Below are 57,671 nucleotides of genomic sequence, written 5' to 3'. Positions count from 1 at the left end.
GCTGGTCTTCCTACTTTCAATCACTGCTTGCCGGCTTCAGCCTTCATATTCCGGCCGCATTGGCAGGAGCGCCGGGAAGCACACCGGGCGCCGTGTTTAATCTTCCGGCTGCACTGATCATTCTCCTCATCACTGCGATTGTCAGCAGAGGCGTCAAAGAAAGCACACGCTTTAACAATGTCATCGTATTGATGAAAATCGGGATCATTTTATTGTTTATCATCGTGGGAATCGGCTATGTCAAACCGGATAACTGGTCTCCTTTTATGCCGTTTGGGATGAAAGGCGTCATTGTCAGCGCGGCAACTGTATTCTTCGCGTATCTCGGGTTTGATGCGGTTTCTAATGCTTCAGAGGAAGTGAAAAATCCGCAAAAAAACATGCCGGTCGGCATTATTTCGGCTCTTGCCGTTTGTACCGTTCTGTACATCACGGTATCGCTTGTGCTGACAGGTATGATGCCTTATACGAAATTGAATGTCGGTGATCCGGTGTCCTTTGCGCTGAAATTCGTCGGTCAGGACGCTGTTGCCGGCATAATCTCTGTCGGTGCCATTATCGGGATTACAACGGTGATGCTCGCTTTGCTGTACGCTCAGGTTCGTTTGACATTTGCCATGAGCAGAGACGGCCTGCTGCCCGGATTGTTCGCAAAGGTCCATCCGTCATTTAAAACGCCGTTCCGCAACACATGGCTGACAGGTATTGCTGCGGCGGGGATCGCTGGGTTTATTAATCTTGGAACGCTGGCCCATTTGGTGAACATGGGAACATTGGCCGCGTTTACGATTATTTCAATCGCTGTCATTGTGTTAAGAAAGAAATATCCGGAAGTCAAAGCGTCCTTTAGAGTGCCATTCGTTCCGGTTGTGCCGATTATCAGCGCAGGCATCTGCCTTTGGTTCATGTACAGCCTTCCCGGTGTCACGTGGCTTTCATTTGTGATCTGGATCGCTGTTGGAACGATGGTTTATTTCCTGTACGCAAGAAAACACAGCTTATTAAACAAATAATCCTTTTCAGCTGGCGGTGCCTTACCCGCCGGCTTTTTTCTTTTTTCATGTGCTATACTTTGAGTACATATACCGAAAGGGAGACAAACGGATGACACATTACCGCACTTTATTATTTGATATAGATGATACCATCCTTGATTTTAAAGCGGCAGAAGCGTTGGCGCTGCGTTTGCTGTTTGAAGATCAGAACATTCCTTTAACAGCTGACATGAAGGAGCAGTATAACATAATCAATCAAGGCCTGTGGAGAGCTTTTGAAGAAGGGAAGATTACACGAGATGAAGTCGTGAACACCCGTTTTTCCGCTTTGTTCAAGGAAAATGGCTATGAGGCGGACGGCGCCTTGCTTGAGCAAAAATACCGAAGCTTTCTTGAAGAAGGACATGAGCTTATGGACGGCGCCTTTGAGCTTATCTCAACTCTGCATCATCAGTTTGATCTGTATATCGTGACAAACGGCGTATCTAAGACGCAATACAAGCGTCTCCGTGATTCAGGATTATTTTCTTTCTTCAAGGATATGTTTGTTTCTGAAGATACAGGCTTTCAAAAACCGATGAAGGAATATTTCGATTACGTGTTTGCACGGATTCCCCGATTTTCAGCAGAGCACACATTAATTATCGGTGATTCACTCACAGCTGATATGAAAGGCGGACAGCTCGCCGGACTTGATACTTGCTGGGTAAACCCTGATATGAAGCCGAACGCGCCAGAGATCACACCCACCTATGAAATTCGTAAGCTTAAAGAGCTATGCCGCATATTGAATATCGAACACGCCGTCAGCTGCTAATCATGCTGGCGGCGTTTTTTTAGAAGAGGCTTTTTTCCTCTTGATAAATTCTTCACCTTATGAATAATATAGGGATATTCTTTGGCTATGTATGTAAGGAGGAGACTCATTTGGCTATCGCCGCCCCGCTAAAAGAAAAAACAACCCACAAACCCGGCACTACGGTGTATCCGATTTTGATTATTATCGGAATCTGCCACATGCTCAACGATTCGCTGCAAGCCGTGATTCCGGCCATGTTCCCTATTTTGGAACGCTCTATGAGCCTGACGTTTACACAGCTCGGAGTCATCGCTTTCACATTAAACATGGTCTCATCTGTCATGCAGCCTGTCGTCGGCTGGTATACCGATAAACAGCCGCGGCCGTATGCGCTGCCAATCGGCTTGACCGCCAGCATGCTTGGCATATTGGGCCTTGCGTTTGCCCCGTCATTTGTAACGATTTTATGCTGTGTGTTTTTCATTGGATTAGGCTCGGCCATTTTTCATCCAGAAGGTTCCCGTGTAGCATATATGGCCGCCGGCACAAAACGCGGGCTCGCCCAGTCGATCTATCAGGTAGGCGGTAACTCCGGCCAGGCGATGGCGCCTCTGATCACCGCGCTGATCCTTGTGCCGCTCGGACAATTCGGTGCCGTGTGGTTTACACTTGTCGCCGCACTCGCTGTTATGTTTCTGCTGTATATCGCGAAATGGTATGCCGCACGTCTCGGAAGCCTTGCCCAGAAGTCAGGCAAACAAAAGAACCCAACTGAAAATACGGCCATCACCAAGTCTGTTGTATCTGCTCTTATCATTATTATATTTCTCATTTTTGCACGGTCTTGGTATACAAGTGCAATCGGCAACTTTTACACGTTTTACGCGATAAATACATATCACGTAAGCATTCAGCAGGCACAAAGCTATATCTTTGTCTTTTTGCTGTTCGGCGCTGCCGGCACGTTTCTCGGCGGCCCGCTTGCAGATCGTTTCGGAAAACGCTTCGTGATCCTCTGTTCGCTGCTTTGCTCGGCGCCGCTGGCGATTTTGCTTCCATTTGCCGGCCCGGTGCTCGCCTATGGCGTGCTGGCATTAAACGGCTTAATTCTCATGTCGAGCTTTTCCGTAACGGTCGTTTACGCTCAGGAGCTTGTCCCTGGAAAAATCGGCACAATGTCCGGTTTGACCGTCGGGCTAGCCTTCGGAATGGGTGCGATCGGCGCTGTGGCGCTTGGCGCTCTAATTGACTCGGCGGGGCTGACCCCGACGATGATTGCCATTGCCTTTCTCCCTGTCCTCGGCATTCTTGCCTTCCTGCTGCCGAGTGACCAGAAGCTGAGAGAATGGCATAGCTAAAAAATCCCTGCCCGCGGCAGGGATTTTTTTAATCCAGCTGTATAAAATGAGTGTCAGGCACTGCATGCTTCGGGATAAAGCCGTCCGCGAAATCTGGGAATGCTGACTGAATGTCGTCAATCCATTTTTTCAGCTGCAAAATATACGGCATATAGATTAAATCGACTGTGTTTTCATCATCTATATGATAAAACCAGCAAAGATTAAATTCATTTTCCGTCACTAACGTTAAACCGGAAAAGTGATAAAAGATCAGCGGACTTTCATTGACATACACTTTGCCATTCCGTTTTGATACTTTATATTTTTCTATATTCCAAAGAGCGGTGTTTACCCCAATAGATTTAATGATATGAACGTGCTCAAATTGCTCCGGCCACTTTTCCACATATCTTTGATCCCCATATGTTTTGCGCTCTGCATCCATATCAACTGTACAATAGCTGATACACTCCTGTCTCCACTGCCAAACAGCTTCATATGCTTCCCTGACATTTCGCGTTCCGACAAATCCAGTGTTAAAACGGCCAGTGCGTTCATAATAAGACATAAACCGCTTGGAATTATTGTGATCTGTCAGAAATAAAGAAGCGTTTGGGTTTTCAGCAAAAATCAGTTCTGGATCAGAAAAGAAAAACAAGTCCGTATCCATATGGGCAAAATAGTCAGCATCATCCCAATTCGTCATGACATGGAACAAAAAAGCAGGCTTCAAGGTCCAGCAATACTCGTGAAAGGTTCTATTGTTTTTGGCTTCGAGCAGCTCAGGTGTTTCTACCTCATACAACTGAACAAGGGTCACATGCTCCCATTGGGGGTACTGAAGCAGCTCATAGGCTTTAGGATCAACACAAAGCACATATAGATGAAAATCACTGCATGACTCATGAAGTGACTGAATCAAAGGCTGCAGCTTAAAAACATGCGTTCTCGATACAAGTGTTGAAAAATGAAACTTACTCATCATACCACATCCATTTATTTAAGATCGATCTGCAATAAATCAGAAGCAAGCATCGTTAACGCAATAACAAAGTCATGAATGCCAATCCTCTGTTTTGCGTCATAAAGAAGCGTTTTGACTCGATTGGCATCAAAGTCGGTTACTGTAACTTCCGTCCCCTTCTCATGCCAGTCAGGATTTAAATTGCGATATCTTACAATTTGAAGCAGTTTCAAAAATTCCTCCAGCAAATAAGCATACTGGGGGTGCTGATGAAGTGTTTGAATATCCCCCATAATATTGTTGGTCATGATAGGATAAAAAGGTCCATTGAAAACCAAGTGCACATCCATTGAATAAATATCATTATACTTATCACACATATACGCAATATTCGTTCGGATATCGTCAATTGACGAATTGCTCGGGTGCTCCTGATGGACACTTATAATATCACGCCGTATTTTAAATACCATCCCAGCCTTATGCAGCTTAATGCCTAGATCATAATCCTCAAAGCCATACTTCACAATGCCTTCATCAAATAATCCAACATCCTCCACATGTTTTCTTTTGACCGATGAATTGTTTGTGATAAAAAAACGCCACGGCATATGATATCCGTTCAAATCATCACCGTAATGTTCCAGTACTTTTTTCAGCACTTGAACGAAGTCAATATCAAGATCATAGCTTTTTTCTAGAAATGCTCCGCTCTTAATATCCGATTGCTGTAAAAGCCTCTGTTTGTCTTTTGACGGAACAGCCCCAAACTGTTCCGCGATTTGTTTTTTATTTTCTTCTTCAAAATTCTCATAATAAAAGCTGTAGATCCGTTTCCAAAACAAACCGCACACGACAAGCTTCTCCCCGCTCTCATGTGCTTGAATATGCTTCGCCACATGTTCCTTTTCAGCAAGCATATCACTATCATGAAAAATCAGGATATCGCCTTTCGCTTTACGAATCGCTTGGTTTCGCCCATAAGCGATTCCTCTGTTTTGTTCAATGCGGACAATCGTAAGCGGAAAATTCGCTTGAAATGACTCAAGCATCGAGAGCGTCCCATCTTCAGAGCCATTGTCCGCTACAATGACTTCAAAAGTTTCATCACACTCCTGCTGGTTTAATGACAAAAGGCTGTTATACAGACGCTCCTTTGAATTATATGCAGGAATAATAACGCTTGCTTTCATTTCATTTCACTTCCTGTATTTACTATTTATTTGTTGTCATCTTTTGAAGCAAAACCGTTAAATGCACAGTCTAACGTTTTGATGTGCTGAATAATATGCGTCAGCGTCTCTTGATACAGCTCATGCACAAACGGCAGATCTGTGCGGGTTGTTTCATGAATCTGTTTCATTTCATTGAGACTGACAATTCGGTATCCGCTGAAATGGTAAAAAATCAGCGGGTTGCCATCCTCCAGTACGATCTGGCCATCCTCCCATGAAAATGTATGCTGCCCGTAATTCCAGTGTCCGATGTTTACACCAGGTGTCGTAATATCACACACATTGGGAAACAGCTTAGACATATAATCCAAATACCCCTGATCACCGAACTTCCCTTCACCCGGAGCATTTTTGCATTCCTCAAGACAGCGCTCCTTCCACCACTCCAAGCAATCAGTACCGGCATCATCATTCTTAAAGCTGATAAAGCCGGAGTTATATTTGCCTAAAAGCCGCTGCAGCATGGCAATCTGCTCTTTTTCAAAGGAAGGGATAACGATATCCCCCCGTGAAAGCAGAACCGAGCAGTCGGGCTGGTTTTCAAAGATCGGCGCCGGGTCAGCATAGAAAAAGAGATCCCCGTCAATATACGTTACACGCTCCAGCTCAGGATTGCTGTGCAGCACCGCCTGCAAAAAGATCGGCTTCATCGTCCAGCAGTACTCGCTTTGGTTCCTCGTTTCCTTCAGCTTCAGAAGCATTTCATTCTCAAGAGCGGCCACTGGCACCAGATGCAGCTGTTTCATCTTCAGTTTCTGTAAGACGCGGTGTGTATCTTCATCCATGCACAGCGTAAAAATAGGGCTGTCTTGGTCAACTTGCTCTAACGACTCAAATAAGGCGACTGCCTGATATAATCTCCCTTTTGATAAAACGGTGCAATAGGCGCTGGTCACAGTCAAGTTCACCTCGTTTCACGTTACTTTTTGAAGAATTCTGTATACCACTCAATCGTTTTTTCAAGTCCTTCATCAATCGTGTAGGCCGGTGTCCAATTCAGCAGCTTTCTTGCTTTTTCCGCGGATAAATATTGATGTTTGATTTCATTGCTTCCCTGATTCAGCACCTTCGGCTTCAGATTACTGTTCATTTTCTTCATGATTTTTTCTACCAGTTCAAGTACGGTCAGCTGAATCTCATTGCTGAAATTAAAGGCCTCTCCGGCAAGGTTGTTTTCTTCCATTTTTTCTGCCAGAAGCAAATAAGCCTGAACGGCGTCTTCAATATAGAAGTAGTCACGGACAAAGGTACCGTCGCTGCGGATTTCCGGTGCTTCCCCATTCAGCACAAGCTGAATCGTCTGTGGAATGATGCGGTTGAAATTCAAGTCCCCGCCGCCGTACAGGTTCCCGCAGCGCGTGATACAGACCGGCAGACCGTACGTGTGAAAATACGTGTGGCTGATCAGATCTGCGCAGCTTTTCGAGACATCGTACGGATGCTTGCCTTGCAGCGGCATATTCTCATCGTACGGCAGGTTTTCTTGATCCCCGTAAGCTTTATCACTTGAAGCCACAATCACCCGTTTTATTAATGGATGCTTCCGGCAGGCTTCAAGAATATTCCACGTGCCAAGGATATTCGCTTCAAATGTAGAAATCGGGTTGCGGTTCGCCACACCGACAATTGCTTGAGCAGCGAGGTGAAAAACTGTGTCAATTTCATATTCGCCAAGCGCGCGTTCCATCACAGCCATGTCTTCAAGTGAGCCCCGCACAATGTTCATTTTCTTAATATGTTCACCCTGATAAAGGTTGGATTGAGGCACATAATCTCTAACAAGCCCTGTAACATTCGCTCCCTGTTCGATCAGTTCTTTCACCAAATAACTTCCTAAAAGACCTGTACACCCCGTAACAAACACGTTTTTATTTTTCCAAAAACTCAAATCAGTTCACCATACCTTCCATGCTTGTTGTCCGTGATCCCACATTTTGTTGACTTCTAAAAGATTTTTATACGTATCGATGGCCGTCCAAAATCCGTAATGACGGTACACGGCAAGTTCTCCGTCTTTGGCAAGGTTCTTCAGCGGTTCATCTTCGAACATCATATTCCCGTCCTTTGGCAAATAATCGAAAACCTTAGGACTGAGAACAAAGAATCCGCCGTTAATGATTCCGTCACTTGATGTCTTTTCAGAAAATGTTTTCGCCATGCCTTCCTCAATCGTCAAGGTGCCGAATTGCGAAACCTTTTCAATACCGGTGACCGTCGCGGCAGCACCTTTTTCCTGATGATAGCTGATGAGATGGAAAAGATTAATATTGGCCAGCCCGTCTCCATAGGTGAGCAGAAACGGTTCATCACCGATATAATCTTTTGCCTGCAAGATTCTTCCCGCTGTCAGTGTGTCTTCCCCTGTCTCCAGCAACGTTATTTTCCACGTTTCAGGCTTTCCAAGTATCTGCACCTCTCCTGTAGAGCTGTCGAGCGTCAGGCTGTTGTGCTTCCATTCATAATCGAGAAAGTATTCTTTGATTTTTTCTCCTTTATAACCCAAAAGCAGAATAAACTCGTTTACTCCGTAGTACTGATAGATTTTCATAATATGCCATAGAATCGGTTTTCCGCCTATCATGGCGAGCGGTTTAGGAATGTCATTTGTGACTTCGCTCATTCTCGTTCCTTTTCCGCCGCAGAGAATGACCGCTTTCATCTCTACCCCTCATCTCTATGAATATTGAGTTCGAAACCCGGTACATCCTTACAATCTATCAAGAGTATCCCTGATAATTTGTCCACTTCAATACCGGTTTCAAAATCTACTGTAATGATATGAGAGGCAGAGGGCATTGGTGATTAAATGGAATCTATTTTTTCAAGTTGGTGATATAACCAAAAAAAGAGCCATGAGCGAAGGCAATGTGCCCGCTCATGGCTCTTTCAGTCTTACTATTTGATTTCTTTTTCCCTGCCGTAATGATAATCAGACGGATCAACGGCTTTGAAATCGCTGAGTTTATGGAACCTCAGTAAGTCTTTATACAGGACACTGTCTGACAGACTCAGCTGCTGGTTCACTCTTGTTTTCAGATTCTTCGTTTCTTCATTCGCTTTCAGTTTGTTACCAGTCTTCGTATCGTAAATGATATTGTCGACAGATGTGTACTTCGGCGTCACGAAATCTCCGTTTCTAAATGCCACTGTATCATCGTGGTCTTTAGAGAATAAATCAGTACCAAAGTTGATATACTTCTGAGAATCAATTCCTTGTAAGTGCAGAAGTGTCGGCATGACGTCAACTTCACCGCCATACGTATGGTTCACTCCGCCTTTTTTGCCAGGAACGCGGATCATCAGCGGCACACGCTGGTTCTGCGCATTTTGATAACCTGTGATCTCTTTTCCAAGAATCTCTTTCATCGCACGGTTATGGTTTTCAGAAATACCATTATGGTCACCGTAAATCATGATAACTGAGTTGTCATACAGACCGGCTTTCTTCAGTTCCTTGAAAAATTGCTCAAGAGACTCATCAAGATAACGGGCTGTTTGGAAGTAGCTGTCAACTGTGTTATCGCCCGTTGTCGCTTTCTTAATGGATGCGTCTTCTTCATCCAAGTTAAACGGATAATGGTTTGTTAATGTAATCAAATGTGCGTAAAACGGTTTTTTCAGAGACTCAAGTTTTGGAATCGATTCTGTAAAGAACGGTTTATCCTTAAGTCCCATGTTAATGACATTTTCATCTGACATATCATACGTGCTTGCATCAAAGAATTTGTCATAACCGATATGTTTGTAAATCTGGTCACGGTTCCAGAACGATTTGTAGTCACCATGCAGGACAGCGCTTGTGTAGCCTTCCTTCTGGTCTAAAATCGCCGGGAGTGACTGGTATGTGTTTTCGCCTTTTGTCACAAACGCGGAACCTTCAGGGAGCCCGAAGATCGAGTTATCCATTGTCAGTTCGGCATCCGATGTTTTTCCCTGGCCTGTCTGGTGGAAGAAGTTATCAAAATACGTTGTATCTTCCCCGCCGTGTGCGAGTTTATTCAAGAACGGCGTCACCTCTTCACCGTTCAGCTTGTAATCAATCAGAAATGACTGGAAGCTTTCCAGGTGAATCTTAATGATGTTTTTTCCTTTTGCAGAGCCGAAATACTCGGCATTCGGTTTCGCATAATGAGACGTCGTATAATTCTCGACGCTTGTTAAATCATCACTGCTCGCATAGGCTCTTTGCGTTTCCGTTTGAGCCGTCTGAACACCGTCATAAATGGTGTAATTGTAAAGACCTAAATATTTCACAATATAATTGCGGTCAAATGTTCTTGTCAGCAGCTCCGGACGATCTTTTTCCGCAAAGTGCAGATTGATGAAAAACAGTGCAATCCCAGAAAGAATCACTAAGGATGCAAAGCGTTTTTTCATTTTGTATTCTTTTAATTCAGGTCTCCAAATCAATACCGCAACCAGAATGATGATATCCAAGAAATAGAAAATATCATGTCCGGCCATAATACTGAAAATCCCGTCTCCCATGTTTCCGACGTTGCCGGACTGTTTGATGTTCGGGAATGTTAAGAAATCGTCAAAGAAACGATAGAACAAAATATTTGCGTATAACACAAATGTCATGATGAAATCGATAATCAGCATGATAATAGCTGATTTGCGCCCTTTTACAAGCAAAGCCAGTCCTAAAAAGAAAATGGCGCTTGAGAATGGGTTAAATATCAGGAGGATCTCCTGGGTTGTGCCTTTTACCCCAAGATTAAATTCAGTCTTGTAGGATAAATACGTTTTTGCCCAAAACAGTATAACAGCCAGCACAAAAAAGCTAAGTTTGTAAGAAAAAAGTTTCTTCATGGCAACCTCTACTTTCTTAAACACTTTAAGTTCTTCGTTCATATTTACCTGCTCTTTATCCTGTCTTCCAATTCCTTCTTTCCAAACAACATCAAGGCATCACACAACAAATAAACACACCGCGGCAAACCGGAATATTTATGTTTTGCACCATACCTTTTTATTACATCCATTTCAAACCAAACACTTGACGAAAGAAGCCTTCATTTCGTTTCACATTTTTTCTCGAAAAATAAAAAAAGGGGTTCTTTTGTCATGTGTACCATGGAAAAAAGAAATAGATACCGAGTATAAGAATAACATAAACTAGCAAAAACGAAAAATATGTTTTGCAGACAGCCTGCCTTTTGGGCTGGACTGAGGTTATTGTATGCACAAACATTTTATACAATCACCATTTTTTAAAAGGGCATGGCATCATCCCCATTCTCTGATTGACGATCAATCATCGTTTTTTCTATACTTGAGAAGCTGTACAATACACGAATAAGGTGATTATATATATGGATTTTGAAATTCGATTTTTATCCTTTTATGTCATACAGGTGGAAGGCAAGGATGAGCAGGCGAACAAGCAGTTCAAGCATTTCCAAACCCTTGATACAGGTGAATTTGAAGAAAGCGAGCTGAAGGACTTTCTCGACGGAGAGCTGAAAAAAATCGTCAAACGGAAAGCCGACCGCCATCCGCAGTCCGAGCAGGTGCCGACGAAAATCGGCCATTTTATCGTCGAGCCCGGTCACGAGCTTGATTCCAATCCGAACTACAACATGTTCAACCGCGCGCGTCTTGCGGAAACAAAAGAGGACTTTAACGATCTGAGTGAACAGTTTGTCGGCACGTACCTCGACACGAGCGCAGTCCGCGGCGGCGTGTTCCTCGTCGCTTCCGCCGTACCGAAAAAATACTTCGACGAGTCATTTGTCTTTATTATGAAATGTGATTTTGAGCCGAAAGTCGCCCGTATCTCAGACGCTTCTTCTCTCATTAAAAAAGTCGAAATGGCGATCACGACAAAAAATATGAAAAGCATTCAATATCCGTACATGCCGGAGGAAGGAATGATTGAGGAAGGCGAGCTGAAAATCCACCAGTCCTCACATGCACGCTATTTCGAGGACTTTTTGAAATTCGTTGAATACGGGGAATCAATGCCGGAAATCATGAAAAACCAGGTTATGAACATGGTGCAGGAGCACGTCTACGAGACATTTGAAGACAACAGTGAAGAGCTCAAGCAGTTTGAACAGGATATTGAGATTTGGGAAGCCAGCGAAAAACGAGAGATTCAAGAGCGCCTCGATACCCACCAAGTGATTGAAGCCTCCGCTCAAATCATCGAGCACACACCAGAGGCCCAGCTGAAAATGAAGGTGGGAGAAACCGAGATTAAAGGATTGCTGGCGGATTTTGGCGATTCAATTCATCTCGCAAAAGTGAACGGACGTTATGTTGCGCTGATTGAAGCCGAGACGATTTCGTTTGAAAAAGGCAGTTCTCCGGTGGAATTTTATAAGCCTGAGGGGCTGCATGAGGTGATTGAGCGGATTCGGAATAAAACAGAGTAAGAGTAAAAAAGTCCAGAATTGATTCTGGGCTTTTCGTGTCTCATCTCCCTGCTCTCCAATCCGCTCCCCGCTGTACCGTAAGTAAAATATAAAAAAAGCGCCTATCAAATGACAGGCGCTCTCTGATTAATCATCACTGCTTAAAATGCCGAAGAAGCGAAGCAGATTGATGAACAGGTTGATAAAGTCAAGATACAGTGATAATGCCATAACCGGAATTAAGTCTTCCGTAATGTGGCGGTGTTTAATTTGGTTCAGATCATACAAAATGTAAAGGGAAAAGACGATGGTCCCGATCACGGAATACGCCATCATTGCCGCTGAGTTTAACGGACTGAAAATATTGAAGATGCCAACGACTATTAATCCGAGTACGGCTACCAGCAAAAATGACCACAGGAAGGATAAATCCTTCTTCATTTTTGCGCCGATTGTGCCCAGAACGGCAAAAATGACAAATGTAGAGCCAAAGGCTTCAAGCACGACATAGGCGCCGGCGATGGAAGCGTAGTGGCTGACGATCGGAAATAAAGTAATACCGGAAATAAAGGCGAATGTAAATACAAACGCATATCCAACCGCTTTTTTTCTGCGCATCCAGAAGGCCAGAATAATCATGCCCACTTCAAGAATAGAAAGCGGCAGCATCAAAGCGACAGGAACAAATTGGCCGATAAAAAGACCGACAGTCGCGATCAGCAGTGTGAAAACAAAAACTGTCAAAATTCGCTGCATGATCGATTGCTTATTCTCATGAACTGTAGCTTGCATGTCAAAAATCCTCCTAAAAAATAATCTTAAAGGTCTATTATATAAAAATTGGATGAAATATGTAATGTTTTTAAGGAGAATTTAATAAAACAAACGCCCTGAAGCATTCACTTTGATTCTTTTCTTTTCAGCGAAAAACGGTGCTTTTCTATTTTTTCAATTTGGGTAATCTGAGAATCATGAACCGTGATTTGCACAGTGCCGAAATCGAGCGTTTCCAGCGAGCTGATTATTTTTTCAATGACCTCTGAATCAATCGTTGATTTTGAAACCAAAAGACCTTCCCCCTTGTTAAATATGTTTAATTCACAGTATTCTTATAAGAATTATAATATTATGTTTTTTTTAATAAATCAAGACGATTTCTATTCAAATCAAAAAGGCATATGATCATCCGATAACGGACAATCATATGCCTGGTTTATCGCCTTATTTATTTTCTTCGAGCTTCTCAACAATACAGCGGACGCCCATGTTTTCTAATGCCTGCTTCAGCGTGCCGTACGTTTCATATTCCCGGAAGTCAAGCCCCAATTGAACCGATGTCTGAGCCACATCTGGACGAATCCCTGAAGACACTGCTTTGATCCCTAATAAGAAAAGCGTTTTTGACAGGTTGTACAATTGGTGCGCCACCATGGTATCCACGATTGCAACACCCGAAAGATCAACGACAAGGCTTGTAATTTTTTTCTCGATACAGCTGGCCGGCACTGTTTCTAAAATAACCTGCGCCCGTTTCGTATCAATTGAGCCGATAAGCGGCAATATCCCGATACCGTCCGCAATAGAAATCACCGGGCAGCCCAGCTCAGAAATCAGTTCCTGCTGCGATGTGAGCCTCATCATCATAAATTTTTGATACCGCTCGGAAAATTCAATAATCAGCTTATCAAACGATTGATTCACAATGCGGTTCCATCGTTCGGCATCCTCATTTGTGACAAGATCCTGATTCTCTTTTATAAACGCAGCGACTGCCTCCCAGAACGAGATTCTTGAGTTTGCCATCGCTTCTACAACTTCATGGACCTGTACATCTTGCTCCACCCTGTTTTTCGCAACGATTTGCGCCCATTTTGTCATATTTTCTTGAAACTCATTTTGATCCTCCAAGAACGCGCTTGCAATTGTGATATTGGTAAACGTATGCTGCTCGGTTAAAAGCTTTTTCGTTTCTGCACTTAAATTGTCGGCTGAATAAAGCTCGCCTTTCAGCTGACATCGCAAACTGAACCATTTCTCGGTAATCCTTGCAGTATTGTCTATGATATATTGATATAATAATTGATCGATATTCACGGTCTGTCTCCTTTTTCATAGTAGAAGCTCTTTTATTATAAAATTATAAATCGGATTTGGGAATGAGACTAGAAAAAAATCAAATAAATCTGCACGGAAACGCATTCCAATTTCATCCATAGGCGAATGCACCAAAAACGTCCGCTCACATACACTGCAAATGTACAGTTTACAAGAGAAAGGACGTTATGACATGTATTATGTTGATCCTTATATGTTTGCCGGGCATTTTTATGAACCTTGGCCTGTTTTTGAATATGAATATCGTTATCCAGATGGTTTCCCATGGTCTGGCGGCAGTGCTATGCCTGGGGGCAGCACCATGCCAGGTATGGGCGGCGGTGCTCCGCAAGGACCTCCGCCTTCCCAAATACCAGCAAAACCACCAAAACCGCAGGGTGCTCAAGGAGCCGTTTTTTTAGTTGAACCCGTCACCATTCGGCCTTGCCTCTTCCGATTCACCTATGTTTGGTTAACTAACGGAAGATCATTTTGGTTCTATCCAATCGTTCTTGGCAGAAGATCGGTCGGCGGCTTTTATTGGAATGCATCACAGCGCCGCTGGGTTTATTTCGCTTTAGACACAAATCTGATCGATGTTGTGAGTTGCTCATTTTAATCAAACATCAGCCGGATTTACCGGCTGATGTTGTTTTGGCTAAGTTTACCTATGATCAAACAATTGGCACGGTTGCTGTATATGTTGATGAAGACCAGCAGAAAAGCAATTTGGGGAAGAAAAGGCGGGGTTGATATCGCGGCGGACTATCCAATGAGTTTAACGCAAGCCATGTACGAGCTGTCAAATAATAAGACATGCAAACAATAAAAAGCTTGCGCCTCGCAGCAAGCTTTTTATATGAAAATTATGTCGCTCTGCTTTCTTCATATGTGACGGTATACAGCGGCTTATTTTTGTTCCATTCCGCAAATAACACATCCTCCGCCTTACCAACGTTCTTCTTTTTCAATTCTTCCGTAAGCCACTGCTCATCCACACCCGCTTCCTTCAGATTATCCCGGATGATCTCTCCGTCTATGATCAAAGTGATCGGCAATGAGACGGACTTCGAAGGAACCTGCAAATCTTTATTTGTCGGTTTGTCAAAGTCGGATTTTGGAAGTACACTGACCATCCCGTTTGTTTCAAGAATCGCATATTCGACTTCTTGTATCGAGAAGCTCCCCACTTGCCTCAGAAGACTTTGCAGCTGGTTAATATCCATCTTGTTTTTCTCCATTACTTTATATTGAAGCACCCCTTTGCGAATGACGATATTCGGCTCACCCTCCAAGAACTTTCGCGATGATTTTATTTTTTGTGTGACAAATTCAATGAGATAAATCAGCACGCCCCACAGCAGTGAAGCAAATATAATGATTTTTATCTTAATTTCCTGATCGTACACAGCATTTCCGACCAATTCCCCTAAAATTAATGCAGAAATAAAGTCAAACGGCGAAATTTGAGAAAATTGCGTTTTTCCGAGAAGTTTTAAAATGATAAATAAAATTCCTAAACCGCATACCAGCTCCACTGCTACACTTAAATAATTTCCCATATTGATAGCACCTACTTCTTGATAATACTATCAGTATAGTCAACGGTTTCTTTTCTAAACCGAAAAAGCTCCCCTTTGGCCGCTCAATCGTGAAAAGCGAATCATTTATTTAAAGTTCTATGTATTCATCCTTTAAAAAAACACTTGCTGTCCCCTCGAAACATTCAACATCACGAGAGGCAGCAGTATCTCCTATTCTTCCCCAGCATCGTCTGATAATCCTTTCAATCAAATAACCGGAAATGGCATTGAGTCCAAACGTTCTCGGGCTCATTCCTTTCCAGCCGCATACATACCTGAGACTGCACCAGATCGCAAGCACACCAAGAACAACCATCCCAGCCGCTTCCTATCAGAAAATTTCTTCCGTGAAAAACAGATGCGCCAGCGAACAGACAAGCCGGCACGGTCACCATATCTCCTGCTTTCCCTTTTAGAAAAAGACAAAAAAGCCTCCTGCAAAGGACGCTTATTCTGCCGCAAGCTCTTTCTCAAATAAATGATATCCGGATGCATCAGCACCCATGAATTCATAGCCCATACGCCGATAAAAGGAATGCAAGGCATCATTATCAGCAACACAGTCAAGCCTGATCTGTGTTTTCCCCGGGAAGTGTACGCCCGTCTCTGCCCATTGAAGAACCCGCGCGCCAAGCCCCTGTCCTGCAAGACGGCGGCTGACTGCAAGACGGTGCAAATAAATGGAACCTGCATGTCCATCTTCTCCCCAAAGCTTTCTGTCCCACTCACTCGGTTCTGGGAGCAGCATCACGACAGCCGCAAGCTCATCATCTTTTTTAAACACAAACACATGCCCTTTTTCAATCGAACCTGCGATATTATGTGTATCGTGTCCTTCCAGCAGCCCGCTCCATTGGGTGGAACCCCGATCCCGGAGCCATTCAGCCGTTCGGACGAGCAACCCTGTAATCGATCCCGCATCCTCATATTCGGCCGGATAAGCGCGGATTCCATCAGCTAGTGTTTCGTTCGTAATCTTAAAAGGTGACATAAAGGCCTCCCAATCAAAAAGTAAGCTTGCACACACCTTGATTATAATGCAGACCAAACAGCAAAAACAGTCATTTTCTCTGTATGTAAAAGGAGTGTATGAAAGAGAGGCCTATCTGCCCATTAGAAAATCTTCTTTTTATCCCGCTCTTCTTTTAAAATCTCAACCGCTTCTCTGAAACGCATAGAATGCACAATTTCACGTTCACGCAAAAAACGAAGGGAATCATTCAAATCAGGATCATCCGAAATATCAATCAGCCATTGATACGTCGCCCTCGCTTTTTCTTCTGCTGCAATGTCTTCATATAAATCGGCAATCGGATCACCCTTCGCCTGAATATAGCTCGCTGTAAACGGCACACCTGACGCATTTTGATAAAAAAGCGCACTGTCGTGATTGACGTAATGATCGCCAAGCCCCGCTTCACGCAGCTGCTCCGGCGTGGCGTCTTTCGTCAGTTTATAGACCATGGTCGCAATCATTTCCAAATGGGCAAACTCCTCTGTGCCAATATCCGTTAAAAGGCCGATGACCTTATCAGGAATCGTGTACCGCTGATTCAAATAACGAAGAGCGGCGGCCAGCTCTCCGTCCGCTCCGCCATACTGCTCAATCAAATACTTCGCCAGCGTCGGATTGCACGTACTGACCTTGACTGGGTATTGCAACTTCTTTTCATACACCCACATTCAGGCATTCCTCCTTATACTTGCCACGGCCACGGCCCTTGTTTCCAATCCCAATCCTTGCCCGCTGGACTTGTGCCAAACTGAAAAAGCGGTCCGTAAACGGATTCGAATTGCCTTTTTAAGTGCCTTGAATAGCCGGAATATTGATTGAATTGCTTCAGCGCATCTTCATCATGAGGATGTGTATCTAAATAAAGGCTCAGCTCAACAAGCACAAAATCAGCGGCCTGAATTTGCTCAAGCTGACGGTAATATTCGGCATCAACCTTTTTTGCCATGTACGTCTCCCCCTCGATAAGGGTTTTCATAAAAATCATAGAGGTCCTTCCAAAGGGTTCCTTTCCTTAAAGCCTCCATTGGCGAAAACTGTTGCATATGCTCAGGCTGAAAGGCCATATAGAGATTGGGCGGCGTTCTGTAATACTTCTTCCCTATAGGCGGACAAGGGTCAAAACGGCTGTGAAAGGGCGTGTATGATTTGACTGGCGTAAACGGCTGCATATCCTTCATTCCGGCTCCTCCTTTCTCAAAAACAATGACCTTAATAGGTATGAGACAGGAGGAATGATTATGACTGAAAGCGTTAATAAGGAAGCTTAATCTGTTCCTCGATCCCCGTGATACGAAGCGGTCCCAGCAGCGTTAAACGTGTTAATTGATTCGCCATAAACAGCGTGCTGTACTTCATGCCTCTCTCCAGCCAGGAACAAATAACCCCGATATGGGCGGACGTGATATAGCTGACGAGTATCTCTTTCGAAACCTGCATCGTGCTCTCTGACTCCTCAATTGATGAAAGCAATTCCTCGTAAACTCATGTCTGAACGAAATCCGCCATAAGGCTTCTGAATTGAGGCCGCCCCCTGTCGCTCAGCATCACTTGGAAGTATTCGGCATGTTCATGGATGTACTCAAAAAGCTTTATAAAGATACAGGTGGATAATCCTCCTCACGTTCCTAATCTCTAAGGACCTTGACACTCACCAGAAAAATATCACGGATAGCTTCCTTTCAATCACCTCCGTTTTCCCCTCAAGGTACGTTTTCACGGCTGACCAAAACAAATCACGCTTCGCATCACACAAACTTTGGCGCGCAATTCTGAAATGAGAAGCAGCTCCTGAAGTACGTACCTTCATAGCCATATTCCCCAAAAAACTTTTATCACTCTATGCAGAACAAGCGCAGATCAAATTCTTTGTTCCTTCTCAAATAATCATCAACTCATGTAATAAAAATATTAAAAAACACTCTTGATCAGCAAGAGTGTCCTCTGTTTATCATTTTTATTTATAGACTTATTTTCCCCAGTGGCCCATATGGTGGTGATGGTGGTGGTTTTCTTTTCCAACATGGTGATGATGGTGATGAAGATTATCTTTTCCATCATGATGATGGTGATGCCCATCGTTCTCATGATGCATGCTCGGATAACTTACAGCCCCCGGTGAGCCCGCATATCCGCCGCCTGGGTAACCGCCGGATCCCCCATATGCGCCCGATCCTGGATAGACGCCGGCGCCTCCATACATGCCGGATCCCGGATAGCCTCCATACATGCCGGACCCCGGATAGCCTCCGTACATGCCGGACCCCGGATAGCCTCCGTACATGCCGGACCCCGGATAGCCTCCGTACATGCCGGACCCCGGATAGCCTCCATACATGCCGGACCCCGGGTAGCCTCCATACATGCCGGACCCCGGGTAGCCTCCATACATGCCGGACCCCGGATAGCCTCCGTACATGCCGGATCCCGGGTAGCCTCCATACATGCCGGACCCAGGGTAGCCTCCATACATGCCAAATCCAGGACGGCCGATGCCATCGCCAAAACCAGGTCCGCCATAGATCTGTCTTGTATCAGTATCAGTCATATTCACTCTCTCCTTCACGTAGGTTACAGTCTAGAATATGAACTTATCTGTCAGATCGTATAGGCGGCGGCCCACATAACAAAAAAAAGCAGGCTGTGATAGCCTGCTCATTTCTTATTCACCTAAATCAACGTTATGGTACACCTGCTGAACATCTTCCAAATCCTCTAACGCGTCAATCAGCTTTTCAAACTGTTCCTTCGCATCATCTGGAAGCGTTACTTCACTTTGCGCAAGCATCGTCAGCTCGGCAACCGAGAATTCCTCAACGCCTGCGTTTTTAAACGCCTCCTGCACCGCATGAAATTGATCTGGTTCGGCATACACGATTACACTTTCATCCTCTTCTAAAATGTCACGAACATCAACATCCGCTTCCATCAGGATTTCCAGCGCCTCATCAGCTGTTTTGCCGTCTACACCGATAACAGCCGTCGCATCAAACATGTAAGCAACAGATCCGCTCACACCCATGTTGCCGCCGTTTTTCCCGAACGCCGCACGCACTTCCGGCGCCGTACGGTTTACATTATTCGTTAGTGCATCAACGATGATCATTGATCCATTCGGCCCGAAGCCTTCATAACGAAGCTCATCGAAATTCTCTTCCGCTCCGCCCTTCGCTTTCTCAATCGCACGTTCAATGATGTTTTTCGGTACGCTGTAAGTTTTCGCACGCTCAAGCACAACCCTCAGCGCCTGGTTAGATTCTGGGTCAGGCTCGCCCTGCTTCGCCGCCACATAAATCTCACGGCCAAACTTGGCATAAATCCGACTCGTATTCGCGTCTTTAGACGCCTTCTTCTCTTTAATATTGTTCCACTTACGGCCCATGATGCTCCACTCTCTTTCATATATATCAATCTGTATTTTGTTATTCACTTTATCCATTATACCTCAAATGGTTTGATTGTTTCGAGTGTCTTGCGTTAGAAATAGAAGGAATGCCACGATAAACTTCGTCCGTAAAGCAAGAAAAAAGCCCTAGCTAAGGGCTTTCTTCTCCTGATCAGTCATACTATTTTGAGGGGAATGATCGATATACGTCGTGTTTCGATCTGTTGATTCTTTAACATCGCCGGAGTTTGTCAGGAACGGAAACGAAATACTTCCGCAAATCAGGGTAACACCAAGGCACATCATCACTTTTTTCTTAATAAGCATATAAACACTCTCCTTTTTGAATATCTTCTTGCGCTTTCAGCACGATACGATAAAACGCGGCAGCGCGCTCAAAATGACAGCGGCTTTCAAAAACAGCGGCAGCGCTGCGGGCACATGTTTCAATGTAAGCGTACATGTTCTTTTTTTCAAAATAGGCTAACATCTCAAAGATGCTGCTCTCATCAATACTCTCTTTGTACACCGCCTGCAAAAATGTATACAATTGTTTATAAAGTGGCCAGGCCTTAGGAGATGTTGTGACATGCTCCAGCCCTTCTTCTATGAACTGAAACGCCTTCTGTTTTTGGCCTGCTTTACATAATGTCCAGCTTAAGCCAAACAACACTTTCGGAAGCAGGCCAGCTACCGTTTCTCTGCTTAGTTTCACCGCTTTTTGAAAGTATTGTATGGCCATCTGATAGTCTCCTGAACGGTCATAACTATTCGCAATGTTCAACAGGGAAATGGCGATAAACTGGTTGTTTTGACTATCCAATGCCAATTCCAGCGCCTTTTCTAAATGCTGAATCGCTCTATCATAGTGCTTGAAGTCATCATAGTTGCCCGCGATCACAAACAAGCTTTGTATGGTTCTAATGCTGTATAGTGGATGTTTACGGTAAATGTCTAAGGCTTGAAGGATGTGATGCATTGACACATGGTTTTGCTTCATATGATAAAACGCTTCCGCCACTTTAAAATGGAATTCAGCCTTCTCAATTTCATCTGACAAAAACGGCAGTTCATTTTCCGCCTCGCGATAAAACTTGATCGCTTTCACATATTCTTTTTGATCAAATTCATACATGCCGCGGAAAAATAAAGAGTAGTATTTCAAAAGACCTGTGAGTTTTTTCTGAGGAGTTTCAATCGTTTCCAGAAGCTCTGTCACTGTAGGGCGATTCCCGTATGTTTGTCCCGGCTCTAAATAATCCAGCATCAGCTGGTGCCGAAAACACATAAGAGAATAATAGATCAGTAAATCCTGATCCTCTTCCATCTGCTGAATGTCCTGCTCCACCTCCGCTTTCAGAATCTCAGCATCCGGAACACTGAATTGACGAATCATCTTGTACCATTCATTAATTTTTACACCAACATGCGAAGATGGTATGGCTTGACTCAATGGTTCCCCTCCCTTTCTGTAAGATATGTCATATTCTATCAATCCCAAATTTTGAAAACAAGAGAATAGGAAGAATTTGCTTTTTCATCCTGTCAAAAGCTTTCAAATCCCTTTTTCATCCTTTACAAATAAGAAAAAAATAAAAGAGTGGAAATCTATGAAAAGATTCTATGTAAAGGAGAATGCCGATGCCAGTCACACAAGTGATCAAAGGTGGAAACAGTCTGCTCTCACTGTTTCCACCTTTTTTCAAACTGAATGTTATACTGCTTGTTTACAAGCCTCAGCACATGAAAAACAAGCTTCAGCGCAATCCTGAAAATGCTCTTTGTCATGCTTTTTGCATTCATTTCCGCAAGCCTCACAAATCGCAGCGCAAGCCTGTGTCAGCTCAGAAACAAACGGCGTGCCTCTTACAATCGCTTGCGCTACAAACGCACAAATATCAGCGCAATCCCGGTCCAACCGAATGCAGTCTGCCATCATATTCTCATTTTCTTCTTTTAAACAGGCGTCATAGCAACGATTGCACGCAACCATGCAGTCGTGCAGCGCCTCAACTAATGATTGATATTGTTCATATGCCATTCGTAAACCCTCCTATGAATATGATTCCATTTATACCGTATCCGCTTCATTCGCTCGTAAAACATGACACTCTAACAAAAAAGGCCTATGTCTGCAAACAGATACATTGCGACATAAACCACTCTCGATTTACAAAAAAAGAACTCCTCAATGGAAGTTCTCACTTATTTTTCTCATAGGATTGCTTGATCAATCCCATGATATATTCAATATGTTCGTCATCTTTTATGAAAATCTCATAGTCTCCATTTCCCCAGTGGCCGGTCTCAGAGACATCTCGCATTCTCTCTTCAGGGTCATGCAATTCTCCCTTTTTCATATTCACCCACACCTTAAGCCCGCTTTTTAATAGAGAAATATCCGCGAAGTTCCGCTTATTTGCAGTAAACGCGATATACATTTTTGTCGGTTTAATTGAAATATGCTCGCCCAAATTTAAAATGAATTCCTTTAGCTGCTGATAAAGCTCTATGATATCAAATGTCTTCTCTGCAAGGTGGTCCTCTTCAGAAAACACTTTGATTTCTTTGCTGACCTCTTGAATGGTCTCACTTTGCCGCGAAATCGTCTTAATTGACTCGGATACGCCCTCAGCCTTCATTTGGTTTAGATGGATCAAATCATTTTCGTACCTTTTCATCTCCCACAATTCAATTGGCAGATCTTTAAAATGGAAAATCTCCATTAATACTAATTATTATACTGTTGAAAATACGAAAACCGATACTTTTAAAGATCTTAATAAAAAATCGAATAAATTAAAACACAAGGAAAAAGAGCTGAATCAACTAAACGTTGATGTGATATCTTATAAAAAGAAATCAAATGTAAATACAACTGCCCTATCGTTATTTTTCGATGTTTTGCCTGTAGTATCTAACTTTAAAGCGGCGGGGGATGTTATAAGAGGGAAAGATTTAGTAACCGATAAAAAATTATCTTCCGTTGATAGGCTTCTTGCAGGAGTTAGTATAGCCGGATCTGGATATGTAAAGGTTGCAGGTAAAGCAGAAAAAGTAGAAAAAGTCATCAAAAAGAAAATGTATGGCATGAACATCAATGAAAAAATTACTTTTATAAGAGAAACTGCAGCCCCGATTGCTAAACAGAACGGCTGGAAAAAAGATTCTAAACTATCAACAATTAATAAACGAGATGTATACTACGATTCAAAAAGTAAAACATATTATGCTTTAGATACACAACACGGGCGCTTCGAAGTCCAAAATAAAAGAGGGAAACATCAAGGGGAAGTCGATTTTAACCTTAGTCCTACTAAAAAAGCGGACAAATCAGGCGGACATGATTTAAGAATGAAATAGATATTTTTGGAGGTACCCTTATGGATAAATTGATTGCTGATGCCATTAATAAATTCTACAATAAAGAATCTACACAAGAGGAGTATCTATCTTTATGTAAACAAGAAATTACCCTCCCTGACTCATTAAAATCTTATTTAAAAACAGAAAAAATAAGTTATGAAAATACAAACGAGGATGAAATTTGGCCTTCTGCTACATTCAGATTCGGATTTGAATCATTTGAAAAAAATGATTTTCATATAAGCTATAGTAGTAAATTAATGATTTCTAAGTTGGCTCCTGTCTTTTACATACAACATGAATTTGAGTTAGAAAACATTGATCCAAAAAGAATAACTCCAATCCTAGATGGTTTTAGTACACAAACGTATTCTATGCCTCAACAGGAATTTGATGTAAAAGTGAACACAACTTTAAAACAAATGGGATACACCGCTCTTAATTATCGAGAAATGAACGAAGTCATTTGTGATCTTGATATAAAACCAGAGCCTTTATTCGGTCCCCAAGTCACGGTAGAACTGGCATTATTTCATGATTTGCTAGAGCTTTGTCCAGAGTAGCAATGCTGGGAGATGAGTCTTTTTTAATGTTTTCAACAAATTAGAGACGTCCCAAGGATATCCTTATATGGAAGAGTTGGCATTATTATCCGCAAAGTTTTATACTGAAATTGGGCAGATGGATGATTCTGTTATCTGTTTCAAAAAGATGGTTCATGCCCGCAAACAAATTCAGAGAGGGGATTGTTTGTATGAAATGTAAACTGACGTTGTGCGCTGTAATTGCTTTGATCGGTGTAAGCTTTATCAGTTCTTCTTTGGGAAATGAAGTAAACGTAGCATCCAGAAACATGACAAGCAAAGCTGCAAACGATTCAACGAACTCCCTGGCAGACAAAGCCATCTTTGACAAAGAAATGACGATTGCAGAAAACGGAACGCTTGGTTAAGAACAAGACGCAGCTTAGGCTGTGTCTCGTTTTCTGAAGAAATAGGTGAGAAGGCGATAGAATGTTTTATGTTCAAACTCTTATATGCAGACCAAACAAAATCCTTAAAAAACAAGATAGGTGGAAGTAATGTATAACCAATTAAGAGAAATTGTTAACCTCTTAGAAAAGATAAATAGCCACTGTCAAACAAATACAATTTCCGTTGAACAATTCAAAGAACAACAAGACAATCTAAATGACTTATCTGCAATAATAAACGATATGGATAAACTTCTACAAAAGAGTAAACGCATTGATCTTAACAATGTTCAAGATGCTGATCTACTCTTGTTCGAAATCCACAAAATGACAACCTCACTTGAATGGCATATTTCCGAAATAAGTGATTTAAATATAAGATTGCTAAAGAAAAACATGGAAGCATAAGCATTTGCTTTTAACAATAAAAAAGGCAACACCCAACAAAGGGGTTAGTTGCCTTCTCTAATTTCAAGCACAGCCACACACTCCACATGATTCGTATGCGGAAACATATCCACAGGCTGCACTTCGTGCGTCGCATACCCGCCATCCTCAAGCACCCGCAGGTCTCTCGCCAGCGTACCCGGATTACAGGACACATACACTACCCGCTTCGGTTTCATCTCCACAATCGTCCGCAGGAGGGCTTCGTCGCAGCCTTTTCTTGGCGGGTCGACGACGAGCGTGTCGGCCGTAATGCCTTCTTCGTACCACTTTGGTATCACGGTTTCCGCTTCTCCAACTGCGAATTCCGCATTTGTGATGCCGTTCAGCTCAGCGTTTCGTTTCGCATCCTCAATCGCTTCCGGCACAATTTCAACGCCATACACTTTTTTCGCTTGCTTTGCCAAGAATAGAGAAATCGTTCCAATGCCGCAGTAGGCGTCAATGACGGTTTCTTCCCCTTGCAGCTCAGCGTATTCAAGCGCTTTGTCGTACAGCACTTTTGTTTGCTCCGGGTTGACCTGATAGAACGATCTGGCGGAGATGGCAAATTTGACGTCTCCGATGAGGTCGTAGATGTATTCTTCGCCCCAGATGACATTTGTTTCGTTGCCAAAGATCACATTTGTTTTAGTCGGGTTGATGTTTTGCACGATGGATTTGACGTGCGGGAATTGCGCTGTGATGTCTTCGATAATCTTCGCTTTATGCGGAAAATCGTTTGTTCTTGTGATGAAGACGATCATCATTTCGCCTGTAACAACGCCGTATCTGACCATGATGTGGCGGAGCCAGCCTTTGTGGCGTTCTTCGTTGTAGGCTTTGACACCATAGTTTGCGCAAATATCTTTGACGGCTTGGACGGCTTCGTCGTTTTTGGATTGCTGGATCAGGCAGGCACTCATGTCGATGATGTCATGGCTTCTTTGCTGATAAAATCCGGCGACGAGGCCGCCTTCCCGTTCTCCTACTGGCACCTGTGCTTTGTTTCTGTAGTTCCACGGATCTTCCATGCCGAGTGTCGGGTGTACAGTGACGTTTGACAGGTCCAGCTTACCGATCCGTTCTAAGACGTCTTTGACTTGTTTTTGTTTAAACAAGAGCTGGCCTTCGTACGTCATGTGCTGGAGCTGGCAGCCGCCGCATTGCTTGTAAATCGGGCATGGTGCGTCGGTTCTGTGCGGGCTTTCTTCCTTCAGCTCGATCAAGCGGCCGAAAGCAAAGCCTTTTTTGACGCGTGTCACTTTGATTTGGGCTTTTTCCTCAGGCAGGGCGTTCGGCACAAAGATCGGGAAGCCCTGCACCTTCGCGACGCCCGCTCCCTCGTGGGTCAAATCCTCAAATATCACGTCGTAGTATTCGTTTTTTTCTACTGGGGGTTTCATTTTCATGTATGTTCACCTCTTGTTTTAAGCGAAAGAAAAACTTGGCCTATTCAAGCCAAGTTTCAGCGTGTAGGCAAACCTTCGCATTCGTTGTCAGTCCTGTGCTTCGGTGCTCACGTAAAAAGATCAGCGGCTAAAAACTAGAGCGTCCTGCTCAAACGCCGCTGTCACCGCATCCTGCGGAAGTGCGCCCGATGCTCGCCCTTCCTAGACTTCAAAGGTTTTCAATCACGCTGAAAAGATGACAAAATCCTAAAACGAAAACTGTTTTAGGATTTTGTCAACATTCTGAGCTTGGCTTACCAAGCCAAGTTTTAGTCATCCAGCTGTTCCGCTTTCTCCTTCGGCATGACGACGTGAATGTGTCGGTACAAATTCACGAATTCGCCCGGCAGCATGCCGCCGTACTCGCCGTCCAGGTTCAGCTGCATCTTTTCTGATACATTGACTTTCACGCGGTTCGCTTTTGTATAAATAATGTGCTGATCGTTGATGTGTTCTCCGCGAAGCGCCATCGTTGCGACTCTGATAAATTCAGCAAGATTTGCTTTCTTTAATATCATCAAATCAAACATGCCATCATTCAGGCTGGAATCCGGCGCGAGTTTTTCGAACCCGCCGACGGAATTTGTCAGCGTGACCAAAAACAGCATGATTTCACCTTGAAACAGCTTGCCGTCATATTCAATCTCGACTTCTGTCGGACGAAGTGAAGGCAGCATTTCCATTCCTTTTAAATAATAAGCAAGCTGGCCGAGCATCGTTTTGAGTTTGCTTGGTACGTCGTACGTCAGCTCTGTCAGACGGCCTCCTCCGGCGATATTGATAAAATACTGGCCGTTCACCTGTCCGATATCAATCGGGCGGGCAACGCCGTTAATGACCGTATCTGCCGATTTTAAAATATCCTCACGCGGAATGCCGAGCGCTCTGGCGAAGTCGTTTGTTGTGCCGACAGGAATGACACCGAGTGTCGGACGCTTGTCTAAAGGCGCAAGCCCATTGACGACCTCGTTGATGGTTCCATCCCCGCCTGCCGCAATGATTAAATCAAATTCACGCAATGCCGCCTCCTTGGCGGCGTGCGTCGCGTCTCCTGCGCATGTCGTCGCATGGGTGGAGGTTTCATAACCGGCTTGTTCAAATTTTTGCAGGACCTGGGCAAGTTGCTTTTTAAAAACCTCCCGTCCTGAAGTCGGATTGTATATTATACGTGCACGTTTCATTATCTCATCATCCTACTTAAGAGTATCCGATCCATTTTTACACTAACAACCTTTAATTATACTATGAGTTAAAAAAATCGCAACAAAATGTACATAATCTTACAGGTGAAAATGCACAAAAGCCTCAGCAGAGCTGAGGCTTTTTGTTTTTTACTCTTCTTCCGTTCCCGGTTTTTTCTTGCGGAACTTCGCCAATATTTCGTATACGATTGGCACGATTAAGAGCGTCAGAAGCGTCGAACTGATTAAACCGCCGATAACCGTTACACCGAGTCCTTTTGAAATGACTTGGCTTCCGCCTTCGAAGCCGAGTGCTAATGGAATCAAGGCGCCGATTGTCGCGATGGCTGTCATCAGAATTGGGCGGAGTCGTGTAGAGCCGGCTTCCAAGAGCGCTTCTCTCGTAGACAGTCCTTCCGCTTCCTTATGGATGACGCGGTCAATTAAGACAATGGCATTCGTGACAACGATACCGATCAGCATGAGCATCCCGATCATGGCGTTCAGACTGATCGTTTCACCTGATACATAAAGTCCGACCAGGGCGCCGATGACTGTGAACGGCAATGAGAACAGAATCGCAAATGGTGCTAGTGCTCCGCCGAATGTAATCACGAGCACAAGGTAAACAATCGCAATTGCTGCAAGCATCGCTAAACCGAGCTTTTTGAAGGAATCAGCGATATCTGCTGATACGCCGCCTGTATCGATCGATACGTTATCAGGAAGGTTAAGCTTATCAATTTTCTTCTGGACACCAGCTGATACAGCTGTAACGTTGTCTGTTGTTACTTCACCTGTAACATCGGCATAGACTTTTCCGTCACGTTTTGACACTGTGTCTGATGTTGAGCCTTCTTTCACTTTGGCAACATCGCCGATTTTGACTTCCTGGCCTGTCGCAGAAGTGATTTTTTTGTTCTCTAAATCTTTTACACTCTTATACTCGTCTTTTTCCGTCTTAATGTTTACATTAAGCTCTTTGCCGTCTTTTTTCACGGTTGTGAGCGGTTCTTGTGATGTTTGTGTCATTAAGGCTTGAGAAATTTGAGACGCGGTTAAACCGAGTTTGCTTAATTTTTCTTGGTCAGCGACAAATGTGTACTCATCATATGTGCTGGAAAGGCCTGAATGTACGTTTTTCAGATCCTTTTCATCTTTCATGATTTTTTCAATGTCTTTGACCGTATCTTTAATGTCATTTTCTGAATCGCCATACACATAGTATGTTAGCTCATTGTTATTGCCTGAAGAACTAAAGTTCTGTGACTTCCATTCTCCGCGGTCAGATTGTTTTTGGATGATCTTCAGCACGTTGTCTTTTTCTTTATCAAAATCAGGCGTGTCGCTTTCATATTTGATATAGAATAGCGCACCGTTTGAATTTCCTCCGGCAAGCGGACTTCCAGAGCCTAATGAATACTGAACCGTATCGACATGCTTGCGGTCAAGCAGCGCTTTTTCCGCTTTTGCAGCTTCATCTTCGGCTTCTTTTTTTGTTTCTCCAGGTTCTGGACTGTACGTGAGCTGCAGCGTTTTTTCTTCTTGGGACGGCAAGTAGCTGGCACCGATTAACGGTACGAGGAACAAGCTTCCAAGGAGCATCAGAACCGCGATAATAGATGTGATCCATTTATGGCTCAGCGCCCAGCTCAATACGCTTTTATAAATGTTTGCAAGTTTGCCTGGCTTGTGTTCTTTCGCTTTGACCGGCGCCCCTGTTAATGATTTTTTGAACAGGCTGTGCGCCAGCATCGGCACAAGCGTGATCGAAATGAATAAGGATGCGGCAAGCGCAAAAACGATCGTCAAAGCAAATGGAATAAACAATTCGCCAATTTGTCCGCCTACTAGCGCGAGCGGCAGGAATACTGCGATTGTTACGATTGTGGAAGACATGATTGGTTTAAACATTTCCTTCGTCGCTTCACGAACCAGAGCTTTTCCACGAAGCGGCTCGTCCTTGAGTCTCATGCGGCGGTAAATGTTCTCAATCACAACAATAGAGTCATCGACAACCCGTCCAATCGCAACAGTCATCGCACCGAGTGTCATGATATTCAGTGTGATGTCAAGCTGCTGCAGCACAAGAAGTGCAATCAGCAATGATAATGGAATAGAAATAATCGAAATTAATGTTGATTTGATATCTCTTAAGAATAAGAGAATAATCACGATTGCAAAAATAGCACCGAAGATGGCTTTGCTTAACATTGTTTCAACTGACTGTGTGATTGGCTCTGCCATATCGAGTGTGGAGCTGTAATCGAAGCCTTTATGGTCTTCTTTAAACTGCTTCAGCTCATTTTTGACATTGTCAGCAACCTCGACGGTATTCGCATCGTTTGCTTTGACGATGTTGATGCCGATGCTGTCTTTGCCATTTGTGCGTGAAACAGATTCAGCTTTTTTTACATCTTTAATCGATGCAATGTCAGAAAGCTTAACCGTCGGCACGTCTGTGCTTACGCTTTGCTGCGCCTGTGCTGCTTGTGCACTCTGCGCCGCCGCTTGAGATGCTGCACCTGAAGCAGATGCCGTCGGGATTCTCATATTCTTCAAATCTTTAATCGTTTCAATATCGCCGCTGACGACGACCGATTTTTCACTATTTCCAAATGTGTATAATCCAAGAGGAGTTGTCACATCTGAACCTTGAATCACTTGCTTCACTGTATCTTTATCAAGGCCGTATTCTTTCAGTTTGTCTTCTTTATAAGAGAACTCAACCTCTTCAACCTGCTGGCCTGATACTTGGACTGAGGCAACGCCTTCTATGCCTTTAAGCTTCGTCACAAGGCTGTCCTCGACTTTTTTCGTCAGCTCTTGCAGATTGTCTTTATCGCTGGACACGCTGAGCGTCAGAATCGGGAAGGAGTTTAAACTGTAGCGTGAAATTTCCGGATCCTTCGCGTCATCAGGCAGTTTGGCATTTTCTAATGCTTCAGCCGCTTCTGTTTTGGCTTTGTCCATATCTTTTTCATAGTCATATTCAATCATGACTGACGATGCGTTTTCATAAGAGGTCGAAGTCACAACATTGACCCCGTCCAAATTCTGCACCGCTTGTTCAACCGGTTTGCTCACCTCATCAGCTACTTGGCTAGGCGTCGCACCTGGATATGTCGTGCTGATCGTCAAGTAAGGCATGTTCACGTCAGGAATGGATTCTTGCTTCATATTCATACCCGCATACAAGCCGGCTGCCGTTACGATAATCGTCATCAGCCATACTGCGAATTTGTTTTTCAGTACGAAATTAATAACGTGATTCATCATATCCTCCATTATATTTTTTATTGACTGACTGGTCATTCTATATAATACTAAACTTAATAACGCAACAGCGTCAACTCATATACCAGAAAATTTTACTAAATTTTTCAACGATTAAGGGGTAGCACGTCATGAATGAAAAGAAAGAGAGAATCATAAAAACCAGCATTCATTTGTTTGCGAAAAAAGGATTTGGTTCTACGACGATTCAAGAAATTGTCAGTGAATGCGGCATCTCTAAGGGCGCTTTTTATTTGCACTTCAAATCGAAAGACGAGCTGCTGTTATCCGCTTGTGAATATTACATCGGCATGTCTATGAAAAAGATGAAAAATATAAAAGAAGTGCTAGCCGGAAAACCGCCTAGAGAAGTGCTGAAAAAGCAAATTGGCGCTCAATTTGAAGATTTTAGCGATCATAAAGATTTTATCGTTCTTTTGCTTACCGAAAATATCATACCGGAGAATCAAGAAATCAAACAATACTTTTATAAAATCACTGCGGAAACGGATAAACTGTACCGGAACGCCCTGCTGGCATCTTATGGCGAAAGAATGGAGCGGTATGTCGCTGACCTTTCTATCATGGCAAGGGGCATTGTGCATTCCTATATGAATGTGATGGTATTCAACGGAGATTTCAGCATTGATGCAGAAGAAATCTCAGCCTTTATCATTGAGAGACTCGATGATCTTGTACAGGGGCTGAGCCGTTCAGCCCTCCCTCCAATTTTGCCCAAAGACATTTTCAGCCCGATGCCTGCGGGGAAAGACCAGCTGCTTGCGAATATTCAGAAAGTGAAAGAAAACAAGACGCTGCCCGAGGATATTATCGTATCGCTGGATGTCATCGAAGAAGAAATTGCTCAGGATCAACCGCGCAAGCCGATTATTAAAGGCTTGCTGTCTAACTTAACCGGAACTCATATCGAAGAAGTTGAAAAACTTCGGGCTTCCATTTCTATTTTCATCTCAATTTGACCACAAAAAAGCAGCCCCCTCTTTATAGAGGCGGGCTGCTTTTTGATTAGCGTTTTTTTATTTCTTCAAGCAGGATTTTGTTGACCATCGGCGGGTTGGCTTGTCCTTTGGACGCTTTCATAATCTGTCCGACAAGGAAGCCGATCGCGCGGTCTTTCCCGTTTTTAAAGTCTTCGATTGATTGAGGGTTGTTGTCAAGCGCTTCTGTAACAAGCTTCAGCAGCACGCCCTCGTCAGAAATTTGAACGAGGCCTTTTTCTTTCACAATCTTCTCAGCGTCGCCGCCTTTTTCAATCAATTCTTTAAAGACTTTCTTGGCGATCTTAGAGGAAATGGTTCCTTTTTCAATCAAATTGATCATGCCGGCAAGGCCTTCAGGTGTGAGGGCAACGTCCGCAAGCTCTTTTTGCTCAGCGTTCAGATAAGCTGACACTTCACCCATGAGCCAGTTAGACGCTTGTTTGGCTTCAGCGCCTTTTTGAACAGTTTCTTCGAAGAAATCAGCCATTTCTTTTGTCAGGGTCAGAACCATCGCATCATATGCAGGCAAGCCAAGCTCTTCGATATAACGCTTGCGTCGCTCATCCGGAAGCTCAGGAATGCTTGCTTTTACGCGCTCCTTCCATTCGTCATCAATGTAGAGCTCGACAAGGTCTGGCTCCGGGAAGTAACGGTAGTCGTCAGATCCCTCTTTGACACGCATGAGAATGGTTTTCTTCGTCGCTTCGTCGTAACGGCGCGTTTCCTGCTGAATCAAGCCGCCGGAAAGAAGAACCTGCTCCTGACGTTTTTCTTCATGCTCAAGGCCTTTTTGAACAAACGCAAAGGAGTTCAAGTTTTTCAATTCTGTTTTTGTGCCGAATTCCTCTTGGCCAATCGGACGAAGAGAAATATTGGCGTCACAGCGAAGTGAACCTTCTTCCATTTTACAGTCGGAAACGCCTGTATATTGGATGATAGACTTCAGCTTTTCAAGATACGCATACGCTTCTTCCGGCGTGCGGATATCCGGCTCAGATACGATCTCAACAAGCGGTGTTCCTTGACGGTTGAAGTCAACAAGAGAATAGCCATCGCCTGTATGTGTCAGTTTTCCGGCATCTTCTTCAAGGTGAAGACGTGTGATGCCGATGCGTTTTGTTTTTCCGCCGACTTCAATTTCAATCCAACCATTTTCGCCGATTGGCTTATCAAATTGAGAAATCTGATAAGCTTTCGGGTTATCTGGGTAGAAATAGTTTTTGCGGTCAAACTTCGTATCTGTTGCGATCTCACAGTTGAGCGCCATAGCCGCTTTCATTGCGAATTCAACAGCTTCTTTGTTCAGAACAGGCAGGACGCCCGGATATCCGAGGTCAACTACGCTTGTCTGCGTGTTCGCCTCCGCGCCGAATGGCGTTGGAGAGCTTGAGAAAATTTTTGATTTTGTTTTTAACTCGACGTGGACTTCAAGTCCGATTACCGTTTCAAAGTTCAATTCTTTTCACCCCTTACAGTTCAGGTTTTGCTTTATGATGGTCTGTCGCTTGTTCAAATGCATGAGCAACACGGTATACAGTGCTTTCATCAAAATGTTTTCCGATGATTTGCAGGCCGAGCGGAAGTCCGTCTGCTAATCCGCACGGTACGCTGATGCCCGGTACGCCGGCAAGGTTGACTGGAATTGTTAAGATATCGTTTGCGTACATTGTGAGCGGATCTTTCGTGTTTTCACCGATTTTAAATGCAGGTGTCGGGGTAGTAGGTCCGACAATAACATCGTATTTCTCAAAAACGTCTTCGAAATCTTTCTTAATCAGCGTACGCACCTTTTGCGCTTTTTTGTAGTACGCATCGTAGTAGCCTGAGCTTAAAGCGAACGTTCCGAGCATGATGCGGCGTTTGACTTCATCGCCGAAGCCTTCTGAACGTGTTTGCTTATAAAGGTCGATCAGGTTGTCCGCGTTGTCTGTGCGGTAACCGTAGCGAATGCCGTCAAAGCGTGCAAGGTTGGCTGACGCTTCAGAAGATGACAGCAGGTAATATGTCGCTAACGCATATTTGCTGTGCGGAAGAGATACTTCTTCCCATGTAGCGCCGAGGCCTTCAAGAACTTTCAGGGCAGCAAGTACAGATTCTCTCGCTTCTTTGCCGACACCTTCACCGAGGTATTCTTTCGGTACAGCGATTTTCAATCCTTTGATGTCGCCAGTTAATGAAGAAAGAAAATCAGGAACGTCCACATTTGCACTCGTAGCGTCCATTTTGTCAACGCCAGAAATCGCTTGAAGCAAAAACGCGTTGTCCTCAACTGTACGCGTAATCGGCCCGATTTGGTCTAATGAAGACGCAAATGCGACCAGTCCGTAACGGGAAACGCGTCCGTATGTAGGCTTTAATCCGACAACACCGCAGAAAGATGCCGGCTGACGGATGGAACCGCCTGTGTCAGATCCAAGTGAAAACGGAACTTCTCCCGCAGCAACCGCAGCCGCTGAACCGCCGCTTGAACCGCCGGGAACTGTCTCTAAGTTCCATGGGTTTTTCGTCAGCTTGTACGCTGAGTTTTCAGTAGATGATCCCATGGCGAATTCATCCATGTTCAATTTCCCGATTGTGACCGCTTCAGCGTCTTGAAGGCGCTGAACAACAGTAGCGTCGTAGATCGGATCAAAGTTTTCGAGAATTTTGCTGGAGCATGTTGTGCGCAGCCCTTTTGTTACGATATTATCTTTTACGCCAATCGGCATACCGAAAAGAAGGCCGTGCTCAGAACGGCTGTCAACCGCCTCATCAAGCTCCTTCGCGTATGCGCGCGCTTTTTCTTCATCTAATGCCAAAAAGGCTTGCACCTTATCATCAACTGCTTGGATGCGTTTATAAGATTCATCAACCAGATCAGAAATCTTAATCTCTTTTTTATGTATGAGCTGTTTTAATTCTGTGATTTTACGATCAAATAATGACATTCTTGTGTCCCTCCTTTAGTCCAAAATTGATGGCACACGAATATAGCCGTCTTTATGGTCAGGCGCATTTTTCATGACATCCTCAACCGGAAGACCTTTACCCGCTTCATCTTCTCTCATGACATTTTTCATTTTCAGCACGTGAGTTGTAGGCTCCACATTGTCTGTGTTAACCTCGTTAAGCTCCTCGGCAAAGGAAATGATGCTGTCAAGCTGTTCAGTAAACATTTTTGCTTCTTCGTCAGTAATTGCAAGTCTCGCAAGGTGCGCAACGTGCTTTACTTCTTCTATTGAAATTCGTGACATATGATCCACCTCCACATATTTCTCCGTTAAGTCATATAATACTGATCATATCAAAAACAAGCCCTCTAAAGCAACAAAACGCCTTGGGACTGGCTTGTGATTCCGAGATAATACCCTATTTATTTTATACTAAAATGAGGCAAAGGAGAAACAAAATAATTTTCTGAAAATTTTTACTTTTGTTATTTTTTGAAAGCGTTTTATTCTCTGTTCCCTTCTAGGTTTACAACAGTATTTTCCTCGGAATATCCAAGTTTCATCGCTTGAATGGACGGGAATACTTTGTTAGGTTAAGTTAACAAGTGCACCTGCCAACGAATGATTGTAAGGTTTGCACTTGCGCCAGGCTGCTTAACTGGCACCATCAATTTGAGAGGTGATGCAACATTATTAGTGAAAAGAGGGTAAAACGTGAGTATTGAAATTATTATATCATTAGGAATTTACTTTTCTGCCATGCTGTTAATCGGCTGGTACTCATTTAAGAAAACAACTGACATCAATGATTACATGCTTGGAGGTAGAGGTCTCGGGCCATTTGTAACTGCTTTGTCTGCCGGAGCGGCGGATATGAGCGGATGGATGCTGATGGGAATACCAGGCGCAATGTTTGCGACAGGCTTATCGACATTATGGCTTGCACTCGGTTTAACAATCGGCGCGTATTCGAACTATCTTCTATTGGCGCCCCGTCTTAGAGCTTATACGGAAGCGGCGGATGACGCGATTACGATTCCCGATTTCTTTGATAAACGATTCCAGCATTCTTCATCAGTGCTGAAAATTGTATCAGCTTTAATCATTATGATCTTTTTCACACTGTATACTTCTTCTGGTATGGTATCAGGCGGAAGATTATTTGAATCTGCTTTTGGAGCCGATTATACACTTGGACTTCTGCTGACTACAGGTATTGTTGTGTTGTATACACTATTTGGCGGTTTCCTTGCTGTCAGTTTGACTGATTTTGTACAGGGTGCGATCATGTTTGTAGCACTAGTGCTTGTGCCGATCGTTGCTTTTACCCAGCTGGGCGGCGTTTCTCCTGCTTTACATGAGATTACAGCTGTAGACCCAAAGCTATTGGATATATTTAAAGGCGCGAGCGTCATTAGCATTATTTCCTATTTGGCCTGGGGCTTAGGCTACTACGGCCAGCCTCATATCATCGTCCGTTTTATGGCGATTAAGCATATCAAGGATTTAAAACCTGCACGCAGAATCGGCATGAGCTGGATGATCATCTCTATTCTAGGTTCAACCGTAACAGGTTTAGTCGGTGTGGCTTACGCGCATAAATTCGGAGTTGCTATAAGTGATCCTGAAACGATTTTCATTATTTTTTCTAAAATTTTGTTCCACCCATTGATTACGGGATTTTTGCTGTCTGCTATTTTAGCAGCCATTATGAGTTCGATCTCTTCTCAGCTTCTGGTAACAGCGAGCGCGATGATCGAGGATTTATATCGGACATTTTTCAGAAGGGAAGCATCAGATAAAGAATTGGTCTTGGCCGGTCGGCTGTCAGTCTTAATGATCGCAGTTATTGCGGTTCTGATGTCCTTGAATCCAAGCAGCACGATTCTTGATCTGGTTGGTTATGCATGGGCCGGATTCGGTTCTGCTTTTGGGCCTGCTATTCTTCTGAGCCTGTATTGGAAACGAATGACTGAATGGGGCGCCCTTTCAGCCATGATTGTCGGAGCTGCCACAGTATTAATTTGGATTACAACTGGCTTAGCTGACTCCACAGGTATCTATGAAATGATTCCAGGATTTTTCCTGAGTATGATTGCGGGTGTTATCGGAAGCTTGATCACAAAACGTCCTGCAAAAGCCTCTTACCGATTGTTCGGTGTCATGGAAAAACTGTTATTAAAACGCAAAAAGTAATCAAAAAGCCATCAAGCAACGCTTGGTGGCTTTTATGCTCTTGTTTTGCTATAAATACTGTGAGAAAATCATATTTATTTAAAAACACCTTAGAGAAGGGGGGGAATTTGCTGTTGAGCTGGTATATTGATCCTGATATTTTATTAAAATTGGCCATTGCTACTTTGATTGGCATGGTCATTGGGCTGGAGCGTGAATTAAAAAATAAACCGCTCGGATTAAAAACCTGTATCGTTATCGCCGTCAGCTCATGCATGCTGACGATCGTCAGTATAAATGCGGCATATCATTTCCCTAAATACTATCGCATCATGATGGACCCGCTGCGTCTGCCGGCACAAATCATTTCCGGCGTCGGCTTTATCGGAGCCGGTGTCATTTTGCGAAAAAGCAATGATGTCATTTCCGGCTTGACGACATCAGCTATGATCTGGGGAGCAGCGGGGCTTGGGCTGGCAACGGGAGCCGGATTTTATAAAGAAGCATTTGCCAGTCTTCTGTTCATCCTGATCAGTGTGGAATTTCTGCCATGGGCAGTCAGAAAGATCGGTCCGGACCGCCTGCAGGAAAAAGACATCCGCATCAGAATGTCGCTTTCTGATAAAGACAAAATGACAGAGATTTTAAAAGAAATGAAAAGAAGAGATATCAAAACACACTCTGTCCGGATCGACGACCTCGGCGAAAAGGAATTCCCAATTATGGAAGTGAAGGTCCGCGTCCATAAAAACAGGTACACGACCGATGTCTACTATGATATTAAAGACATTGAAGGCGTAGTCGGCGTTAAATGTGATACATTATAAAAGCCAATGGGACATTGAATCCCATTGGCTTTTTTATCTACATCAGTGCGGAAAAATCAAATGCTGTAATCGGTGTGCCATTTTCTATATCTCGTCTGAAGCCGGCGAGCATTTCTTTTTCCTCTTCTCCTATTGTGTTAAGGTCAAACATCTGATGCAGCAATCCGTAAATCAGCATATGGCGAAGGCGCAGAAAATCAGGTATCCTTCTCAGCCACGCGGGATCCAGATCATTTTTCTCCCAGTATCCTTTCATGAAATGCGTCATAAATTCCTCTGTAAATGCAGCTTTATTTTCATAAGGCACAACAGGATACCAAAGCACATTGTAGAGGAGTATGCTGATATCATTAATGAACCAATTGTAGCCGATATCATCAAAATCAAATGCTGTGATTTTGCCATGATCCCAATGAAAATTGCCATGATGCAGATCCGCATGCACCAAACCATAGCTGTCCCGGTTTTTCGGGAGACGCCGCAGTTCATTCATCAGCAAATCGGCTTGCTGAAACACCTTTGTCTGATCTTCAGGCACATACTTTCTCAGCTTTAACTGCTCCTCTTCGTCCCATTCCTGTCTTTTAAAAGCGGGATTGCTCAGTTTGTAGCTTTTTGTCAGGTTGTGCATCTCACCTGTGTATTTGCCAAGCTCATAAAATAGCATTTCATTCCAGTCCGATTCATCCACTTTTTGCCCTGGCGCTTTCTCATAGATTCTCAATAAAAAGAAACCGCCATTTACGTCCGGCACCTCTTCAACATCTTTTCCGCTCAGCGATGGAAGCGATTTCGCAACCGAAAGCCCGCCTTCTGCAAGGTGACGGAGCCAATCCATTTCTCCCCTCATATCATTTGAAGTTCTTCGAATGGTATGGGTAATCTTTAAAATATAAGATTGATGGTCTTTCATACATTCATATACGTAGTTTTCCGCATCTGCCAGAAAACGCATCTGACTCTTTCGGAAACCATATCTCACTGCCGCCTCTGCCAAAACCTGATCTTCATGAAATATTTTTTTAATTTCTTTATGCACGTTTTTCTAACTCCCTTTCTTTTGCTATTGATTTGATACCCATTGTTTTCACACGAATTCCAGCATCAACATACCTCCCCTTTGATTTGTGCTTCGGCGGAAGCGAAAACATATTTCCTTATCCTGCTAATTATAACACAAAAAACCCCTCGGGCCTTATAGGCACAAGGGGGTTGCTTTGTTGATCATTCATAAATGTGAACAGTTGGCTCTTTATCTCCGGCATTGCGAATAATAACCGCTTCCTGTCCGTCCGAGGACGTGATATTGACTTCAACATCAATCGAGCCCTTGGAGTAGTAGTCCATCACTTCTCCCGTTAAGAACTGGGTGAATGCGACGACTTCACTTTTTCCGTAAAATTGCATTGGAATGCTAATTTTCATTTTTTTCATATCATCATTTTCATATAGCGCTGTACCGACAACGCCTGTATAGTTCGGGAAATATTCTTCAATTGAATTTTTGAACCGCTTGAAGACTTCTGAGTCATCCGGGTATTTTTCTGCTGTCGTTGCGTCAGCCGGATAAAATACGTATTTTTCTTTGATGTCATCCCAATTTGGAATATCCGCAGAGCCTGCCTTCACTTCTGTTTTAGCGATGAAATTCCCCGGAACAATTGATGTTTTTGACGCCTGCTTGTAGAGCGCGACAGTGATCGGCACATTCTTCAAGTTATCTTTTTTACGGAGGCGGTTAATGACCTCTTGTGCAATTTTTTCGCCCTGCTCACGAAGCGTGCTGTCCTTAATTTCCACTTCTTTTTGAGGATCGCCCGTTTTCTCACGATAGTAATACACGGAGTTTAACGCAAGACCGATCATCACGCCGCCAAGCTGGATGGAATTTTTGTCTTTTCTGACTAAATAATCGTGTTCCAGCATGGACGCTAAATAAACCGGGCTGTTTTCGTTCTTTTCTTCTGTGGAACCGGAGCTTGGAAGCGCTGGGTTCAAGCCTTCATTTTTAAAGTTTTGATCATCTTTTTGGGCTTTTTTCAGATCAGATCCTGTTTTTTTCCGTGCCAGCCAGCTTAACACTGTATCTTCATCTAAATATTGCCCTTCTTGGAACAGATAATCGTCAGTCGAGAACGAATCTTGGGCAAGACGCATCAGCCCTGTTTCAAACTCATCAATGTCCAATCTTGTATTCAGCTGTTCCGTTGTTAAGCCGCGCGCTTTTCCCGCCTTAAACGGCAGCACCATTTTGTAATAGGAGTCAGAGATATTATATTTCGGGACAATCGCTTTTTCTGACGATTTCGGTGTCTTTTGCGTGATCTCTTCCTCCTTATCCCCCCCAAAACCTGACGAGCAGGCAGACAGCATTAACACTGCCGCCGTTGCCGCCATTGCCAACGTCTTTTTCAATAGAAAACACTCCTCTTATTTCTTTAGCTCTTCCATTAATTGCGCTTCATTCCACACTTCAATGTTCAGCTCTTGTGCTTTTGCCAGCTTGCTTCCCGCCGCTTCTCCGGCGATGACCAAGTCTGTGTTTTTGCTGACGCTGCCTTTCATCTTGCCGCCGAGCGCTTCGATTTGCGCCTTGGCATCGTTTCTTGACAGTTGTTCCAGCTTTCCTGTCAATACAATAGTTTTACCCGCAAAGTAAGAATCGCTGTCCTCAGCTTTCACTTTTTTCGGGCCTTTGTAGTGTGTGTTTACGCCCAGCTCCTGAAGTTCGTCCAGGAGTTCAAGCATTTCTTCTTTATGAAAATAAGTGATGACCGCATCAGCCATTTTTTCACCGATTTCATCGACCGCAAGGAGCTCCTCTTTTGAAGCTTTTTTCAGATTCTCCAAGCTCTCAAAATGCATGGCAAGCGTCTTTGCGGCTTTTGAACCGATAAAGCGGATGCCAAGTCCGAACAGCAAGCGCTCTAACGAATTCTCTTTTGATTTTTGAATGGAGCTGATCAGGTTTTCAGTTGACTTTTCTCCCATGCGTTCGAGCTGGATAACCCGTTCCTTCGTCAGCTTATACAAATCCGCCACATTGCGGACAAGGTTCTCCTCAAACAGCTGTGTGATCACTCGTTCGCCGAGTCCGTCAATGTTCATGGCATTTCGGGAAACAAAATGAATCAGCCCTTCCCGAATTTGCGCAGGGCATTCAGGGTTAATACAGCGGAGCGCCACTTCTCCTTCGATGCGGACGAGTTCGCTGCCGCATTCAGGGCACTCCGTCGGCATGCTGAATTCTTTTTCTTCTCCTGTGCGCTGTTCAATGAGGACATTCACGACTTCCGGAATGATATCGCCCGCTTTTTTAATAACGACCTTATCCAAAATCCGAATGTCCTTCTCTTTAATTAAATCTTCGTTATGAAGGGATGCTCTTGAGACCGTTGTGCCGGCAACTTTTACCGGCTCCAAAATTGCGGTTGGCGTAATCACACCGGTTCTGCCGACATTTAATTCAATATCGAGAAGCTTTGTCACGACCTCTTCAGCAGGAAATTTATACGCGATGGCCCAGCGCGGGCTTTTCGCCGTATAACCAAGCTCCTCCTGCTGATCAAGAGAATCGACTTTAATGACGATGCCGTCAATTTCATACGGAAGGTCAGCTCGCTTCTCCTGAAATTCATCGACCAGCGCAATCACTTCTTCTATGCTGCTGCATTTTTTTCGTTCCTGGTTCGTTTTAAATCCGATTTCGTCGAGAAAATCAAGCCCCTGGCTTTGCGTCTCCACACCCATCTCGTCAAGCTCCGCTATACTGTAGACGAAGATATCGAGGTTTCGTTTCGCCGCAATTTTCGGATCGAGCTGTCTGAGTGATCCCGCAGCTGCATTTCGCGGATTGGCAAACGGTTCTTCTTCGTTTTTGATCCGTTCCTCATTGAGCGCTTCAAACGAACGCTTCGGCATATATGCCTCGCCGCGCACTTCGATTGACAGATCACGTTTCATTTTGAGCGGTATATTGCGGATCGTCTTCAAATTCTCCGTAATATCCTCTCCTGTCGTTCCGTCACCTCTTGTGGCACCTCTGACAAAATAGCCGTCTTCATAACGGAGAGAAACAGCAAGACCGTCTATTTTCAGCTCCACATTATACGCCACGTCGTCGCCGACCGCCTGGCGCACCCGGCGGTCGAAATCACGAAGATCATCCGCATTAAAAGCGTTGCCTAAGCTGAGCATCGGCGTGCCGTGAGTGACCTTCTGAAACGCTTCAAGCACAGCCCCGCCGACACGCTGTGTAGGAGAGTCGGGCGTCCTGAGGTCTGGATGCTCCTCCTCAATCGCAATCAGCTCCTGCATCAATCTGTCGTATTCGGCATCAGGGACGCTCGGTTCATCTAAGGTGTAATATTCATAGCTATACTTGTTGATCGTGCGGCGCAGTTCGTCTGTCCGCTGCTTCGCTGTTTCTTTGTCCATCTGCTTCTTCCTTTCCTCTTCAATCACTGCTTTTCAATAGGAGCAAACGCTGCTAACAGGCGTTTCACACCGACAGGGCTCGGAAAAGCAATATCAAGCTCCGTTCCTTCTCCTTCGCCTTTTACGCTGACGACAGTTCCTGTGCCCCATTTTTTATGGCCGGCCTTATCTCCGACTGCCCAGTTTAAGGTGTCGCCGCCTGTTTTGCTGGCGTAGGATACCGGCCGTGAAACAGGGCCGCGTCTCGGCTGCATTTTTCTCGCAGACGGCGCTCTTGTTTCTTTTTTCTCATTTAGGTTTTCCAATAAGTCATCCGGTATTTCAGCAATAAAGCGAGATTCCGGGTTCATGTTTGTTCGGCCAAATAAGGTCCGCATTTTGGCGTTAGTCAGATAAAGCTCCTGCTCCGCTCTTGTAATACCGACGTAAGCAAGGCGGCGTTCTTCTTCCATTTCGGCTTCTTCCATTAATGAACGGCTGTGCGGGAAGACGCCTTCTTCAAGCCCCATCAAGAAAACAACCGGGAATTCAAGCCCTTTTGCGGCATGCAGGGTCATCAAGGTGACTGCATCCTTTCCTCCTGACTCTTCCTCCTTCTGGTCGAGCTGATCAATATCTGCGATCAGCGCCAAGTCTGTCAGGAACGCAACAAGTGTCTTGTCTTCACTTTTCTGTTCAAAGTTTTTCGTAACAGACAGGAACTCGTCAATGTTTTCTAAACGGCTTTGGGCCTCGATTGATTTCTCAGTCTTGAGCATTTCCCTGTATTCCGTTTTATCAAGAATTTCTTCTGTCAGCTCTGTAATGGATAAGTAATCCTGCATATTGGTCAGGTTCTCAACCATTTGTCTGAAGCTGTCGAGCGCGTTGGCCGCTTTGGCGCTGACCCCGATAAAATCGACCTGCTGAATCGCTTGGAAAAAGGACAAGCCATTCATCGCCGCATACGAAGCTATTTTTTCAAGTGATGTCGCACCGACTCCGCGTTTCGGGACATTAACAATACGCGTAAAACTGATATCGTCATCCGGATTGGATACGAGGCGCAGGTATGCGAGGATGTCTTTGATTTCTTTTCTGTCATAGAACTTTGTGCCGCCGACAATGTTATAGTTCAAGCCAGATTTGAGAAGCGTTTCCTCAATCACACGGGACTGTGCATTTGTCCGGTACAAAATGGCGATCTCTGACAGCTTCCGCTTACCTGAGCTGTAAAGCTGATGGATTTTCCCCGCTACAAACTGTCCTTCGCCAAACTCATTATCTCCGCGGTAGTAGGAAATTTTGATGCCATCATCATTTTCCGTCCACAAATTTTTTGGTTTGCGGTTTGAGTTGTTTTTGATAACCTCGTTCGCCGCGCGCAAAATCCGTTTCGTCGAACGGTAATTTTGTTCAAGCAAAATCACGCTGGCGTTTGGATAATCTTTTTCAAAAGAAAGGATATTGGCGATATCCGCGCCGCGCCATCTATAAATCGACTGATCAGAGTCCCCGACCACGCAAAGGTTCTGGAAACGTTCTGCAAGCTGCTTTACGAGCATGTATTGGGCTCTGTTCGTATCCTGATACTCGTCGACGTGGATGTACTGGAATTTACGCTGATAAAATTCAAGCACTTCCGGCACACGGTCAAACAGTTTAATTGTCGTCATAATCAAATCATCAAAATCGAGCGATTGGTTTTTCAAAAGCTTCTTCTGATAATCAGTATACACATCGCTGACTACCTGATCATAGTAGCCGCCGGCAACTTTAGAGAATTCCTCTGGTTCGGTCAATTCGTTTTTCGCACTGCTGATCGTGCCGAGGATGCTTCTTGGGTCAAACTTCTTCGGGTCAAGATTGCGCTCCTTCAAAATCCCCTTAATCACTGAAAGCTGATCAGCTGTATCAAGGATGGAGAAATTGCGGTTGATCCCGATCCGGTCGATATCTCTGCGCAAAATCCGCACGCACATGCTGTGGAATGTGGAAATCCAAATATCGTCCGCACCAGGTCCGAGAATGCTTTCCACACGCTCTTTCATTTCGCGTGCCGCTTTATTGGTAAATGTGATCGCCAGAATGTTCCACGGCGCCACATGCTTTTCCGCCATTAAATAAGCGATTCTGTGTGTCAGGACACGCGTCTTTCCGCTTCCCGCTCCCGCCATCAGCAAGAGAGGGCCGTCCGTTGTTTTGACTGCCTCCTGCTGAACGGGGTTTAATCCGCTTAGTAATTGATTGCTAATATAATTCAAAATTTGTTCACCCGCCTATACAAAACATATGTTCTATCATAAACCAAATCCGTACAATTTACTACTCGCCTTTCACCGCTGCTACCGTTTTCAAAGCCCGGTCAAAATCTTCATATACCGCATTGCCCACAACGATCACGTCTGCATGTTCTGCATATTGCTTTGCCGTTTCCGCATCCTTGATGCCGCCGCCGTAAAACAAGGTGGACGTTTCCAATACAGATTTCGTTTTCTTCACGGCTTCTATGTCGCCGAGCATACCGCTGTATTCCAAATAAAAAATCGGAAGATGCAATAGCTCAGATACACGCGCATATGCGGCGATATCGTCAATACTCAGCTTGGCATCCGCTTCAGTCAGTGCCGCCGCCTTGCAATCAGGGTTTGCGATACAGTAGCCTTCCGCTACGATTTCTTCCATTGACAACAGTTCTCCGTATTCCTTCATGGCTTTCTGATGCATGCCGACAATCCAGTCCGCGTTCTTACTATTTAATACACTCGGAATAAAATATAAGTCAAAGCCGGGTACGATCGCTTCAATAGCTGACACCTCAAGGACACACGGTACTAAAAACCGTCTTACCTTAGACATCATCTGCAGGACATTATCCTCTGTCACACCATCGCTTCCGCCAATAATGACCGCATCCGTTCCTGATTCACAAAGAATCTCCAGCTGTTCATCAGGCAAATCTTTATTTGGATCGAGTTTAAAGACATGCTTCCACTCCGTTACATCGTACACGTCATACGTTCCTCCATTCATTTGTTACCATTTAAACATTATAACAAATTCACATAGCGCGGAAAAACGGAAAAAGCCGTTAATCTCGTTATTCACTGAAAAAGGTGTTTTGATTCTTTTTTCATAAAAAAAGAGAGATCCAGCAAGCCTTCAATAGCTCTAAGATTCAGACAAAAGATTCCTTGCTTATGAAATGAAAAACAGGAGGAAGACGTCGCATAAAAAAACCGCCCTTGCCGGCGGCAGGGCGGTTCTTTTTTATTTTGAAGAAGATTCTGTTTCCGTCCCCTTCACACGGTCAAGCGCCATTTCATAAGCGTCATTTCCGTAATTTAAACAGCGTTTCACACGGGAAATTGTAGCCGTGGAAGCGCCTGTTTCTGTTTCAATCTTATGATACGTGTTTCCTTCGCGAAGCATGCGCGCCACTTCAAGGCGCTGAGCCAGCGATTGAATTTCGTTAATTGTGCAAAGATCATCGAAGAACCGGTAACATTCCTCCAGGTCTTTCAGCGATAAGATTGAGTTGAATAATTGGTCCAGCTCTTTGCCGCGTAATTTATCGATTTGCATCGTTACACACCTTCTCCTTTACGTAATAGAAGCCGCATCGAGATCAGGCACGATATTAATCCAAGTCTTTCCTGGCACAAACGGCAGCCATTTGCCGTCTTTCACCGGCACAATTCTTCCGTTTACTTGTTTCCAGTCTGTTTCAATAACGCTGCCGCACTGAAACAACAGACCTTTCCCGCCTGATTCCAGGTCGATGTCGCGTCTTCCATCTTGATCAATAGTATGATGGCTGGCTTCAACAATGAAAATATTCTGCATTGCAACCGGCTTTCCGGTTTCCCGGTCTGTCGTTATGACACCATCAGAGCTTCTTATATAAGATTCAGCTTTTTTATCATAGTTGTATTCGACAAGATTTGTAATGTTCTTTGTTCCATAATCTACCCGAACATTGTAAGATTCATTTGCAGGTTTTGCTTCTGATGTTTGAAACAGCAGCGGATCTGTTTTCCGCTTCAGCTCGTATCCCTTTTGCTTCGCCGCCTTTTTTATATTCTCATAAGACGTGTAGGAATTGTGGGGCGGTTTGCTGAAATCAGCTCTCCAAAATAAACTTCCGTCAAAATCCAATCCATTCATATAATCGGCAGCTCCGGATTCCAGCTGCTCTTTGGCGCCGGGACTCCAGCCATGGTGGACAAATATGCTGTCAAAGCCATTGCTGAGAGTGACGAAATATTCCCGCGCGCTCCGCACCGGTCCGACAGTTTCAGGCATCTGGCTTTGAAAAATGGCCAAGAATCGTGTAATTTGCCCCTCGGCAAGCGCTTCTATGACAATGTCGGCTTTAGACAGCCCTGATTGCGGCCTTGCCTTCAAGTGATTGTTCACCACAACAGCAACAGGCCGGCGTTCAATTACCTTCTGTTCAGTCTCCAGTCCCGTCAAAGGAGCTTTCAGCTTCTTTTCAGCATCCGGAAGAGCATCCTTCTGCTGACAGGATACAAGCAGAAAAAACACAAAACATAGCACGCAACCTGTCATCCATTTCTTCATTTGTCGGCTCCCCGCTCTTTTATATTTTAACGCATTATCGATGGAAAGAGTACAGTTTTTTTCATGACATCGAAGATTCCTCTCGGCGTAATGCGTATATACGGAAGGTGTGTACTTTGCAAAAAGAGCAGCGTATAGACGGGATCACAAAACTCGTAGCCTCTCTCAGTCAAAAGCTCTATCAGCTTTTGTTCCTTCTTCAGCACATTTTCATACGCTTCCGAAGAAGCACAGCCGCATAGCGCAAGCGGAATTTCATGCAGAATGTTCCCATTTTCCGCAAGGACGATTCCTCCCCCGATCTCTTTCATGCGAGCGAATGCGAGCAGCATATCCGCTTTATTTTTTCCAATCGCGACAATATCGCCTGTCGTCGTAAAGGAGCTCACAAACCCTTGCACGCTTGAAGCAAACCCTTTTATCATCGTATTCACTCGCCATTTTCCATGTTTATCAATCATTGTCAAATAACTTTCATCATGATCAAACGAGAGCTGTTCCATCGAATTGTCAATCTCAATCATATACGGCTCCATAATGACCGCATTCCGCATTTTTACGCCCATCGGCATGGAAAACTGCAAATCATCCATCGTCATATCATATGAAAGCTTAAGCGGGACAAGACCGCCTTTGTCCCAGCTCATTTTTGTAAACGCCTTCAAATCACAGCCGTCTTCACGAAGGATGACCCCTTTTGACAATACAGTCACAGGATTCGGATGTAACGGATCTTCAAGTATGTTCAGCGACGCCAATCTTCCCGGTCCGACCACACCTAAATAATCATCCATTTGATAATACTTTGCAATATGAAATGATGCCATGTTGTAGGCATCGATTGCAGGTACACCTTCTTCTAGCGCGATGCGGATCAGCTCATTTGTCATGCCGCCTTTATAAAAGTTCGGTGTCGCGCCGTCTGTCGTGTAAAAAAAGTGGTCATAACAGCGGAATCCCTTTTCATGCAGTTCCCGCAAGATTTTTCTTACATCTGGGCGAATGGAAGAATTCCGAAGGGAAACATAGTAGCCCTGTTCCAACCTTCTCATTACTTCATCACCTGTCATGGCTTCATGATCACAATCCGCTCCGAACAGCTTCATTTTTGTAAGCGTTTTATCCGAAGCGCCGGGGAAATGCCCTTCAATGCGTTTTCTCTGCTTCTTTGTAGTTTGCATGCAGTGAAGCATTAAATCATCACCATCAACTAAACGAGGCCATCCGGTCATTTCTCCGCCCTGAATCACATCCGGATGTTCAATCCACTGCTTTCTGACATCAAACGGAAGAACGTGGTCCTCGTTCTGAACCTCAGTCTGAAGGTCATAGCGTGACCACCAAAAATATTGAACAGGCTGCTTTTTAAGTTCATTTAATACGGTAAGCGCTTTCTTTTTTCCGGTTTGTAAAAGCAAAAATAAGTTATCATTCACGAATGTCGTTGTTCCGTATTGAGACACATATTCCGCCAGCGTTTGGGGATTATATATTTGAAAAGGATGTGCGTGCGGTTCGATATACCCCGGCACAATGTATTTTCCTTCACAATCGATCGTATGAATTTCTTCGGCTCGATTCGGAAGTTCATGACCCACGTAAACAATGCGGTCCTGATAAATCCAAATGTTTTTTTTCAGCCATTGTTTTACATATGGATTTAAGACGAGAGCATTCCGTAAAAGGAGCGTTGGAAGCAGCTTTGAGTCTACAACATCAACCTGTGCCCTGATGTCTTGGATTTTCCAGTTAAAGGTGCGTTCGGACATTCACATACTCTCCTTTACATGTATTAGACTCATGTTATCACATCCTTCCTCATGACGCATGATTAAAACGTAACAAGTTTTTGAAGGTCAATTACATTTGCAAGTACAAAGGAGCGGATTTCCATGAAGCCAAATATCAGTCTCATCAATGCAGTCTTCAGAATCGCATGCGGACTGACGATTATGTCAGCCGCCAGTGCAAAGTTTTCGAAAAAACCTTGGTGCAGAATGCACCTCTTTTACATCTTTATGGGGGCCATGAAAGCAGGATCGGGAATCTTGCGCTTCTGTCCTGTGACCTATATGTTTCAAAACAATGCTCCCGGCAATAACGAACAGGAGCATCAAAACAGATAAACAAAAAAGCTTGCTCACGATTCTTGAGCAAGCTTTTTCTTTATATAGAGATACCCTGCGGCTGCCAGCACTGTCGGATAAAGGAGTGCCCAGCCGCTGAATGAGTAAATCACTGCGCACGCCGCAAACGCCCCGAGCGCCATCCACCAGCCTGAATCTCTCCAGCTCAGCAGCTTCAGCGCTGCAGCCATTGTACATATGTAAGATGCGATAAAAGCCGCACTCGGTCCTTTTAACAGAGTCGTCAAATCGATTTGAAACAGGCAATGCGATATCAGCACTAAGCCAAACACTGCGGCCAGCGCTATCAATACACGGATAGGCGTATGATTTGTCTTGCCGAGTTTTCCGAAATAGACGGGAATGTGCCCTTCTCTCGCCAATGCGTACACCATTCGGGAAAAACCCGCAATATTGGCGTGAATGGTGGTAAATGTGATAAACAGCGCTAAACATACTGTTACATATACGCCGCTTTCCCCAGCTCCTTTTGATATGAGCATGGCAAGCGATGCGATTTCTCCATTTTCTCCATACGAATGAGTCCCTATCGTCACAAATGACAGCAGGATGTACAGCCCTGCCACACAAGCCGCTCCCAAAAACAAGCTGATTGGGACATCTTTTTCAGGGCGATGAAATTCCTCAGCCAATGGAGTAATCATTTCCCAGCCTACAAATGAGAAAAAAATCATCACAGAAACAGATCCCGCGGCAGGCCAGCCATGCGGAAGAAACGGCTGAAATTCTGCTGCTTCGACATGAGGCAATGACACGGCAACCGAAGCGACAAGAAGAAATACGATGACACACATGACGAGTGTACTGATATTCGCGGATAGTTGAATACCTCTCATATGAAGCAAAATTGAGACAATCAGCATGCATCCCGCAATCAAAGTAATCTGCCAATCGGAAGCCTTTATGATGTAACTGATGTAATGCGCGCCAGTCAAAGCGATGATGGGAACGCCGATCGGAACGGACCCTAATATGATCCAGCCCAAAACCGTGCCGGCTTTTTTCTGAAAAGCCAGCTGCACATAAGCCGTAATTCCTCCCGCACTGGGCGCTATTTTCACAAGCCGGGCCAGCGTGCCGACAAGAAGAAAAGATAAAAAAGACATAAACACCCAAACAAATAAAGAAGCGGGACCGGCTGCGTCAGCTGTGACAGACGGCAGAATCAATATTCCGCAGCCTAAAACGGCCCCAATCGTTAACGCCGTCCCTTGTATCCAAGTAATAGAACGCTGTAACTTTGGCAACATGCTACCCCCTCTCCCATTGATGGCTTTATTATAGGAAAAATAAGACGGCATCCATATGCTACAATGAAGTTAAATCAACAGTATCACCTTATGATTAAAGGAATTTTCATTCATTCGCCTAAATATGTAAAGGAGCCAGACAAATGGACGATACAGACCTTCAGATTCTCTCGCATTTGCAGCGAAATGGCAGATTAACAATGGTTGAGCTGGGAAAGCTTGTCGGACTCAGCTCGCCAAGCGCGGCGGAACGTGTCAGGAAACTGGAAGACAAAGGAGTGATTACCGGGTACAGCGCGAATATCTGTTACGAAAAACTAAACAAGCATGTCACCGCTTTCATCCTGATGGAGCCGAAAAGCTGCAAACACTACGCAGCCTTTGCCACAGCGCACCCAGATGTGGCTGAAAATCACCGCATTACAGGGATGTACAGCTATGTGACAAAAGTGGTGACAGAATCGGTACATACGCTTGAGGATTTTATTGACGCTTCGATGGCCCATGGCAAACCGACCACACTTGTTGTGCTTTCTTCCTCCGCTCAGCACCCCGCTTTTGCATAACAAAAAACCCGCAGCTCAATCTGCGGGTTTTGCACTTATTTTCGGGCAGCCTTCAAAGCGCGTGCGCCAATGTCTTTTCTGAAAAAGAGCCCCGGCTTAATCATCTCATCAACGGCTTTGTACACTCGGTCTCTCGCCGCTTCAAACGTTTCATCAAAAGCCGTCACATTGGCGACGCGGCCGCCGTTTGTGACAAACTCTCCGCCTTTTGCTTTCGTTCCTGCATGAAAGACCACAACCTGTTCTGTTTCCGCTGCAAGGCTGCCGATCGGCGTGCCTTTTGCATAGCTTTCCGGGTACCCTTCTGAAGCAAGCACAACACTCACAGCAGCGGTATCCTTCCATCTTAAGTCAACTTCCTTATCATCTAAAAGATCAAGAAGCACCTGTACCAGATCAGATTCCATGCGCGGAAGCACGACCTGTGTTTCCGGATCGCCGAAACGGGCATTAAATTCAATGACCTTCGAGCCGTTTTCAGTAAGCATCAATCCAGCGTACAAAACGCCAGTGAAGGAACGGCCTTCTTGTACCATTGCTTTTGCGGCCGGCTTAACGATCGTTTCTACAGCATGGCGAACCGTTTCTTCCGAAATTTGCGGAACTGGAGAGTAAGCGCCCATTCCGCCTGTATTCGGGCCTTTATCTCCGTCAAACGCCCGCTTGTGATCCTGGGCAATGACCATTGGATACACTTTTTCCCCTTTGACAAATGCCATCAGAGAAAACTCTTCACCGGACAAAAATTCTTCAATGACAACAGACGCGCTTGCATCACCGAACTTTTCATCCTCAAGAAAATCATGCAGGCATGCAATCGCTTCTTCCTCCGTCATAGCAACCGTTACCCCTTTTCCAGCTGCAAGTCCATCTGCTTTGATGACAATCGGAGCGCCTTTTTCCTGCACATATGCCCTCGCCTCTTCAAAAGAGGTAAACGTGTCGTATTCTGCGGTCGGAATGTCGTATTTCTTCATTAAATCCTTAGCGAACTGTTTACTGCCTTCAATGATCGCAGCGGCTTTTGATGGACCGAACACGCGCAAACCGGCTTTTTCAAACTCATCGACCAGACCTTCAATTAAAGGAACTTCAGGCCCGACAATAGTCAGGTCGACTTGATTTTCCTTTGCAAACGAGACAAGCCCGGCGTGATCGCTTTCTTCAATATTTATAAGCTGTGCGGAGGCTGTCATGCCGTCATTTCCAGGAGCGGCAAATACATTCTCGACGAGGCTGCTTTGCGCTGCCTTCCATGCCAGCGTATGTTCTCTTCCGCCTTTACCGATAATGAATACATTCACGTCGTTTTCATCTCCTTAATGTTTGAAGTGTCTAATCCCGGTGAACACCATGGCAATGCCGTATTCATCCGCTTTTTTGATAGAATCCTCGTCACGCACAGATCCCCCTGGCTGAATAATAGCCGTAACGCCCGCTTTTGCCGCTTCTTCAACAGTATCCGGCATCGGGAAAAATGCATCAGATCCGAGTGCGCCGCCCTTCGCTTTTTCTCCTGCTTGCTCGATGGCGATCTTCGCTGATCCGACGCGGTTCATTTGCCCTGCCCCCACGCCGATTGTCATGTTGTCCTTCGCGAGAACAATCGCATTTGATTTCACATGCTTGACGACTTTCCAAGCAAGCTTCAAGTCTTCCCACTCTTGCTCGTTCGGCTCTCTTTTTGTCGGAATGCTGATCTCCGCATCATCGAAGCCGTGCATATCTAAATCTTGAACCAGCAGTCCGCCTTGAACCGATGTCAGCTGTTTTTCCTTTTGAATGGCAGCAGCCACATCAAGCGTCAGCAGACGAAGATTTTTCTTCGCAGTCAGGATGTCAAGCGCATCTTGGCTGAAAGAAGGGGCAATGATGATTTCTAAGAAAATGCTGTGAAGCACCTCCGCAGTTGCCTTGTCCACTTCACGGTTCAGCGCGATAATGCCGCCGAAGATCGATGTTTTATCTGCTTCAAACGCTCTGTCAAATGCCTCTGCGATCGTTTTCCCTGTTCCTACGCCGCACGGATTCATATGCTTCACAGCCACCGCAGCCGGCTCAGTGAATTCACGTACGATTTGAACTGCCGCGTCCGCGTCTTTAATGTTGTTGTAAGAAAGCTCTTTGCCGTGGAGCTGTTCCGCCTGCGCAATAGAGCCTTTGACTGGAAGTGCTGTTTGATAGAATGTCGCTTCCTGATGCGGGTTTTCTCCGTAGCGAAGCGATTGTTTTTTCTCAAAGGTCACTGTGAATTGCTCAGGTTCTTTTTCACCGACAACGTCTGTCAAATAGTCAGCGATCAGCGCATCATACGCCGCAGTATGACGGAATACTTTTGCCGCCAACTCGCGTTTTTTCTGAAGTGATACGCCGCCTTCTTCTTTGATTTGATTCAGCACTGGGCTGTAGTCCGCCGGATCGACGATAACCGTCACATCCTGATGGTTTTTTGAAGCCGCACGCAGCATGCCCGGTCCGCCGATGTCGATGTTTTCGATCGCTTCTTCATATGTGACATCTTCTTTAGAAATCGTTTCTTTAAATGGATAAAGGTTGACGACTACGAGATCAATCGGCTGAATTCCGTGTTCATTGATCTGCGCCATATGCTCTTCATTGCCGCGAACTGCGAGAAGGCCGCCATGAATATTCGGATGAAGTGTTTTCAGCCGCCCGTCCATAATTTCAGGAAAGCCTGTCACTTCAGAAATTCCGATGACATTCACATCGTTCTCTTGAAGAAGCTTTTTCGTTCCGCCTGTTGAGATGACTTCAACGCCAAGCTCTGTTAATTCTTTTACGAAAGGAACAAGATTTGTTTTATCTGAAACACTGATTAATGCACGTTTAATGGCCATGCCTTTTCACCTCTGTTATTTAATCCTAATAGCTGTTTAATCACACTCGGATACCATTTATGCTCAAGCTTCTGAATCTGCTGTTCGATCGTTTCCAATGTATCGCTTTCGTCTATTTCGATTGCCTTCTGAGCAATGATGGGACCCGTATCCATTCCTTTATCGACGTAATGTACGGTGATTCCGGCCACCTTCACACCCGCCCGGTACGCCTGTCCGACTGCGTCGATCCCCGGGAACGCTGGCAGAAGCGATGGGTGAATATTAATGATTTTCCCTCCGTATGCCTGAAGCAGCGTATCGCCGATCAGCCTCATGTAGCCGGCAAGAATAATCATTTCAACATCATGAAGGTGAAGCTGTTCAATAATCGCCCGCTCAAATGCAGCCTTGTTTTCGTAAGACTTCGGCTCAAATGCAAAGGATGGAATTTGGTGCGTTTCCGCCCGTTCGATGACTTTCGCCTGCGGTTTGTCGCAAACGAGAAGCGATACGGACGCATCCCAGTTCTCCTCTTTTATCCGCGTGACGATGGCTTCGAAGTTTGAACCGTTCCCGGATGCAAATACAGCGAACTTTTTCATGAAAGTGCCGCACCGCCGAATGTGACGCCTTCGCCTTGTTTCACACGCCCGATCAAATAGGCTTTTTCGCCATGGCTTTCAAGCGTTTCGATCACATCTGTCAGATCCTCTTCTTTGACTGCCAAAATAAAGCCAATTCCCATATTAAAAACGTTGAACATGTCTTCTTCCTTCAGCTTGCCGTACTTTTGCAGGAAAGAGAAAATAGGCGGGATCGGCCATGAGCCGTGATCGATTTCCGCACTTAAGCCGTCTGGAAGCATGCGCGGGATATTTTCGATGAATCCTCCGCCTGTTACGTGCGCCATGCCGTCGATTTTCCCGCTTTTCACTGCGGCAAGAACAGGCTTGACATAAATTCTTGTCGGCTCAAGCAGTTCCTCGCCAAGCGGGCGCCCAAATGGTTCGTATGCTGTATCAAGATCCAGCTCAGCATCATCCAAAAGCACTTTTCTCACCAGAGAAAATCCGTTGCTGTGAAGGCCGCTGGAGCTGAGGCCGATCAAAAGATGACCTGCTTTGATATTGCCGCCAGTCACGATTTCGTCCTTTTCCGCCACTCCGACTGAGAAACCGGCAATATCGTATTCATCAGCTGTATATAGTCCCGGCATTTCAGCCGTTTCGCCGCCGACTAAAGCTGAACCTGACTGCTCACATCCGTCTGCCACACCTTGTACGATCTGCTCAATTTTCACAGGATCCGCTTTTCCGACCGCTAAATAATCGAGGAAAAACAGCGGCTCTGCACCTTGTGCCAGTACGTCATTGACACACATCGCAACAGCGTCCACACCGATCGTGTCATGCTTATCCATTGAAAAAGCGAGCTTTAATTTTGTACCGACACCGTCCGTTCCCGAGATTAAAACGGGCTTTTGATAAGAAAGCTCAGACAGGTCAAACATGCCGCCAAAACCGCCGAGGCTGCCCATCACGCCAAGTCGTTTTGTGCGCTCCACATGTTTTTTCATTCGTTTTACAGCTTCATATCCGGCTTCGATGTCAACTCCTGCGTTTTTATATGCTTCAGACATCCTATTCACTCCTTTAAGGCGCTTTTCAAAATATCTCCCTGTACGAGGGCAGAAAGAGAAAGGCAGCCGAATTGCGCTGCCTTATGTCATTTTCAAGTTTTATTTGGTCAATACGGCTTCTTTTACATGAGGAAGCACTGTATCCTGGAAAATTTCAGTCGGATATTTTCCTGTAAAGCAGGCAAGACACTGTCCGCAATTAGCATCCTCATATGGTCTGTCAATGCCTTTCAAGAGTCCTTCCACACTCAAAAATGAGAGGGTGTCAGCCCCGATTTCCTGACGGATTTCTTCAACTGAATGTGATGACGCAATTAATTCTTCATGTGTGGATGTATCAATGCCGTAAAAACACGGATGAGCGATCGGCGGTGAACTGATTTTGACATGCACCTCTGTCGCACCCGCTTCTCTGAGCATCGTGACAATCCGGCGGCTTGTTGTTCCGCGCACGATAGAGTCGTCTACCATGACGACGCGTTTGCCTTCCACAACCCCGCGCACCGCCGACAGCTTCATTCTCACGCCTTGCTCTCGAAGAGCCTGGGATGGCTGAATAAACGTTCTGCCGACATAGCGGTTTTTGATTAAGCCGAGCTCATACGGAATGCCTGTTGCTTCTGCATAGCCGATCGCCGCAGAAATACTGGAATCCGGGACCCCTGTCACGACGTCAGCTTCAACTGCGGATTCCTGAGCCAGCATTTTTCCAAGGTTTTTACGGGCACTGTGCACGTTAATGCCGTCAATGTTGCTGTCCGGTCTTGAGAAATAAATGTACTCCATGCTACAAATGGAACGATTGATATTCATGGAAAAACGCTCTGATTTCATGCCTTCATCATTGATGATCAGCATTTCGCCCGGTTCTACCTCACGAAGATATGTCGCACCGACGACATCGAATGCGCACGTTTCTGAGGCGACCACATAAGCGCCGCCCATCATGCCGATTGACAGCGGTCTAAGCCCGTTTGGATCAAGGGCAACAATCATTTCTGTCTCGGTCATAATCAGAAATGCGTAGGCGCCTTTCAGCATGGAAAGCGCGTTTTTCATTTGCTCCTTCAGGGTGAAGTGGCCGCTTCTTTTGATCAGGTGAGCCAAAACCTCAGTGTCTGAGGAGGTTTGAAAAATGCTCCCTTGATTTTCAAGCTGCTGCTTCAGCTGAGTGGCATTGACAAGATTTCCGTTATGAGCAAGCGCCAGACTTCCGTTGTTTTGGGAATGGAAGAGGAGCGGCTGAACATTTTCGTATCCGCCGCCTCCAGCCGTCGCGTACCGAACGTGCCCGATTGCTCCTTTTCCCTTCACTTTACTGAGCTCGCCATTTTGAAAGACTTCCGTAATCAGCCCTTGGCCTTTGTGCGCTGTTATTTTTTCACCGTCAGTTGCGACAATTCCCGCGCCCTCCTGCCCTCTGTGCTGGAGGCTGTGGAGTCCGTAATACGTGATTTGCGGCGCTTCTTCATGTCCCCAAATCCCAAAAACGCCGCATTCTTCATTTAAGCCTTTGATTTCAGCAAGCATGGGATAGCTCCTTTCCACGCGCGCTCAAGCTCTTTCGTTTGCGCATGAATCAATTGTTGTCCATCTTGATTTTGAATCGTTAAAATTCCGTCAGCTGTAACCTCACCGACATGAACCGTATCTTCCACAGCTGCTTCAAACGCGGCTTGGTGTTCTTTCTTCACAGAAACGACAAAGCGGGATTGAGATTCAGAGAATAATAAGGCTGCTTCCCCTTCTATAGCTACGTTCGCACCAAGGTTTTCCCCCGTCATGACACTTTCTGCAATCGCTACGCCTAAGCCGCCTTCAGACACATCATGCGCAGATTGAACGAAGCCTTTTTTAATCGCGGCAAGCAATGCTTTTTGGCGAGCCAGCTCTACATCAAGATCGATTTGCGGCGCTTTTCCGTAAATGCGGCCTTCTGTCATTTTCTGCAGCTCGCTTCCGGCAAACTCAGGTTTTGTTTCGCCGATCACGTATATGAGATCTCCTGCTTCTTTGAAATGCTGTGTTGTAATATGTGCTGTATCTTCAATTAAACCGACCATGCCAATTACAGGTGTCGGGTAAATCGCCGTTCCGTTTGATTCGTTATAAAGCGAAACGTTTCCGCCGATAACAGGTGTGCTGAGAACATTGCACGCCTCACTGATGCCGTCAGCCGCTTTTTCGATCTGCCAGAAGATATCCGGTTTCTCTGGATTTCCGAAGTTAAGGTTATCTGTCACTGCAAGCGGTTCTGCCCCTGAGCAAATGATGTTGCGTGCCGCTTCAGCGACAGCAATTTTTCCGCCGGCTTCAGGATCAAGATAGAGGTAACGGGCGTTACAGTCTGTCGTCATCGCCAGCGCCTTTTTCGTTCCGCGGATTCTGAGAACACCTGCATCAGACCCGGGAGCGACAACTGTATTCGTGCGCACCATGTAGTCATACTGATCGTAAACCCACTCTTTGCTTGCGATCGTCGGCTGCTGGAGAAGAGCCTTCAGTGTTTCGTTCGCATCATCAATTCGAGGAGCGTGAACATCCGTTGCTAAAAACTCGCGGTAGTAGGCAGGCTCTTGAGATGGCTTATGATACACCGGCGCTTCTTCTGCCAAGGCATCAACAGGCAGCTCGCATACTACCTCTCCTTTGTGTGTCAGGCGAAGCGTTTTATCATCTGTGACACGTCCGACAGAAACCGCTTCAAGATCGTACTTGTCAAAAATATCGATGATTTCCTGCTCACGTCCGCGCTCAATGACCAAAAGCATCCGCTCCTGTGATTCAGAAAGCATCATTTCATATGCAGTCATACCTGTTTCACGCTGAGGAATCAGATCAAGGTTCATTTCAA

56 protein-coding genes and 4 pseudogenes (2 of these 60 cut by a window edge) are annotated in these 57,671 nt (G+C 44.9%); 16 read left to right on the top strand and 44 right to left on the bottom strand.

All coding sequences use genetic code 11. The annotated features are described in order from the left end of the window. The 3 genes from bcaP to AAGG74_RS21940 all read left to right on the top strand — a co-directional run. Nucleotides 1-1,013: the 3' portion of a branched-chain amino acid transporter BcaP gene (bcaP, locus tag AAGG74_RS21950; protein WP_429677222.1), read on the top strand. Its footprint begins 373 nt before the window's first position; 1,013 of the gene's 1,386 nt are visible here — the last part of the coding sequence; the start codon falls outside the window, past its left edge; the stop codon is at nucleotides 1,011-1,013. A 91-nt stretch (nucleotides 1,014-1,104) separates the two neighbouring features. Then, entirely contained in the window at nucleotides 1,105-1,812 is a 708-nt protein-coding gene (locus tag AAGG74_RS21945; protein WP_162102997.1) for a YjjG family noncanonical pyrimidine nucleotidase, read from the top strand. 110 nt (nucleotides 1,813-1,922) lie between these two features. Continuing rightward, a complete protein-coding gene (locus AAGG74_RS21940) occupies nucleotides 1,923-3,152 on the top strand; it encodes an MFS transporter (RefSeq protein WP_162102998.1) in 1,230 nt (409 codons plus the stop codon). A gap of 28 nt (nucleotides 3,153-3,180) precedes the next feature. Here the strand turns inward: AAGG74_RS21940 and AAGG74_RS21935 are convergent, their stop codons facing one another. From AAGG74_RS21935 to ltaS1, 6 genes are all read right to left on the bottom strand, one after another. Continuing rightward, a complete protein-coding gene (locus AAGG74_RS21935) occupies nucleotides 3,181-4,116 on the bottom strand; it encodes a hypothetical protein (RefSeq protein ID WP_429677221.1) in 936 nt (311 codons plus the stop codon). A 14-nt stretch (nucleotides 4,117-4,130) separates the two neighbouring features. Further along, entirely contained in the window at nucleotides 4,131-5,291 is a 1,161-nt protein-coding gene (locus tag AAGG74_RS21930; RefSeq protein WP_162103000.1) for a glycosyltransferase family 2 protein, read from the bottom strand. 26 nt (nucleotides 5,292-5,317) lie between these two features. Beyond that, nucleotides 5,318-6,229 carry a putative nucleotide-diphospho-sugar transferase gene (locus AAGG74_RS21925; RefSeq protein ID WP_429677298.1) on the bottom strand — a complete coding sequence of 304 codons (912 nt, stop codon included), beginning with the start codon at nucleotides 6,227-6,229 and terminating at the stop codon, nucleotides 5,318-5,320. A gap of 23 nt (nucleotides 6,230-6,252) precedes the next feature. After that, nucleotides 6,253-7,221, bottom strand: a complete 969-nt coding sequence (locus AAGG74_RS21920; protein WP_429677220.1) for a GDP-mannose 4,6-dehydratase — start codon at nucleotides 7,219-7,221, stop codon at nucleotides 6,253-6,255. A 6-nt stretch (nucleotides 7,222-7,227) separates the two neighbouring features. Continuing rightward, nucleotides 7,228-7,992 carry a glucose-1-phosphate cytidylyltransferase gene (locus tag AAGG74_RS21915; protein WP_429677219.1) on the bottom strand — a complete coding sequence of 255 codons (765 nt, stop codon included), beginning with the start codon at nucleotides 7,990-7,992 and terminating at the stop codon, nucleotides 7,228-7,230. Nucleotides 7,993-8,228: 236 nt separating this feature from the next. Continuing rightward, a complete protein-coding gene (ltaS1, locus tag AAGG74_RS21910; protein ID WP_429677296.1) occupies nucleotides 8,229-10,148 on the bottom strand; it encodes a lipoteichoic acid synthase LtaS1 in 1,920 nt (639 codons plus the stop codon). Between the two features lie 503 nt (nucleotides 10,149-10,651). Between ltaS1 and AAGG74_RS21905 the strand changes: the two genes are divergently transcribed. Then, nucleotides 10,652-11,716, top strand: coding sequence for a DUF3900 domain-containing protein (locus AAGG74_RS21905; protein ID WP_429677217.1), 1,065 nt, complete (start codon nucleotides 10,652-10,654; stop codon nucleotides 11,714-11,716). Between the two features lie 126 nt (nucleotides 11,717-11,842). Here the strand turns inward: AAGG74_RS21905 and AAGG74_RS21900 are convergent, their stop codons facing one another. From AAGG74_RS21900 to AAGG74_RS21890, 3 genes are all read right to left on the bottom strand, one after another. Continuing rightward, nucleotides 11,843-12,487, bottom strand: coding sequence for a Bax inhibitor-1/YccA family protein (locus tag AAGG74_RS21900; RefSeq protein WP_162103004.1), 645 nt, complete (start codon nucleotides 12,485-12,487; stop codon nucleotides 11,843-11,845). A gap of 107 nt (nucleotides 12,488-12,594) precedes the next feature. Beyond that, nucleotides 12,595-12,762: a YezD family protein gene (locus AAGG74_RS21895; protein WP_162103005.1), complete on the bottom strand. Its 168-nt coding sequence runs from the start codon at nucleotides 12,760-12,762 to the stop codon at nucleotides 12,595-12,597. 154 nt (nucleotides 12,763-12,916) lie between these two features. After that, complete coding sequence (locus AAGG74_RS21890) at nucleotides 12,917-13,789, bottom strand: STAS domain-containing protein (RefSeq protein WP_162103006.1); 873 nt, start codon at nucleotides 13,787-13,789, stop codon at nucleotides 12,917-12,919. A 193-nt stretch (nucleotides 13,790-13,982) separates the two neighbouring features. On the opposite strand from AAGG74_RS21890, the gene AAGG74_RS21885 reads away from it, so the two are divergent. Together AAGG74_RS21885 and AAGG74_RS21880 are read left to right on the top strand one after the other, a co-directional pair. Beyond that, nucleotides 13,983-14,408: a hypothetical protein gene (locus tag AAGG74_RS21885; protein WP_162103017.1), complete on the top strand. Its 426-nt coding sequence runs from the start codon at nucleotides 13,983-13,985 to the stop codon at nucleotides 14,406-14,408. Between the two features lie 87 nt (nucleotides 14,409-14,495). After that, the gene (locus tag AAGG74_RS21880; protein WP_429677215.1) at nucleotides 14,496-14,618 is read left to right on the top strand and encodes a hypothetical protein; all 123 of its coding nucleotides are present in this window, start codon (nucleotides 14,496-14,498) and stop codon (nucleotides 14,616-14,618) included. Nucleotides 14,619-14,655: 37 nt separating this feature from the next. Here AAGG74_RS21880 and AAGG74_RS21875 read toward each other — a convergent pair whose 3' ends face one another. The 14 genes and pseudogenes from AAGG74_RS21875 to AAGG74_RS21810 form a co-directional block, all read right to left on the bottom strand. After that, the gene (locus AAGG74_RS21875; RefSeq protein WP_429677213.1) at nucleotides 14,656-15,351 is read right to left on the bottom strand and encodes a YetF domain-containing protein; all 696 of its coding nucleotides are present in this window, start codon (nucleotides 15,349-15,351) and stop codon (nucleotides 14,656-14,658) included. A gap of 109 nt (nucleotides 15,352-15,460) precedes the next feature. Further along, nucleotides 15,461-15,688 (bottom strand): hypothetical protein, encoded by a 228-nt coding sequence (locus tag AAGG74_RS21870; protein ID WP_429677212.1) that lies wholly within the window; start codon nucleotides 15,686-15,688, stop codon nucleotides 15,461-15,463. Nucleotides 15,689-15,820: 132 nt separating this feature from the next. Further along, complete coding sequence (locus tag AAGG74_RS21865; RefSeq protein WP_162103008.1) at nucleotides 15,821-16,363, bottom strand: GNAT family N-acetyltransferase; 543 nt, start codon at nucleotides 16,361-16,363, stop codon at nucleotides 15,821-15,823. Between the two features lie 122 nt (nucleotides 16,364-16,485). Continuing rightward, a complete protein-coding gene (cotJC, locus tag AAGG74_RS21860) occupies nucleotides 16,486-17,055 on the bottom strand; it encodes a spore coat protein CotJC (RefSeq protein WP_162103009.1) in 570 nt (189 codons plus the stop codon). Between the two features lie 14 nt (nucleotides 17,056-17,069). Then, nucleotides 17,070-17,333, bottom strand: coding sequence for a spore coat protein CotJB (gene cotJB / locus AAGG74_RS21855; protein ID WP_162103010.1), 264 nt, complete (start codon nucleotides 17,331-17,333; stop codon nucleotides 17,070-17,072). Beyond that, complete coding sequence (cotJA, locus tag AAGG74_RS21850) at nucleotides 17,317-17,565, bottom strand: spore coat-associated protein CotJA (RefSeq protein WP_162103011.1); 249 nt, start codon at nucleotides 17,563-17,565, stop codon at nucleotides 17,317-17,319. The genes cotJB and cotJA overlap by 17 nt, the downstream gene beginning before the upstream one ends. A gap of 73 nt (nucleotides 17,566-17,638) precedes the next feature. After that, a pseudogene (locus tag AAGG74_RS21845) lies at nucleotides 17,639-17,932 on the bottom strand (TetR-like C-terminal domain-containing protein). Nucleotides 17,933-18,015: 83 nt separating this feature from the next. After that, nucleotides 18,016-18,267, bottom strand: a pseudogene (locus AAGG74_RS21840) (TetR/AcrR family transcriptional regulator); the annotation flags it as partial. An 86-nt stretch (nucleotides 18,268-18,353) separates the two neighbouring features. Beyond that, entirely contained in the window at nucleotides 18,354-18,749 is a 396-nt protein-coding gene (locus AAGG74_RS21835) for a hypothetical protein (RefSeq protein ID WP_429677295.1), read from the bottom strand. A 297-nt stretch (nucleotides 18,750-19,046) separates the two neighbouring features. Further along, on the bottom strand, nucleotides 19,047-19,766 hold the full coding sequence (locus AAGG74_RS21830) for a YebC/PmpR family DNA-binding transcriptional regulator (RefSeq protein WP_162104299.1): 720 nt from the start codon (nucleotides 19,764-19,766) through the stop codon (nucleotides 19,047-19,049). 150 nt (nucleotides 19,767-19,916) lie between these two features. Then, nucleotides 19,917-20,096 (bottom strand): phosphatase RapH inhibitor PhrH, encoded by a 180-nt coding sequence (gene phrH / locus AAGG74_RS21825; RefSeq protein WP_429677210.1) that lies wholly within the window; start codon nucleotides 20,094-20,096, stop codon nucleotides 19,917-19,919. Next, nucleotides 20,086-21,222 (bottom strand): response regulator aspartate phosphatase RapH, encoded by a 1,137-nt coding sequence (rapH, locus tag AAGG74_RS21820; protein ID WP_429677209.1) that lies wholly within the window; start codon nucleotides 21,220-21,222, stop codon nucleotides 20,086-20,088. The genes phrH and rapH overlap by 11 nt, the downstream gene beginning before the upstream one ends. Nucleotides 21,223-21,483: 261 nt before the next feature. Continuing rightward, nucleotides 21,484-21,810 carry a four-helix bundle copper-binding protein gene (locus AAGG74_RS21815; protein WP_162104232.1) on the bottom strand — a complete coding sequence of 109 codons (327 nt, stop codon included), beginning with the start codon at nucleotides 21,808-21,810 and terminating at the stop codon, nucleotides 21,484-21,486. 160 nt (nucleotides 21,811-21,970) lie between these two features. Next, nucleotides 21,971-22,450, bottom strand: a complete 480-nt coding sequence (locus tag AAGG74_RS21810) for a DUF5655 domain-containing protein (RefSeq protein ID WP_429677208.1) — start codon at nucleotides 22,448-22,450, stop codon at nucleotides 21,971-21,973. 160 nt (nucleotides 22,451-22,610) lie between these two features. Here AAGG74_RS21810 and AAGG74_RS21805 point away from each other — a divergent pair, with 160 nt between their 5' ends. From AAGG74_RS21805 to AAGG74_RS21785, 5 genes are all read left to right on the top strand, one after another. Then, the gene (locus AAGG74_RS21805; protein ID WP_429677207.1) at nucleotides 22,611-23,132 is read left to right on the top strand and encodes a pre-toxin TG domain-containing protein; all 522 of its coding nucleotides are present in this window, start codon (nucleotides 22,611-22,613) and stop codon (nucleotides 23,130-23,132) included. Nucleotides 23,133-23,152: 20 nt separating this feature from the next. Then, nucleotides 23,153-23,698: a hypothetical protein gene (locus AAGG74_RS21800; protein WP_429677206.1), complete on the top strand. Its 546-nt coding sequence runs from the start codon at nucleotides 23,153-23,155 to the stop codon at nucleotides 23,696-23,698. A gap of 67 nt (nucleotides 23,699-23,765) precedes the next feature. Then, nucleotides 23,766-23,900, top strand: a complete 135-nt coding sequence (locus tag AAGG74_RS21795; RefSeq protein ID WP_429677205.1) for a hypothetical protein — start codon at nucleotides 23,766-23,768, stop codon at nucleotides 23,898-23,900. Beyond that, a complete protein-coding gene (locus AAGG74_RS21790; protein WP_162104239.1) occupies nucleotides 23,890-24,087 on the top strand; it encodes a hypothetical protein in 198 nt (65 codons plus the stop codon). The genes AAGG74_RS21795 and AAGG74_RS21790 overlap by 11 nt, the downstream gene beginning before the upstream one ends. 129 nt (nucleotides 24,088-24,216) lie before the next feature. Further along, on the top strand, nucleotides 24,217-24,516 hold the full coding sequence (locus tag AAGG74_RS21785; protein ID WP_429677203.1) for a hypothetical protein: 300 nt from the start codon (nucleotides 24,217-24,219) through the stop codon (nucleotides 24,514-24,516). Nucleotides 24,517-24,560: 44 nt separating this feature from the next. Here the strand turns inward: AAGG74_RS21785 and rlmD are convergent, their stop codons facing one another. From rlmD to srfP, 3 genes are all read right to left on the bottom strand, one after another. Next, entirely contained in the window at nucleotides 24,561-25,946 is a 1,386-nt protein-coding gene (rlmD, locus tag AAGG74_RS21780) for a 23S rRNA (uracil(1939)-C(5))-methyltransferase RlmD (protein ID WP_429677202.1), read from the bottom strand. A gap of 308 nt (nucleotides 25,947-26,254) precedes the next feature. Further along, nucleotides 26,255-27,166, bottom strand: a complete 912-nt coding sequence (locus tag AAGG74_RS21775; RefSeq protein WP_162104242.1) for a diacylglycerol kinase — start codon at nucleotides 27,164-27,166, stop codon at nucleotides 26,255-26,257. Between the two features lie 150 nt (nucleotides 27,167-27,316). Further along, nucleotides 27,317-30,442 (bottom strand): surfactin resistance protein SrfP, encoded by a 3,126-nt coding sequence (gene srfP, locus AAGG74_RS21770; protein ID WP_429677201.1) that lies wholly within the window; start codon nucleotides 30,440-30,442, stop codon nucleotides 27,317-27,319. A gap of 131 nt (nucleotides 30,443-30,573) precedes the next feature. Between srfP and AAGG74_RS21765 the strand changes: the two are divergent. Then, nucleotides 30,574-31,450 (top strand): annotated as a pseudogene (locus tag AAGG74_RS21765) (TetR/AcrR family transcriptional regulator). An 18-nt stretch (nucleotides 31,451-31,468) separates the two neighbouring features. Here AAGG74_RS21765 and gatB read toward each other — a convergent pair. The 3 genes from gatB to gatC are packed head-to-tail and all read right to left on the bottom strand — an operon-like array spanning nucleotide 31,469 to nucleotide 34,676. Further along, nucleotides 31,469-32,899 carry an Asp-tRNA(Asn)/Glu-tRNA(Gln) amidotransferase subunit GatB gene (gene gatB, locus AAGG74_RS21760; protein ID WP_162104245.1) on the bottom strand — a complete coding sequence of 477 codons (1,431 nt, stop codon included), beginning with the start codon at nucleotides 32,897-32,899 and terminating at the stop codon, nucleotides 31,469-31,471. A gap of 13 nt (nucleotides 32,900-32,912) precedes the next feature. After that, nucleotides 32,913-34,370: an Asp-tRNA(Asn)/Glu-tRNA(Gln) amidotransferase subunit GatA gene (gatA, locus tag AAGG74_RS21755; protein ID WP_162104246.1), complete on the bottom strand. Its 1,458-nt coding sequence runs from the start codon at nucleotides 34,368-34,370 to the stop codon at nucleotides 32,913-32,915. Nucleotides 34,371-34,385: 15 nt separating this feature from the next. Next, nucleotides 34,386-34,676 (bottom strand): Asp-tRNA(Asn)/Glu-tRNA(Gln) amidotransferase subunit GatC, encoded by a 291-nt coding sequence (gene gatC, locus AAGG74_RS21750; RefSeq protein WP_024715828.1) that lies wholly within the window; start codon nucleotides 34,674-34,676, stop codon nucleotides 34,386-34,388. Nucleotides 34,677-35,087: 411 nt separating this feature from the next. On the opposite strand from gatC, the gene putP reads away from it, so the two are divergent. Both putP and AAGG74_RS21740 read left to right on the top strand, forming a co-directional pair. After that, on the top strand, nucleotides 35,088-36,569 hold the full coding sequence (putP, locus tag AAGG74_RS21745; protein ID WP_162104247.1) for a sodium/proline symporter PutP: 1,482 nt from the start codon (nucleotides 35,088-35,090) through the stop codon (nucleotides 36,567-36,569). Between the two features lie 107 nt (nucleotides 36,570-36,676). Then, nucleotides 36,677-37,375 carry an MgtC/SapB family protein gene (locus AAGG74_RS21740; protein ID WP_162104248.1) on the top strand — a complete coding sequence of 233 codons (699 nt, stop codon included), beginning with the start codon at nucleotides 36,677-36,679 and terminating at the stop codon, nucleotides 37,373-37,375. A 37-nt stretch (nucleotides 37,376-37,412) separates the two neighbouring features. Here AAGG74_RS21740 and AAGG74_RS21735 read toward each other — a convergent pair whose 3' ends face one another. The 8 genes and pseudogenes from AAGG74_RS21735 to AAGG74_RS21700 all read right to left on the bottom strand — a co-directional run bounded on the left by AAGG74_RS21735 (nucleotide 37,413) and on the right by AAGG74_RS21700 (nucleotide 48,144). Next, nucleotides 37,413-38,414 carry a phosphotransferase enzyme family protein gene (locus AAGG74_RS21735; RefSeq protein WP_429677200.1) on the bottom strand — a complete coding sequence of 334 codons (1,002 nt, stop codon included), beginning with the start codon at nucleotides 38,412-38,414 and terminating at the stop codon, nucleotides 37,413-37,415. A gap of 185 nt (nucleotides 38,415-38,599) precedes the next feature. Next, nucleotides 38,600-39,790, bottom strand: coding sequence for a CamS family sex pheromone protein (locus tag AAGG74_RS21730; protein ID WP_162104250.1), 1,191 nt, complete (start codon nucleotides 39,788-39,790; stop codon nucleotides 38,600-38,602). A gap of 15 nt (nucleotides 39,791-39,805) precedes the next feature. Beyond that, nucleotides 39,806-41,812, bottom strand: a complete 2,007-nt coding sequence (gene ligA, locus AAGG74_RS21725; protein WP_429677199.1) for an NAD-dependent DNA ligase LigA — start codon at nucleotides 41,810-41,812, stop codon at nucleotides 39,806-39,808. A gap of 23 nt (nucleotides 41,813-41,835) precedes the next feature. After that, complete coding sequence (gene pcrA / locus AAGG74_RS21720; RefSeq protein WP_162104252.1) at nucleotides 41,836-44,055, bottom strand: DNA helicase PcrA; 2,220 nt, start codon at nucleotides 44,053-44,055, stop codon at nucleotides 41,836-41,838. Nucleotides 44,056-44,116: 61 nt separating this feature from the next. Beyond that, on the bottom strand, nucleotides 44,117-44,803 hold the full coding sequence (pcrB, locus tag AAGG74_RS21715; RefSeq protein WP_429677198.1) for a heptaprenylglyceryl phosphate synthase: 687 nt from the start codon (nucleotides 44,801-44,803) through the stop codon (nucleotides 44,117-44,119). 258 nt (nucleotides 44,804-45,061) lie between these two features. Continuing rightward, on the bottom strand, nucleotides 45,062-45,376 hold the full coding sequence (locus tag AAGG74_RS21710; RefSeq protein WP_162104254.1) for a YerC/YecD family TrpR-related protein: 315 nt from the start codon (nucleotides 45,374-45,376) through the stop codon (nucleotides 45,062-45,064). Between the two features lie 2 nt (nucleotides 45,377-45,378). Beyond that, nucleotides 45,379-46,375, bottom strand: a pseudogene (locus AAGG74_RS21705) (DUF3048 domain-containing protein). Between the two features lie 26 nt (nucleotides 46,376-46,401). Continuing rightward, nucleotides 46,402-48,144, bottom strand: a complete 1,743-nt coding sequence (locus AAGG74_RS21700) for an adenine deaminase (protein ID WP_429677197.1) — start codon at nucleotides 48,142-48,144, stop codon at nucleotides 46,402-46,404. 123 nt (nucleotides 48,145-48,267) lie between these two features. Here AAGG74_RS21700 and AAGG74_RS21695 point away from each other — a divergent pair, with 123 nt between their 5' ends. After that, the gene (locus AAGG74_RS21695; protein WP_162104256.1) at nucleotides 48,268-48,501 is read left to right on the top strand and encodes a YgaP family membrane protein; all 234 of its coding nucleotides are present in this window, start codon (nucleotides 48,268-48,270) and stop codon (nucleotides 48,499-48,501) included. 14 nt (nucleotides 48,502-48,515) lie between these two features. Here AAGG74_RS21695 and AAGG74_RS21690 read toward each other — a convergent pair whose 3' ends face one another. Further along, nucleotides 48,516-49,772 (bottom strand): APC family permease, encoded by a 1,257-nt coding sequence (locus AAGG74_RS21690; RefSeq protein ID WP_429677195.1) that lies wholly within the window; start codon nucleotides 49,770-49,772, stop codon nucleotides 48,516-48,518. 143 nt (nucleotides 49,773-49,915) lie between these two features. On the opposite strand from AAGG74_RS21690, the gene AAGG74_RS21685 reads away from it, so the two are divergent. After that, nucleotides 49,916-50,338 carry an Lrp/AsnC family transcriptional regulator gene (locus tag AAGG74_RS21685; RefSeq protein WP_162104258.1) on the top strand — a complete coding sequence of 141 codons (423 nt, stop codon included), beginning with the start codon at nucleotides 49,916-49,918 and terminating at the stop codon, nucleotides 50,336-50,338. Between the two features lie 35 nt (nucleotides 50,339-50,373). Here the strand turns inward: AAGG74_RS21685 and purD are convergent, their stop codons facing one another. The 6 genes from purD to purL form a co-directional block, all read right to left on the bottom strand. Continuing rightward, entirely contained in the window at nucleotides 50,374-51,642 is a 1,269-nt protein-coding gene (purD, locus tag AAGG74_RS21680; RefSeq protein WP_429677193.1) for a phosphoribosylamine--glycine ligase, read from the bottom strand. 15 nt (nucleotides 51,643-51,657) lie between these two features. Beyond that, complete coding sequence (purH, locus tag AAGG74_RS21675; RefSeq protein WP_429677192.1) at nucleotides 51,658-53,196, bottom strand: bifunctional phosphoribosylaminoimidazolecarboxamide formyltransferase/IMP cyclohydrolase; 1,539 nt, start codon at nucleotides 53,194-53,196, stop codon at nucleotides 51,658-51,660. Continuing rightward, entirely contained in the window at nucleotides 53,175-53,780 is a 606-nt protein-coding gene (gene purN / locus AAGG74_RS21670; protein WP_429677191.1) for a phosphoribosylglycinamide formyltransferase, read from the bottom strand. The genes purH and purN overlap by 22 nt, the downstream gene beginning before the upstream one ends. Further along, nucleotides 53,777-54,817: a phosphoribosylformylglycinamidine cyclo-ligase gene (purM, locus tag AAGG74_RS21665; RefSeq protein ID WP_162104262.1), complete on the bottom strand. Its 1,041-nt coding sequence runs from the start codon at nucleotides 54,815-54,817 to the stop codon at nucleotides 53,777-53,779. The genes purN and purM overlap by 4 nt, the downstream gene beginning before the upstream one ends. Before the next feature lie 99 nt (nucleotides 54,818-54,916). Next, nucleotides 54,917-56,347: an amidophosphoribosyltransferase gene (purF, locus tag AAGG74_RS21660; RefSeq protein ID WP_162104263.1), complete on the bottom strand. Its 1,431-nt coding sequence runs from the start codon at nucleotides 56,345-56,347 to the stop codon at nucleotides 54,917-54,919. Beyond that, a protein-coding gene (gene purL, locus AAGG74_RS21655) for a phosphoribosylformylglycinamidine synthase subunit PurL (protein WP_429677190.1) crosses the window boundary here: on the bottom strand, nucleotides 56,323-57,671 show its 3' portion. It continues 880 nt past the right edge of the window; only the last 1,349 of its 2,229 coding nucleotides appear in the window; its start codon lies beyond the right edge, outside the window; it ends in the stop codon at nucleotides 56,323-56,325. The genes purF and purL overlap by 25 nt, the downstream gene beginning before the upstream one ends.

Source organism: Bacillus mexicanus (assembly GCF_050445615.1).
Classification (GTDB): domain Bacteria; phylum Bacillota; class Bacilli; order Bacillales; family Bacillaceae; genus Bacillus; species Bacillus mexicanus.
This window is presented reverse-complemented; position numbering and strand designations above follow the sequence as displayed.

Coding starts and splice junctions, on each gene's coding strand:
- AAGG74_RS21905 (WP_429677217.1), top strand. CDS start 10,652: ATGGATTTTGAAATTCGATTTTTATCCTTTTATGTCATACAGGTGGAA.
- AAGG74_RS21800 (WP_429677206.1), top strand. CDS start 23,153: ATGGATAAATTGATTGCTGATGCCATTAATAAATTCTACAATAAAGAA.
- purH (WP_429677192.1), bottom strand. CDS start 53,196: ATGGCCATTAAACGTGCATTAATCAGTGTTTCAGATAAAACAAATCTT.
- gatC (WP_024715828.1), bottom strand. CDS start 34,676: ATGTCACGAATTTCAATAGAAGAAGTAAAGCACGTTGCGCACCTTGCG.
- AAGG74_RS21830 (WP_162104299.1), bottom strand. CDS start 19,766: ATGGGCCGTAAGTGGAACAATATTAAAGAGAAGAAGGCGTCTAAAGAC.
- AAGG74_RS21815 (WP_162104232.1), bottom strand. CDS start 21,810: ATGGCATATGAACAATATCAATCATTAGTTGAGGCGCTGCACGACTGC.
- AAGG74_RS21885 (WP_162103017.1), top strand. CDS start 13,983: ATGTATTATGTTGATCCTTATATGTTTGCCGGGCATTTTTATGAACCT.
- ligA (WP_429677199.1), bottom strand. CDS start 41,812: ATGGACAAAGAAACAGCGAAGCAGCGGACAGACGAACTGCGCCGCACG.
- AAGG74_RS21870 (WP_429677212.1), bottom strand. CDS start 15,688: ATGGTTGTTCTTGGTGTGCTTGCGATCTGGTGCAGTCTCAGGTATGTA.
- AAGG74_RS21790 (WP_162104239.1), top strand. CDS start 23,890: ATGAAATGTAAACTGACGTTGTGCGCTGTAATTGCTTTGATCGGTGTA.
- AAGG74_RS21695 (WP_162104256.1), top strand. CDS start 48,268: ATGAAGCCAAATATCAGTCTCATCAATGCAGTCTTCAGAATCGCATGC.
- srfP (WP_429677201.1), bottom strand. CDS start 30,442: ATGAATCACGTTATTAATTTCGTACTGAAAAACAAATTCGCAGTATGG.
- rlmD (WP_429677202.1), bottom strand. CDS start 25,946: ATGAAAATGAAACCCCCAGTAGAAAAAAACGAATACTACGACGTGATA.
- cotJA (WP_162103011.1), bottom strand. CDS start 17,565: ATGAAGGATATGCAGCCGTTTACGCCAGTCAAATCATACACGCCCTTT.
- purM (WP_162104262.1), bottom strand. CDS start 54,817: ATGTCTGAAGCATATAAAAACGCAGGAGTTGACATCGAAGCCGGATAT.
- AAGG74_RS21835 (WP_429677295.1), bottom strand. CDS start 18,749: ATGTATGGAGGCTACCCGGGGTCCGGCATGTATGGAGGCTATCCGGGG.
- AAGG74_RS21810 (WP_429677208.1), bottom strand. CDS start 22,450: ATGAAAAGGTACGAAAATGATTTGATCCATCTAAACCAAATGAAGGCT.
- AAGG74_RS21875 (WP_429677213.1), bottom strand. CDS start 15,351: ATGGGAAATTATTTAAGTGTAGCAGTGGAGCTGGTATGCGGTTTAGGA.
- AAGG74_RS21935 (WP_429677221.1), bottom strand. CDS start 4,116: ATGAGTAAGTTTCATTTTTCAACACTTGTATCGAGAACGCATGTTTTT.
- AAGG74_RS21795 (WP_429677205.1), top strand. CDS start 23,766: ATGGAAGAGTTGGCATTATTATCCGCAAAGTTTTATACTGAAATTGGG.
- AAGG74_RS21700 (WP_429677197.1), bottom strand. CDS start 48,144: ATGTCCGAACGCACCTTTAACTGGAAAATCCAAGACATCAGGGCACAG.
- AAGG74_RS21915 (WP_429677219.1), bottom strand. CDS start 7,992: ATGAAAGCGGTCATTCTCTGCGGCGGAAAAGGAACGAGAATGAGCGAA.
- phrH (WP_429677210.1), bottom strand. CDS start 20,096: ATGCTTATTAAGAAAAAAGTGATGATGTGCCTTGGTGTTACCCTGATT.
- AAGG74_RS21690 (WP_429677195.1), bottom strand. CDS start 49,772: ATGTTGCCAAAGTTACAGCGTTCTATTACTTGGATACAAGGGACGGCG.
- AAGG74_RS21930 (WP_162103000.1), bottom strand. CDS start 5,291: ATGAAAGCAAGCGTTATTATTCCTGCATATAATTCAAAGGAGCGTCTG.
- ltaS1 (WP_429677296.1), bottom strand. CDS start 10,148: ATGAAGAAACTTTTTTCTTACAAACTTAGCTTTTTTGTGCTGGCTGTT.
- purF (WP_162104263.1), bottom strand. CDS start 56,347: ATGCTTGCTGAAATCAAAGGCTTAAATGAAGAATGCGGCGTTTTTGGG.
- AAGG74_RS21865 (WP_162103008.1), bottom strand. CDS start 16,363: ATGTCACCTTTTAAGATTACGAACGAAACACTAGCTGATGGAATCCGC.
- cotJC (WP_162103009.1), bottom strand. CDS start 17,055: ATGTGGGTGTATGAAAAGAAGTTGCAATACCCAGTCAAGGTCAGTACG.
- AAGG74_RS21900 (WP_162103004.1), bottom strand. CDS start 12,487: ATGCAAGCTACAGTTCATGAGAATAAGCAATCGATCATGCAGCGAATT.
- cotJB (WP_162103010.1), bottom strand. CDS start 17,333: ATGGCAAAAAAGGTTGATGCCGAATATTACCGTCAGCTTGAGCAAATT.
- gatA (WP_162104246.1), bottom strand. CDS start 34,370: ATGTCATTATTTGATCGTAAAATCACAGAATTAAAACAGCTCATACAT.
- AAGG74_RS21945 (WP_162102997.1), top strand. CDS start 1,105: ATGACACATTACCGCACTTTATTATTTGATATAGATGATACCATCCTT.
- AAGG74_RS21685 (WP_162104258.1), top strand. CDS start 49,916: ATGGACGATACAGACCTTCAGATTCTCTCGCATTTGCAGCGAAATGGC.
- AAGG74_RS21710 (WP_162104254.1), bottom strand. CDS start 45,376: ATGCAAATCGATAAATTACGCGGCAAAGAGCTGGACCAATTATTCAAC.
- AAGG74_RS21880 (WP_429677215.1), top strand. CDS start 14,496: ATGAAGACCAGCAGAAAAGCAATTTGGGGAAGAAAAGGCGGGGTTGAT.
- AAGG74_RS21775 (WP_162104242.1), bottom strand. CDS start 27,166: ATGAAACGTGCACGTATAATATACAATCCGACTTCAGGACGGGAGGTT.
- AAGG74_RS21785 (WP_429677203.1), top strand. CDS start 24,217: ATGTATAACCAATTAAGAGAAATTGTTAACCTCTTAGAAAAGATAAAT.
- purN (WP_429677191.1), bottom strand. CDS start 53,780: ATGAAAAAGTTCGCTGTATTTGCATCCGGGAACGGTTCAAACTTCGAA.